Genomic DNA, 54,285 nt, shown 5'->3' with positions numbered 1-54,285 from the left:
GGTGCTGGCCGGCGGCGAGCGCAACAGCATCCGGGCGCTGATCGCCTCCAACTCCTCGATGCTGGCCGCCAAGGTGACCGAGCGCAGCGCCGAGACCGGCGAGCACTACATCACCCGCGACCGTGCCAGCTACCTGCAGATGGTGAAGAAGGCGGCTGGCGGCGGCGCTTTCACCGCCCTCACGGTGCTGCTGAAGTTCGGCATCTACGCGCTGGGGCTGTCGGCCTTCTGGAGCGGGCTGAGCGCGGGGCTGATGTACGCGGCCAGCTTCGTCGCCATCCAGCTGCTGCACCTGACACTGGCCACCAAGCAGCCCGCGATGACCGCGCCGGCAATGGCGGCGCGGCTTCGCGACATCAGGTCGGACGCGGGCGTGGACGATTTCGTCGACGAGGTCGCCAACCTGGTGCGCTCGCAGGTGGCGGCGGTGCTGGGCAACGTGCTGGTGGTGGTGCCGGCGATGGCGGCTGTCACGATGCTGTTCCAGTTCGCGCTGGAACGGCCCCTGCTGGACGCGGCCCATGCGGCGGCCACGCTGAAATCGCTTTCGCTGGCCGGGCCGACCGCGCTTTATGCGGCAATCACCGGCATCCTGCTGTTTTCGGCCAGCATCATCGCCGGATGGACAGAAAACGCCTTTGTCCTGCATCGACTGGACTCTGCAATGCGTTACAACCCCCGCATCGGCGCTTTTCTCGGCGCCGCACGGGCTCGTCGCTGGGCCGATTTCATGCGCACCAACATTTCAGGCTTCGCCTCCAACATCTCGCTGGGACTCATGCTCGGGCTGCTGCCCGCGTTCGCGGGTTTCTTCGGGCTCGGGCTGGACGTGCGGCACGTGACACTGTCGGCCGGACAGATCGCCGCCGCGGCGGCATCCACCGGCCTGGCTGTGTTGCAGCAGCCTGCGCTGTGGTGGGCGGTGGCGGCGATCCCGGTCATTGGCGCGCTCAATGTGAGCGTGAGTTTCTACTTCGCTTTCCGCCTGGCGCTGCGCGCGCACAGCGTGAGCCTCGGTGACCGCGCGCGCATCCGCAGCGCGATCTGGGCCCGCTGGCGCAGCCGTCCGGTGAGCTTTTTCCTTCCTGGATGAATTTGACGAGCTTCTTCAACGATCTGCTGGGTTTCTGGTCCGAGTGGGTGCGCCCCTCGGCCGGCCTGCCCACCGTGCTGTGGTCGCTGCTGCTGGCGGCGGCGGCGGCCTCCGGCCATCTCGTGCAACGCTACCTCGGGCTGCCCAAGGTGATCGGCTACTCGCTGGTCGGGGCGGTGGTGGGCTTCGCCGGCTTCGAGGGCGCGATCTGGCCGCTGCGCGGCATCAGCCTCTTCCTGCTCGAGCTCGGCGCGGCCGTGGTGCTGTTCGAAGCCGGCGGGCGGCTGCCGCTGCGCTGGTTCCGCCACAACCCGATGGTGCTGGTGCAGAGCCTGCTCGAAGCCACGCTCACCTATTTCGGCGTGTACTGGATGCTCACGCTGCTGGGCCTGCCCGAACCGGTGGCCAACCCGATCGCGCTGATGGCCATCGTCGCCTCGCCGGCGGTGCTCAGCCGCGTGATCATCGACACCCGCGCCGCCGGCCCCGTGACCGAGCGCGCGATGACGCTGGCCACGCTCAACACCTTCTATGCGCTGGCGCTGGGCTACGCGCAGGCCGGGCTGATCGAGCGCGCACCGCAGACCATGCTGCAGAAGCTCTACCCGGTGGCGGTGGTGCTGGGCCTGTCGTTCGTGGTGGGCGCGATCATGGCGCTGGCGCTGCGCTCGGCGCTGCGGGTGATGAGCCCGTCGAGCGAGAACACCTCCATCCTGCTGCTGGCGATCATCGCGGCCGGCGCAGCGCTCACCGCGCACGTGGGCGGCTCCGCGCCGCTGGCGGCGCTGATCGGCGGCGTGCTGCTCAAGACGCTCAACCCCAAGCCCTGGGCCTGGCAGCGGCAGCTGGGCACGGCCTCCTCGCTGCTGACCATGCTGATGTTCGTGCTGGTGTCCATCGTCGCGGCGCAGGCCGACTGGACCCTGCCGGTAGCCAGCGTGGTGCTGGCCGTCATCGGCATCCGCCTGCTGACCAAGATCGCCGGCGTGGCCGTGGCCAACCCCGGCAGCGGCGCGAGCTGGAAGCAGGCTTTCTGGGTCGGCTGCGCGATGTCGCCGCTGTCCTCCATCGCACTGCTGATCGCCTCCAACTTCGCCACCGCCTCGCCGCTGCTGGGCACGATGATCACGCAGGTGGCGCTGCCCTCGATCCTGCTGATGGAGGTGGTGGGCGCGGTGCTCGCCACGCTGGCCATCCACGCGGTGGGAGAAAGTTCGGTGCCCTGGGCGCCACGGGCCTTCAGCATCACCGAGGACACGCAGCGATGAGCACCACCGCAACCACACCCATCGACCCGGACAGCGACGACGTGCGCTCGGCGCCGCTGCCTGCCGACCCCGCGAGCCGCGCGGTCAAGCTGGAGCCCTTCAACAAATCGGAGGCGCTCTCGCTCGGCGTGGAACTCGAGCTCCAGCTGGTGAACACGCACGACTACGACCTCGCCCCCTACGCCGAGGACATGCTGCGCCTGATGGCCCAGACCCCGTTGCCCGGCAGCGTGGTGCCCGAGATGACGTCGAGCATGATCGAGATCTCGACCGGCATCTGCCACTCCGCGCAGGACGTGATCACGCAGCTCTCGCCGATCCGCGAGGCGCTGATCCGCAACGCCGACAAGCTCAACATCGCGGTGGTGGGCGGCGGCACGCATGCCTTCCAGCAGTGGCACGAGCGGCGCATCTACGACAAGCCGCGCTTTCGCGAGCTCTCGGAGCTGTACGGCTACCTGAGCAAGCAGTTCACCATCTTCGGCCAGCACGTGCACATCGGCTGCCCCGACGCCGACGCGGCGCTGCTGATGCTGCACCGCATGTCGCGCTACATCCCGCACTTCATCGCGCTGTCGGCGTCGTCGCCCTTCGTGCAGGGGCAGGACACGCAGTTCGACTCGGCGCGGCTGAACTCGGTGTTCGCATTCCCGCTCTCGGGCCGTGCGCCCTTCACGCTGAGCTGGAAGGAGTTCGAGGCGTATTTCGAGCGCATGACCCGCACCGGCGTCGTGCGCAGCATGAAGGACTTCTACTGGGACATCCGCCCCAAGCCCGAGTTCGGCACCATCGAGATCCGCGTGTTCGACACGCCCCTCACGGTGGAGCGCGCAGCCGCGCTCGCCGGCTACGTGCAGTCGCTGGCCGCGTGGTTCCTGCAGGAGCAGCCCTTCGAGCCGACGGAAGACGACTACCTCGTCTACACCTACAACCGCTTCCAGGCCTGCCGCTTCGGCCTCGACGCGGTGTACGTCGACCCGGCCACCGGCCAGCACATGCCGCTGCGCGACCACATCCTGATGACGATGACCCAGCTCGAATGGCACAGCGAGGCGCTCAACGCCACCAAGGCGCTGGGCGAGCTGCGCACCAGCGTGGAGTCGAACCGCAACGACGCGCGCTGGCTGCGCGAGAAGCAGGGCAAGGAACGGTTGCTGGCGGAGGTCGTGCGGCAGGCGGCGCTGAGGTTCCGCGGAGCGGCTTAGAGGCTCCCTCCCGCTGCTTAGTGCAAACAGGGATATTCGGCGCAATTTGACGCATCGGCCACGATCTTTGTGCGCTCGGTATCCCTTATCCTTGCCGCATGGCAACCCAAGCACTCATCAACCCAACGCTACTGCGATGGGCACGCGAGCGTCTGGGCCTCAGCCTGGATGACGCTGCGCAAAGTGCGAACGTAAAGCCGGAGCGCCTTGAAGCCTGGGAGAGCGGAGAGAGCCGCCCTACGTTTCGCCAAGCTCAGCACCTGGCACACGCTTTTCACGCTCCTTTTGGATATTTGTTCCTCCAAGAGCCTCCGGAGGAACTGCTCCCACTCCCCGACCTAAGAACCGTTGGTGGAGTACCCGTCCCGCGACCCAGCATAGATCTTCTCGACACAGTGCGCATCGCACTGCAACGGCAGGAGTGGTACTTGGAATACCAGAAGGATCACGGTCGCGACCCACTGCCTTTTGTTGGGCGATTCACTACGAACTCGCCGGTGGTAGAAGTCGCCGCAGATATCAGAAGTGTCTTGAACGTGGCCGTCGAACAAGGTCAGCGTACCTGGGAAGCTTACTTTCGAGATCTCATTGAAGCAACCGAGCGTGTGGGCATCCTCGTCATGCGAAGCGGCATTGTCGGCAACAACACTCGTCGGAAGCTCGACGTCAGCGAGTTCCGTGGATTTGCGATCAGCGATCCGCTGACTCCCGTGGTCTTCATCAATTCTGCTGATGCACCAGCCGCCAGGCTTTTCACTTTGATGCACGAATTGGCGCATATCTGGATCGGTGCCAGCGGCATTTCGAGCGTTGCCCCGGGCAATAGTCGCCGAGAGGAGACTTTCTGCAACGCGGTCGCTGGAGAGTTTCTCGTCCCTCGAGAATTGTTCTGGAAGCTTTGGCACGCAGGTCCTGCAGAGTTGAGCCTTCTGGTGGCGGAGCTGGCTCGGCGCTTTCACGTCAGTCGCCTTGTCATCATGCGTCGCGCTTTCGATCTGGGACTCATCGATCAAACAACGTACACAGACCACTACCTAGCAACTCTTGCAGAGTTCAGAACCCAAGATAACAACGGTGGAAATTTCTATCGAGCTGCCGGCGCAAAAAATAGCCGGCGTTTCGCACAGGCGGTAGTGACAGAAGCGCTCAGCGGCCGCTTGCTTCTTCGAGAAGCGGGACGCTTGCTCGGTGTGCAACCCAACAAGATTCGGGAATTCGCGGAGCAGATCGGCGTATGAGTTATCTCCTCGATGCGAACACACTCATCGAAGCGAAGAATCGCTATTACCAGATGCGCTTCTGCCCTGGCTACTGGACTTGGCTCACTCGGAACAAGGATGCAGGCAGGTTGGCGAGCGTGGAGAGCGTGAGTACTGAACTGCGGCGAGGCAACGACGAGCTCGCGCAGTGGGTAGTGACGCAGTCGGATCTGTTCTTGTCAGAGTCAGATGAAACGACGCAACATGCTTTTGCCGAGATTGCCGCACACGTCGCCGATCAAGCCGCGACCATGAAAGCCGGTGCGTTGGAGGAGTTTCTCAGCGGAGCCGACCCGTGGTTGATCGCCAAAGCACGCGTCACTGGATACATCGTGGTAACTAACGAGCGGCTGAACATGGAGAGCCGCCGAAAATTTCTGATCCCCAACGTGTGTTCGCACTACGGCGTTGAGTGCATCAATACATTCGACATGTTGAATCGGCTGGAAGCTCGCCTCGTTCTAGCGGACTGAACTACGAGTGGCTCCAGCGAGGATCGTGCCGGGAGTTCGCTCCGGCGCCGCAGCGCTTATGCTCTCACCCCCATGGGTGAATTCGACCTGATCGCACGCTACTTCAAGCGCCCCGCCAAGCGCTCGCCGCTGGGCGTGGGCGACGACTGCGCATTGCTCGCGCCGGCCGCGGGCATGCAGCTCGCCGTTTCCTCGGACATGCTGGTCGAGGGACGGCACTTTCTTTCCACCGTCGAGCCGGCCCGGCTGGGCCACAAGGCGCTGGCGGTGAACCTCAGCGACCTGGCCGCCTGCGGCGCGAAGCCACTGGCCTTCACGCTCGCGCTGGCGCTGCCCGGCGTGGACGAGCCGTGGCTCGAAGGCTTCTCGCGCGGCCTGCTCGCGCTGGCCGACGCGCACGGCTGCGAGCTGGTAGGCGGCGACACCACGCGCGGCCCGCTCAACATCTGCATCACGGTGTTCGGCGAAGTGCCGGCCGGCGCGGCGCTGCTGCGCTCGGGCGCGCGCGCGGGCGACGACATCTGGGTGAGCGGCACGCCAGGCGAGGCTCGGCTGGCGCTCGAAGTGTTCCGGGGCACGATCGCGCTGCCGGCGGACGCCTTCGATACGGCGCGCAGGCGCATGGAGCAGCCCACGCCGCGCGTGGCGCTCGGGCAGGCCCTGCGCGGCATCGCCACTTCGGCGGTGGACGTGAGCGACGGGCTGATCGGCGACCTGGGCCACATCCTCGCGTCGAGCGGCGTGGGCGCCACGCTCGACGTGGACGCGGCCACCGCGCTGATCTCGGTCGACACCGGCAACCTGGGCGAGGAACTGCGCCGCACCTGCGCGCTCTCGGGCGGCGACGACTACGAGCTGGTCTTCACCGCGCCCGCCTCGGCGCGCAACGCGGTCGGGCAGGCAGGCATGGACAGTTCAACGCGCGTCACGCGCATCGGCCGCATCGAGGCCGACGCCGGCCTGCGCATCGTCGACGCGGCCGGCGCGCCGGTGTCGCAGCGCTTCGGCTCGTTCGATCATTTCGTCTAGTTTTCCTGCAATCCCTCTCTTTCGGGAAACACCGAGGAACCGGCTTTGCCGGGCCTCAGGTGTTGCCCCCGGAAGGGGGTTGGCGAAGCGACACGAAGTGCGCGCAGCCTGGGGGAGAGCCTATCCTCCGCGCACCACGGCCTGCATCTTCTGCTGAGCCGCGTTGATGGCAGCCGACTGCCCGTTGAGCTGCTGCAGCATCTTGTTGAGCTCGGCCTGCACTGCCGGGTCGGTCACGGCGACGCTGCTGCCGCTGATCTGGATCTTCGACTTGTTCTTCTCCATGAAGTCGCCGATGGCCAGCGCGCTGTCGAACACGGTGTCGAGCGCGGGGAACACTTCCTTGAAGGTGGCCGAGGGCGTGGTCACGGTCTTGGCGTAGGCCTTGTCGTAGACCTGCTTCAGGTCGTCGGGCTGCTTGAGCTGCGCGTGCGCGGCGTCGGCCCTGGCGGACTGCTGGTCGAGCGCGGTGCGCAGGCCGCCGAGGCCGTCCTTCGCGGCCTTGAGGTCGTCGCGGCGCGCGGGCAGGTCGGCGATGGAGCGAAGCGCGCCCTTGGCCATGATCTGCGTCATGGGCTGGCTCACCGACTTGTTCATGCCTTCGTTGAAGTCGGTGATCACCGCGTAGTGCTGCGCGTAGTCGCCGAACGAGGCCTTCTCTTCGGCCGTGGGCACCGGCACGCGCAGGCCGGGCTTGTCGAGCACTCGGGTCTGCAGGAAGGAGATGAAGGCCTTGCGCTGCTCGGCCTCCTTGTTGCCGCAGGCCACCAGCGCGAGGCTGAAGGCGACGAGGAGCGACATGGCCCCGAGACGTTGAATGAAAGTTCTCATGGGCCGGGCCCCCTCTGTAGTTGTTCCGGAAAAATTATAGGGAGCGCTTCAGCGCGTCGATGAATGCGCGCGCGGCAGCCGAGAGCGAGTGGCCGCGCTTGGTGACGATGGAGATGTCGCGCGCCACGCGCGGCGAGCTCAGTACCTTGATGACCAGCGAGGAGTCGGCCTCCGCGCGCGCGAAGGCCGAGGGCATGATCGACGCGCCCATGCCGGCTGCCGTCATCCAGATGGCGGTGGAGAGGAACGACACCTCGTTCACCACGTCGAGCGCCACGCCCGCCTCGGCGGCGGTGCCGTCGATGAGCGGTCGCACGCCGTAGCCGGGGCGCACGGTGATGACGGGGTGGCCGCGCAGGTCGCTCCAGCGCACCACGCGGGGCTTGGCCAGCGGGTGGTCTTCGCGGCAGACCACGGCGAGGTGGTCGCGCATGAGGCGCTGCACCTCGACCTCCGCGCCGGGGCGCTCGGGGGTGCCGATGCCGAAGTCCACGTGCTCGCCGATGATGCGCGAGATGAACTGGTCGGGCGCGCAGTCGTTCACCAGCACGCGCACGCCGGGGTGCTGCTCGTTGAAGGCGCGCATGGCATCGGGCAGCAGCAGGGCCGCGAGCGTGGGCGTGATGGCGAGCGTGACGCGGCCGCGTTCGAGCGCGGCCAGCTCGCGGAAGTCGTTCGACAGCGAATCCACGTCGCGCAGGATGCGCTCGACCGTCGACACCATCTGCTCGGCCGCCGCCGTGGCCTTGAGCGAACGCGTGGTGCGGTCGAAGAGGCGGGTGTCCAGCCCCTCCTCGAGCTGGCGGATCAGCATGCTCACCGCCGACTGCGTGACGAACAGCCGCTGGGCCGCCGCGCTGAGCTGTTTCAGCTGGTAGACGGCGAGGAACGCACGCAGCTGGCGGATCGTAGGACTGAAGTTCGCATTCATCAGCAAAGATGATATTTCATTAGAAATTTCTTGATTTACGAATGAATCCGCCCATCGTTCAATCATCGAAAAGACACATCACATTCAAGGAGTCCTGATGGCCGCTGCACCTCTTGCCCCCGGGAAGAGCGCGCTTCGCCGGCAGCTGCTGCTCACCGCGGCGGGCGCGGCGCTGACCAGCGGCAGGAGCTTCGCGCAAACGCTTTCGTCCTCGCCACCGCCATCCCAGCCTCCCGCTGGCGACTTCCCGAACAAACCCATCCGCCTCGTCGTGACCTTCCCGCCCGGCGGCAGCGCCGACGCGGTGATGCGCCTCTTGGTGCCCCGGCTCAACGAGAAGCTGGGCCAGCCCGTGGTCATCGACAACAAGCCCGGCGCGGGCGGCAACGTCGGCCTCTCTCTGGTGGCAAAGACGCCCGCCGACGGCTACACGCTGGGGCTTGGCGCGGCGGGCGCGCTGACGGCCAACGTGAGCCTCTATCCGCAGATGCCCTTCGACCCGGTGAAGGACTTCAAGCCCGTGGGCATGGTCGCGGCCACGCCCTTCGTGATCGTGGGACATCCTTCGATCGCCGCGCGCACGCAGCGCGAGCTGATCGCGCTGGCCAAGGCCAGCCCCGGCACGCTCTCGATCGGCCACGGCGGCAACGGCACGGCCATGCACCTGTCGGCGGCGCTCTTCGCGCAGATGGCCGAGGTGAAGTTCGTCGAGGTGCCCTACCGCGGCTCGGGCCCGGCGGCGCTCGACGCCATCGCGGGGCAGATTCCGCTCGCGCTGGTCGACCTGCCCGCCTCGCTGCAGCAGATCAGGGCCGGCAAGCTGGTCGCCTTCTCCGTGACCAGCGCGCAGCGCGTGCCGATGCTGCCCGAGGTGCCCACGGTGGCCGAGGCCGGCCTGCCCGGCTACGACTCCACCGGCTGGTTCGGCGTGGTCGCGCCCGCAGGCACGCCGGCGCCCATCGTCGCGCGGCTCAACGCCGAGATCAACGCGGCGCTGGGCGACGAGCAGATCAAGGCCACGATGCGCAACCTCGGCGCCGAGCCAGCGCCGACCTCGCCCGAGGCCTTCGAGGCCTACATCCGATCCGAGACGAAGAAGTGGGCGAAGGTGATCCAGACCGCCCGCATCCGGCTCGACTGACGACACCGCCGCCAGAACATGACCGACCTCGACCACACCCGCGCACTGCAAGCCGACGTACTGATCATCGGCGCCGGCCCGGTGGGCCTCACGCTGGCCACGGACCTCGCCTCGCACGGCGTCTCGGTCGCGATCTGCGAGACGCGCCGCTTCGCAGAGCCGCCGAACGTGAAGTGCAACCACGTGGCCTCGCGCACCATGGAGCAGTTCCGCCGCCTGGGCGTGGCGCAGAAGCTGCGCGATGCGGGCCTGCCTGCCGACTACCCGAACGACGTGGTGTTCCGCACCAGCGTCACCGGCACGGAGCTCACGCGCATTCCCATTCCGTGCCGGCGCGACCGCTACACCGAGACCGAGGGCCCCGACGCATGGTGGCCCACGCCCGAGCCGCCGCACCGCATCAACCAGATCTACCTGGAGCCCATCCTGTTGAAGCACACGGCCGCGCTGCCGGGCGTGCAGCTGCTCAACCGCACGCAGTTCGCGGGCTTCACGCAGGACGACACGGGCGTGACCGCGATCGCCACCGACATGGACAGCGGCGTCACCCGCAGCATTCGCTGCCGCTACATGGTGGGCTGCGACGGCGGCTCCTCGGCCGTGCGCAAGCAGATCGGCGCGAAGCTCGAGGGCACGGCGGTGATCCAGCGCGTGCAGTCGACCTTCATCCGCGCGCCGGGATTGCGCGCGCTCATTCCGGGCAAGCCGGCGTGGTCGTACTACGCGATGAACCCGCGCCGCTGCGGCACGATGTTCGCCATCGACGGGCGGGAGACCTGGCTGGTGCACAACCACCTGAACGCCGAGGAGCCCGAGTTCGATTCGGTGGATCGCGACCGCTCGCTGCGCGAGATCCTCGGCGTCGGCCCCGACTTCGAGTACGAGATCATCAGCAAGGAAGACTGGATCGGCCGCCGCCTCGTGGCCAACCGCTTCCGCGAGGGCCGCGTATTCCTCGCGGGCGACGCGGCGCACCTGTGGGTGCCCTACGCGGGCTACGGCATGAACGCGGGCATCGCCGACGCGCTGAATCTCTCGTGGCTGCTGGGCGCCGTGGTGCAGGGCTGGGGCGACGAAGCCATGCTCGACGCCTACGAGGCCGAGCGCCTGCCGATCACCGAGCAGGTGTCGAACTTCGCGATGAACCACGCGCAGAAGATGATCCGCGCGCGCCGCGCCGTGCCGCACAACATAGAGGAACCCGGCCCCGCCGGCGACGCGCTGCGCGCCGAGATCGGCCACGAGGCCTACGAGCTGAACGTGCAGCAGTTCTGCTGCGGGGGCCTGAACTTCGGCTACTTCTACAGCGGCTCGCCGATCATCATCGCGGACGGCGAGCACATGGCGCCGCCCTACTCCATGGGCGAGTTCACGCCTTCCACCGTGCCCGGCTGCCGCGCGCCGCACTTCTGGCTGGCCGACGGCCGCTCGCTCTACGACGCCTTCGGCCCCGGCTACACCATGCTGCGCTTCGACCGCAGCGTGGACGTGCGCCCGCTGGAACGCGCCGCCGCCGCCTACAACATGCCGCTCACCGTGCTCGACATCGAGACGGAAGAGGTGCCCAAGGCCTACACCCACCGCCTCGTGCTGTGCCGCGCCGACCAGCACGTGGCCTGGCGCGGCGCGCACCTGCCGGCCGAGGTCTACGACCTGGTGGGCATGCTGCGCGGCGAGGGCAAACGCATCCGCGCGCGCCGCAAGGCGCTGGCCTGGGAAGGCGTGGTGGCCTGAGCTACTGCTTTCACCAGCTGCGCCGCGCGACGACGCGGTACGCGAGCCATGCCGCGGCGGCCGGCGCGAACGCGAATCCCGCGAACAGCCACACGGCCGCCGATTTCGCCCCTTCAGCGCCGCCCGGCACGCTGAGGCCCGCCGCGTTCGCCACCAGCCCCGCCACCGCCGCGCCCACGGCCATGCCGTAGAGCTGCACGGTGGTGATCGAGGCCGAGGCCAGCCCCTGCTCGCCCTTCGGCGCCAGCGACATCACGCGCGTGATCAGGTGCGGCCAGCCGATGCCCACGCCGAGCCCCACGGCCGCGAGCGCGAGGGCGATCAGCACGGTCTCGAATCCCGCGTCCATCTCACCCGGCGAAGGCAGCAGCCATGCGAGCGCCAGCAGCCCCAGGGTGCAGGCCACCGGTCCGGCGCGCAGCATGCGGTCGGCGCCCGCGCCGGTGCGGCCCGAAGACAGCAGAGAGCCCGCGCTCCAGCCGCCCGCCATCGCGGCCGTGAGATAGCCCGCCGCCAGCGGCGAGTGGCCGTGCAGCAACTGCAGGAAGTACGGCACGAAGATTTCGGTGGTGCTGCCGATCAGCAGCAGCGCCACGCTGGCGTAGATGGCGCCCAGCGGCGCGCTCACGGCGTAGGCGCCGCGCGGCAGCACGCGCACAGCGGAGCGGCTGTCGATTCGGGTGGCGGCGAAGCCGATGGCCAGCCCCGCCGCCACGCCGGCGGCCTGCCAGCGCAGGTCGGGCACGAGGCCGCTGGCCGCGATGGCGAGCACCGAGGCCGCGAGCAGGCCGATCTGCAATGCCGGCACGCGCGGCGGCGTGGCGGGCCGCTCGTGCCTCACGCCCATCGAGGGCCGCAGCTGCACGAGCACCAGCAGCGCCTGCCCCGCCGCCACCGGCAGCAGGAACCAGAAGGCCCAGCGCCAATGCCCGGCCTGCGCGAAGAGCCCGCCCACGGCCGGCCCGCACAGCGTGGCCACGCCCCACATGCCCGACACCAGCGCCACTGCGCGCGGCCACAGCCGCTGCTCGAACACCAGCTGGATCAGCCCGTAGCTCAGCGCCGCGAGCAGCCCGCCGCCCAGCCCCTGCACCGTGCGGCCGGCAAGCATCCACGGCATGGCCGGCGCGAGCGCGCAGCCGACCGAGCCGGCGCCGAACACCGCCAGTGCCGCCAGGCAGGCGCCGCGCGGGCCGAGCACCGCGAGCAGCCGCACCGACAGCGTGGCGCCGAGGATCGAGCCGATCACGAAGAGCGTGGTGCTCCAGGCGTACCAGTCGAGCCCGCCGATCTCGCGCACCACCGAGGGCAGCACGGTGGTCACGATATGGACGTTGACTGCATGCAGCGCGACACCGCCCGTGAGCGCCAGCGCGCGCCAGCCGTTGCGGCCGCTGAAGAGCTCGCTCCAGGCGGCGGTGGAGGACGGGGGATGCAGGGCGGCGGAAGAAGAGGAGGAAGAAGGAGAAGACGCGGAAGACATGGCGCGGGCCGGAAGGCCAGAAGAAGCGGAACGAGCCCGGATACTAGGCGCCGCCAATGAATTAAACAAGCTATTGCTTTGATAAATAAAACATCACCGGACCGCCCCACCTCCGGATGCGCGACACTCCTTTCCCGATGCAAGCCGCTTCCCCCAATACTTCGTCCACGTCTTCCTCCTCGTCCACCACGACTTCCGGCGCCATGCCCCGACCACCGATGCGCCGCGCCACGCTGCGCTTCCTGCTGTCCCACCCCGCGCACTTCATCGCGCTGGGCTTCGGTTCGGGCCTCTCGCGCCTGGCACCCGGCACGGTGGGCACGCTGTGGGCCTGGGTGGCGTTCTCGGTGATGCAGCTGTGGTTCACGACGGCCACCATCGGCTGGATCATCGCGGCCTCGCTGCCCATCGGCTGGTGGGCCTGCACTGTGACCGCGCGCGACATGAACGTGGCCGACCCCAGCCCCGTGGTGTGGGACGAGGTGATCGCCTTCTGGATCGTGCTGTGGCTGGTGACGCCCGCAGGCCTGCTCGCGCAGACCGTCGCCTTCCTGCTCTTCCGCTATTTCGATGCCGCCAAGCCCGGCCCGGTGGCCTGGGCCGATGCGCTCTTCAAGCAGCGCGACGCCGTGCGCGTGAGCTGGTGGCGCGCGGGCTTCGGCATCATCCTTGACGACCTGGTGGCGGCCTTCTGCACGCTGCTGGTCATCGCGCTGTGGCGCGCGTGGTGAGCATCATCGATTCCTCTTCTTCCCTTTCTCCTTTCCCATGCAACTGAAGAAAGCCCTCGCGGACCACGACACGCCCGAACTCGTCGTGGTGCTGGCCGAGCTGCTGCAGAAAAAGGGCTGGATGCTGGCCACCGCCGAGAGCTGCACCGGCGGGCTGATCGGCGCGGCCTGCACCGACCTGGCGGGCTCGAGCGCGTGGTTCGAGCGCGGCTTCATCACCTATTCCAACGAGGCCAAGACCGAGTTGCTTGGCGTGGACGCCGGCGTGATCGCCGCGAACGGCGCGGTCAGCGAGCCGGTGGCGCGGGCCATGGCCACGGGCGCAATCGCGCACTCCCCGCCCTCGCGCGTGGCGCTGGCCGTAACCGGCGTGGCCGGCCCCACGGGCGGCACGCCCGACAAGCCGGTGGGCACGGTGTGGTTCGGCTGGTCGGTCGATGGCGCGGTGCGCACCGAGCGCCGCCGCTTCGATGGTGACCGGGCCACGGTGCGCGCGGCGACGGTGCACCACTCGCTGCAGACGCTGGTCGAGCTGCTGCTCGCGCGCTGAGCCTGGAATTCAGGCCGTCATGAAGTCGGCCAGCGGCCGGCGCGGCGCGGGCGGCACCGGCGCCATCGGATAGCCGAGGCGGCACATCATCTGCACCGTAGGGCTGCGCCTGTCGCGCGGCGGCGCGGTGCCCAGCAGCATGTCGTGCGCGGCGGCGTGGTGCGGCGCCATTTCGGCGAATTCCTCCAGCGGCTGGCTCATCGGGTGCATGCCCAGGCCCAGGTCGGTGGCGCGCAGCTGCTGGCGCACGTAGGCGCGGCCTGCCGCGATCTGCTCGGTGCGGCTGTTGCCGCGCGTGCTGAGCCAGATGAAGCCCATCGCGGTGTTGGCCTGGTCCTCGAAGAGCTGCAGGGTCTGGCGGAACGACAGGCTCTCCTCGGAAGCCGGCGTGCGGCGGTCGAACTGGCCCAGCGCGACGGCGATGCGCAGTGCCGGGTCGTTCAGCGAGAAGCCGTCGCGGTGCGCGAGGATTTCCTGCGGGCCGACGCGCAGCAGCCGCAGGTTTTCCATCGCCGTGCCGGGCGTGGTGAGCTCCACCCGCGCGGCCTCGGCGCAGAGCTTGCGCAGCGGCAGCACCCGCGCCATGTCCACCGTGCCGGCCGAGCTGACCATGCCGCCCGTGGGCACCATCGAGGCCAGGCCCTGCAGGATGTCGGCCGACACCGGCCGCGTGAGGTCGAAGCGCTGCTTGGGCGTGCGCCGCCGCAGCACCTGCGCGAAGAGCGGATCGGGCACGCCGCCGCCCGCCAGCCGCAGCCGCGCCACCGGAATGTGCGGCCAGCGCAGCGGCTCGCCGCTCAGTTCGCCCTGCGGCCACAGCTGCACGCTGGCCTGCAGGCCGTGCTGGGCGAGCGCCATCACCAGCAGCTCGATGAAGGCGCCATGGCCGATGAGCACCTGGCGGCCGAAAGGGTCGGTCTCGGGCTGCACGCGCTCCCGGTCGCAATACACCACGATGGCGTCGGGCTCGCGCAGGTCTACCAGCCAGGGCTGGCGGTTGTAGGCGGTGGGGGCGGTGACTGCGTAGGCGACCGCGCGCTTGCGCAGGTCGGGCTCGTCGCCGGGGCCGTTCCATATCTCCAGCGCGGCGGCCGGCACTTCCGAGTTCAGCCACCAGGTCGCCAGCGCGGCCGCACCCGCCGCCACGACAACGCCGCCTCCCAGCAGCCGGACAAAGTTTCTACGCTCATCCATTGCGCGGATTATCGAAAGCGGGCCACCGGTTAACAATGGCTTAAGCTTCCATAACTGCTATGCAGAACTGAATACCCGATGAGAGCGGACAACGACCTGGGCTTCGACTGGCGGCTGGTGCGCGCATTCCTGGCCGCGCTCGACCACGGCAGTCTGCTGAAGGCTGCGCGCGCGACGGGTACCAGCCAGCCGACGCTGGGGCGCCATATCGCGGAACTGGAGTCGCAGCTGGGCGTGATGCTGTTCGAGCGCACCGGCCGCGGCCTGCAGCCGACAGCCATGGCCGAGCGACTGGCGGACTCGGCCCGCGCCATGGAAAGCGGCGCGCAGGCGCTGTCGCGCAGCGTGTCGGGCGCCAGCGCGCAGACGGCGGGCTCGGTGCGCATCTCGGCCAGCCAGGCCACCGCGCGCCAGATGCTGCCGAGCCTGCTGGTGCGCATGCGCCAGGAGCTGCCCGAGATCCAGGTCGACCTGGTGTCGACCAGCGAAAACAGCAACCTGCTGCAGCGCGAGGCCGACATCGCCATCCGCATGTCGCAGCCCACGACGGCCACGCTGGTGGCGCGCCGCATCGGCAGCTTCGCGCTGGGCGCCTTCGCCCATTCCGACTACCTGCGCCGCCGGGGCACGCCACGGCAGACCTCCGACCTGTACCGGCACGACGTGCTGGGCTACGACAGCATCGACACCATCATCCGGATGTCGGCCCAGCTGGGCACGCCGCTGCAGCGCGAGCATTTCTGCTTCCGCACCGACGACATGGGCGCCTACTGGGAGGCGCTGCGCCAGGGCATGGGCATCGGCTTCGTCAGCGAATCGCTGGCGCGCACCGACAGCGCCGTGGTGCGGGTGCTGCCGCAGCTGAAGATCAGGTCGCTGCCGGTGTGGCTCGCGGTGCACCGCGAGATCCGCACCGACCGCCGCATCCGCGCCGTCTATGATTTCCTGGCGCGCAACATCCCCGCGTCCATCTAGACGCCGCGCCACGCCCACAACCAACGCCAAGAGGCCTCATGACCGCAGCCACCAATGCCCAGACCATCGAGCGCTTCTACAGCGCCTTCGCCAAGCTGGACGCCCCCGCCATGGAAGCCTGCTACGCACCCGACGCGGTGTTCGACGACGAGGCCTTTTCGCTGCGCGGGCGCCGCGAGGTGGGCGGCATGTGGCGCATGCTGGCCGGCGGCACCAGGGCCAACGGCGCCGACGTGTGGAAGCTGACCTGGCGCGACGTGAAGGCCGACGACAGCACCGGCAGCGCCCACTGGGACGCGCACTACCGCTTCACCGCCACCGGCCGCATCGTGGACAACAGCATCGACGCGCGCTTCACCTTCACGCCCGACGGGCTGATCGCCACGCACCGCGACAGCTTCCCCTTCTGGACCTGGTCGCGCCAGGCGCTCGGCACGCCGGGCCTGCTGCTCGGCTGGTCGCCCATGCTGCGCAAGAAGGTGCGCGCCACCGCCGCAGCCAACCTCGCAACCTTTCTCGCACGACAGCCATGAGCAACACCAACGACACCGCCCTCGCCTTCTCCAACAACGAAGCCCAGCACCGCTACGAGGCCACGCTCGACGGCAAGCTGGCCGGCTATGCCGAATACAACCTGCTGACCGACGCGATCATGTTCACCCACACCGAAGTGCTGCCCGAGTTCGAGGGCAAGGGCGTGGGCTCGGGCATCGCGAAGCACGTGCTCGGAGAGGCGCGCGCCAAGGGGCTGCATGTGATTCCGGTGTGCCAGTTCATCGCGGGCTACATCCGCAAGCACCGCGACTATGTCGACCTGGTGCGCCCCGACATCCAGCGCGCCTTCAAGATTTGAACAGGGCTCGCCCCCAGGCTGCGCGCACTTCGTGTCGCTGCGCCAACCCCCTACCGGGGGCAACACCTGCGGCCCGGCAGAGCCGGTTCCGCGGTGTTCCCTGATCAGGCCGAAGAATTCTTCGGCGCGGGCAGCCACGCGAAGGCCGCGATGCCCGCGACCAGCAGCGCGGCGATGGTCGCCAGCACGGCCGTGAGCGGATCGGCGCCATGCGCCGCCGCAATCGATGCGGCCACGCCCGTGCCCCACTGCATCAATGCCACGCCGAGGAACATCGCCATCGTGAAGACGGCCATCGCGCGGCCGGTGAGCGTGGCGGGATAGGCGCCGCGCACGTCGGCGTACTGCCAGACGATGAAGCCCGAGAGCACGCCGATCAGCACCATGCCGGCGATGTCGAGCCAGGCCGAGTGCAGCACCGCGATGAGCGCGAAGAGGCCCGCGTAGCCCAGGCCGCAGACCAGGATCCAGCGGCGGCGCGAGACGGCGTCGCTGCGGCCGAGCCGGCCGAAGAGCGGCGCGCCGACGAGCGAGATCACCGACACCGCCAGCGCCACGTTGCCGCTCTGCACCAGCGAGTAGCCGTGCCGCTCCATCATCAGCGGGCCCAGCCAGAGGCCGCGCAGCGAGATGAAGGCGGCGTAGGTGACGGCGCCCAGCATCATGATGCCCAGCGTGTGCGGCATGGCGAAGAGCGCGCCGAACTGGCGGATGGCCTCGGGGACCGACTCGCGCTTGCCCGCCGAGGCCGTGGCGGGCTCATGCACCCAGAACCAGATCGCCAGCCACGCCAGCGCCGCGGCGAGAGCCAGCACCAGGAAACCCGCGCGCCATGAATACGCCTGCACCAGCCAGGCCAGAGGCGTGCCGGTGACCAGCATGCCCACGCCGCCGATGGCCAGCACCATGCCCGACACGGTCGCGAAGTGCGCCGGCGGAAAGTGCCGCGCGATGAACACCGTGCACACCAGGAAAGCCGGCGCGCAGCCCACGCCGATCAGCGCCTGCCCCGCCACCAGCACCAGGTAGCTGGACGACACCGCCGACAGCAGCGCCCCCGCGATCGCGACAGGAAAGGCAACCAGCACCGTGCGTCGCACGCCGTGCAGGTCGATGCCGATGCCCATGAAGAGCTGCATCGCGCCGAACGCAAAATGAAAAGCCCCCGAGAAGATCCCGAGGGCCTGTGCCGAAAGATGGAAATCGGCCTGCAGCGGACTCGCCATGATGGCGCCCACCGTGCGGAACGCCTGGCTCAGCGCGACCCCGGCGCACAGCGCCAGGACCATCGCCCAGGCCGCGCGCGGCGTCAGGGGCGCAGCATCGCCGGCGGTGCCGCTGTCAGGTGGCACCGTGGCACTTCTTGTACTTTTTGCCGCTGCCGCAGGGGCATGGATCGTTGCGGCCAGGGGTTGCTTCCTTGCGGATGGTCTCGGCCTTCGGCCCGAGGCTCTTCCAGAGCTGGCGCAGGTCGTACACCGCCCAGATGGCGGCGCCGAAGTCATCGAGCCGCTGCTGGCTCACGCTGGGCGGTGCCTCGTCGCTGTACATCGACAGCACGGGCTTGCCGGTGTCGTCCTCGGTGAGGGCGACGATGTTGTCCAGCGCGTCGTTCAGCATGCGCGCGGCGTCCTTGTCGCGCGGCTCGGCCCAGTCCTCGGGCCAGTTCTCCACGGCGTACATGAAGCCCAGCGCCCAGACCTGGGCGAAGGAGGGAATGGCCTCGCCGGCCACTTCTGCGCGCTCTTCCTCGGGCAGGGAGGCGATGGCGCCGCGGGTGTCGAGCACCTCGGGCTGCCAGCTGCGTTCGTCGTCGAGGGTTTCGACGGGGGCGTCGAGGCCCTCCTCGATCTCGATCCAGCGGCGCTTCCAGTTCCAGACGAACTCCATGTGCTGGGCGGACGAGAAGCTGTCGCCCAGCAAAACGGGCCAGTATTCGGACGGCATGATGGGCCGGCGGGTGCAGATCAGGGCGGCCATGAAGCCCTCGCAGAACTCCCACTGGGGGATTTCCTCGTCGTGCTCGCGCATGGCGTCGAGGGCCTGGTCGAGGGCGTCGAAGTCGTCGGGACCGAGGGGGGTGCGGGCGGCGGGGGTGCTGTCGGAGGGCGAAATGGGGTCGGGAATGGTCGTCATGGCAAGTTCGAGGCAGCCCTCTATGATGCAGCAGGCCACGGTCGAGACTATTTCTATGCCCACGATTATTCCGTTTCCGACGCGCTACAGCGCCTTCGCCCTGTGCGTGGTCGGTCTGGTGGCCTGCCTGGCCTTCGTGCTGGTTTCGCCGCACCTGTGGCTGGCCTGGATCGGGGTGGCGGTTTTCGCGGTACTCACAGGTACCGGCGTACACGACCTTCGGCAGGCCCGGCACGCCATCCTGCGCAACTACCCGGTGATCGGCCACCTGCGCTTCCTGCTGGAGTTCATCCGGCCCGAGATGCGGCAGTACTTCATCGAGAGCGACTCCGAGGCCGCGCCCTTCTCGCGCGCCCAGCGCTCGCTGGTGTACCAGCGCGCTAAGGGCGACCCCGACAACCGCCCCTTCGGCACGCAGATCAACGTGACCATCGCGGGCTACGAGTGGATCAACCACTCGATGCGGCCGACCAAACTGGCCGGCCACGATTTCCGCATCGTGATCGGCGGCACGCCGCAGCCGGCCGGCGCGAACCCGGCGCAGGTCTGCACGCAGCCGTACAGCGCCAGCGTGTTCAACATCTCTGCGATGAGCTTCGGGGCCCTGTCGGCCAACGCCATCCTCGCGCTCAACAAGGGCGCGAAGATGGGTGGCTTCGCGCACGACACCGGGGAAGGCTCGATTTCGCAGCACCACCGCGTGCACGGCGGCGACCTGATCTGGGAGATCGGCTCGGGCTACTTCGGCTGCCGCAACGACGACGGCAGCTTCAGCGAGGAACGCTTCACGGCCAACGCGCGCGACCCGCAGGTGAAGATGATCGAGATCAAGCTGAGCCAGGGCGCCAAGCCCGGCCACGGCGGCGTGCTTCCGGCACCCAAGGTCACGCCCGAGATCGCGGCCGCGCGTGGCGTGCCGGTGGGGGTGGACTGCATCTCGCCGGCCTCGCACAGCGCTTTTTCGACGCCCACCGAGATGATGCATTTCGTCGCCCGGCTGCGCGAGCTCTCGGGGGGCAAACCCACCGGCTTCAAGTTCTGCCTGGGCCATCCGTGGGAATGGTTCGGCATCGTCAAGGCCATGCAGGCCACCGGCATCACGCCCGACTTCATCGTGGTCGACGGCGCCGAGGGCGGCACCGGCGCGGCGCCGGTCGAGTTCAGCGATCACGTGGGCGCGCCGCTGCAGGAAGGGCTGCTGCTGGTGCACAACACGCTGGTGGGCGTGAACCTGCGCCACCGCATCAAGATCGGCTGCGCCGCCAAGGTGATCACCGCCTTCGACGTGGCGCGCATGATGGCGCTGGGCGCCGACTGGTGCAACGCCGCGCGCGGCTTCATGATGGCCCTGGGCTGCATCCAGGCGCAGAGCTGCCACACCGGCCACTGCCCCACGGGCGTGACCACCCAGGACCCGCTGCGCCAGAAGGCGCTGGTGGTGCCGACCAAGGCCGAGCGGGTGCAGAACTTCCACCGCAGCACGCTGCACGCGCTGCAGGAGCTGGTGCAGGCCGCGGGCCTGGACCATCCGCAGCAGATCACCGCGCACCACATCGTGCGCCGCATTTCCGATACCGAAGTGCGCCTGTTGAGCAACCTGGTGATGCAGGTGCAGCCGGGCGCTTTGCTCGGCCCGCTCGACGAGCAGCACAATGTCTTCCGTACCTACTGGCCGCTGGCCAGTGCAGAGAGTTTCCAGCCCGTCACGCAGGGCCCGCAGGGGCTGGTGGCGGGTTTCGCAATGGCCGCATGAACCCACTGAGTAGAGGCGCCAGCCGGCGCCCGCAAACGCGCAAGGGCGCAGCTTCGGCGCCCGCGCCCCTTGACGCGATTTCTCCCAGCCCGCCCGCGCCCGGCGACTACGCCGAGTTCCTGCGCGCGACCCTGCCGCAGCAGCAGAAGAACGTGGCCAGCCACCGCTTCGGCAGCGAGCGCGTGTGGCTCAAGAAGGCCGGCCCGCGCCACGGCAAGTGGGGCTACCGCGTGATGGCGGCCGTCGCGCGCATGGCGCGCCTGGACATCATCAAGCCCGTGCCGAACCCCGGCGGCGAGGCCGCCATCGCCACCGAGGCACGCCGCCTCAAGCAGCTCGCCGCCGCCGGCCTGCGCGTGCCGGTGGTGCTCGCGCAGCAGCCCGACGGCCTGCTGATTTCCGACCTCGGCGAAAGCGGCCGCGCGACCGTCGTGCTGCAGGAGCGGCTCGACCAGGCTGCCGCCGCCGGCCCCGCCGCGCTGCTGTCGGTATGGCGCGAGGGCCTCGCCGCCATCGCCGCCGTGCACGTATGCGGCCAGCACCTGAGCCAGGCCTTCGACCGCAACCTCGTGCAGTGCCCCGACGGCGTGATCGGCTACATCGACTTCGAGGACGACCCCGCCGAGGTCATGACCCTGGCCGAATGCCAGGCCCGCGACTGGCTGAGCTACCTGCACTCCACCGCCATGATGCTCGAGGCCGCCGCGCCGCAGGCCGCAGGCCAGCACTGGCACGCGGCCCTGGCCGGCGTGGGCGAAGAGGTGCGCGAGCGCATCGCCAATGCGGCAAGGCGCATGAAGTGGGCGCAGAAACTGCCGGCCAGCCGGCGCTGGGGGCGCGACACGCAGCGCGTGCGGGCGGTGGCGCGGCTGCTGGGGCGGTGGCATCTGCAGCCTGGCAATGGGGTGCAGCACTAGCGGCGGTCGAGGCGCTTCTGCCGCCACTTGCGGAACAGCCGGTCGCCGAGCCAGCCTCCAGCAGGCAATGCGACAAGCTGGATGGCAAGCGCAACCATGTACGCGCGACTCAAGTCGTCGTCATTCTTCGCGAAGTTGAGTTCGTACCACTGGCCCGCCTGGCCGATGAGCTTGTAGAAAAAGAGGCCGAGCATGCCCGCTCCGGCAAGGATGGAAAGCACTCGGATTGCAAGGCTCATGACGCGATTCGGAAGGAGCTGCACACGGGGCGGGGTGTCGCCGGGCGCCCTTCGACATGCGGAAACTGGCAGCGGCGCGGCAGCCTCCTTGCAAGGCCCAAAAGCAACCGAAGCGTCAAGACGGCTATTGCCGATCGGCTCATTTCTTCAGACATCATGGTCGCGCTGCTTGCGAAGCGGCCGGTCTCCGCTGACGTAGGTTGCAAGCGAGCTTGCCGAGCTACATGCTGGAGACCGTGGTCACTACCAGCAAGGAAAGGAGACCGGCCATGCAAGAGATTAGCAAGATCCACGTGGGTTTGGACGTTCACAAGGACAGCATTGCCGTTGCAGTGGCTGAGCCTGGGCGAGCGGCAGCCAAGGTGATCGGCACGATCAGGCACGACGTTCCCAAGCTGCTGAAGTTGCTCGTCAAACTAGGCGACACCGAAGCCGTGCATGTGGTCTATGAGGCAGGTCCCACTGGCTGGGGCTTGCAGCGTGCCTTGACGGCCAAGGGTTACAGCTGCGAGGTCATTGCGCCGTCGAAGATGCCTCGACGTCCCGGAGACCGCATCAAGACCGACCGGCGCGACTGCGCGCAATTGGCCGAGTGCTCGCGTGCGGGACAACTGCGCGCGGTGTGGGTGCCTCGACCTGAGGACGAAGCCATTCGAGACCTGGCACGCGCCCGCGAAGATGCGCTGAACGACCGGCGCCAATTGCGCCAACAGCTCAAGGCCCTGCTGTTGCGCCACGACGTGCGCTTCCCGGGCAAGACCTCCTGGACGCAGGCGCACCATGCATGGCTCGGGAAGCTGAACTTCTCCGAGGTGGCAACGCAGGCAGCATTTATGGACTACTGGATGGCTGTGCAGGCCAGCGATGAACGCCTCAAGCGCCTGAGCTCAGCACTGCTCGAGTACGTCAAGAATTGGCGCTTTGCGCCACAGGTATCGGCGCTGCAGGCGCTGCGAGGCATCGACGTGACCTGCGCCATCGCACTGGTGGCCGAGATCGGGGACTTCAGCCGCTTCGATCATCCGCGCAAGCTCATGGGTTACTTGGGTCTGGTGCCCTCGGAGCGCTCCAGCGGTGAGCGCACTGCACGAGGCAGTATCACCAAGACTGGCAACGCGCATGCGAGAAGGATGCTGAGCGAGGCGGCGTGGAGCTACCGCTTCAAGCCACGATTGGGTGAGCGTGCACGTCGGCGCCAGGAAGGCTTGAGCCAGCAGCTGTGCGCTATTGGCTGGACGGCGCAGGTACGCCTGACGCAGCGCTTCGCAAAGCTCGACGCCCGTGGAGTGCACAGGAACAAGGTGTGTGTGGCCGTGGCGCGTGAACTCACCGGCTTCGTCTGGGCAGTTGCTCAGGCGGCGGACACACCATCGCAGGCAACACAAGGAGGCACGACATGAGCGAGATCGATTCGGTGATGCGACCCACGCACCCGGCAGGGCAACCCTCGTAATGGCTGCATAGGCTCCGAAAGGATGATCCACGACTTTTAGAGCGAGGCAGGCCCGCGACGGATCGATGAAGTGCCGGTAGCCAATCCGCGGATATGAGCATGATTCATCGTCGCTTGCGCGCTCGGGTCGCATCACCCGATCGATCTCATATGAGAAAAAATTAAATCCTCGTTGACGGCAGCGACCATATGAGCCATTTGCGAACCAACCAATCGCCAAGCCAGCCCCCAGCGATGAAACAAAGGACTTGTATTGCAAGGGCAATTGCGAAGGCTTGCGTCAGATCGCTCTCACCTTGAGCCTTGTTCATTTCGTACCAGTGGCCAATGGATACGAGGAGTCCCTTGGTCACAACAAAGCCGAGTCCGAGTCCGCCCAGCACGATGCCAATGAGGCGACGCAGAGCTTTCGAGTGATATCCCGGATTCATATGCGTTGCAGTGGCGACGCTTGGCAGAGGCTCTATACGCGGTCGGACTGTCTCTTACGCCACTTGCGAAACAGCCGATCGCCGAGCCAGCCGCCGATGGCGGCGGCAATCGCCTGGACAGCAAGCGAGAGTGCATAGAGATCAGACAGGTCGTCGAAACTCCGAGCCCGATTCACTTCGTACCATTGACCCGCAGGGATGAGCACGCATACCGCAACGAGAAAGCTGAGCGCCAGCGCGCCGGCCACGATGCAGAGCACTCGAGCAAGTAGTTTCATAAGACAGGCCAGAACCATATGGCTTGTGCTTGGCGCATGTCGGTCAACACTCCTTCCCATGAGATGTGCCACTGAATCAGAAACCACGAAGACCGCTTCGTCATCCGCGAACCATTCCAGAGATCAATGTGGTCACCCTGCCGCCCCTCGCCCCAATAGTTCTGGACGAACACGATACCCGTGCGCCCCGCGATTTTCTCGAACCCATCCTTGCCCGAGTACTTCTCGGTGCGAGACATCAGACCGGCCTTGCCCGAGTCCAGCCAGTTCGCCAGCTCCTGGGCCCTGATCGGGTACTTCGGGCTGTCCTTCTGCCACGAGTAGACGCCCGGAAAGCTGCCGAGGCTCAGGCTGGAGCGGATGAATGCCGCTCCAACGTTGATGGCACATTGATCCTTGTAGATGTTCTTGTCCAGCAAGGCATCGTCGCCCTTGATCGTCGGGTGGTTTGCCCAGAGGGCCGCGAAGGATGGCTGCATGATTTCCAGTTGCTCGAGGCAAGCGGAACCCCGCGATGCCGTCACCGCAACCCCTCGCCCTGCTGAAAATGTAGAGCCGCTTCCAGCAAATTCGGTGATGAAAAGGTTGTCAATTGATTCCTGACGCCAGGAACCAACATCGCCGCTAGCCCGCGTACGCCGCCTGCACCACCACCCCGCGCAGCGCCAGCCTCTTCTTCATCGACAGCACCGCCCGGTCCTTGCTCAGCAGCAGCGCCCTGTGCGCCACGGCGAGGTCGATGAAGATCTGGTCGTCGGGGTCGCTGCACACGCAGGGCGCGCGCGGCGGCGTGCCGTCGAGCATGCGCACGCGTGTGTCGAAGTCGGCGAGCACCGCGGGCGGCTGCAGTTCGCGCTGGGCCATGCGCCGGGCGATCAGCGGGTAGCCCAGCACCCGCTCCAGTTCGACGCGCATGGCGGCGGTGGCGAGCCAGCGCAGCTCGCCGGCGGCCAGCCGGGCGGCCAGCGGGGCCCAGGCGGGGTCTTCGAAGACCAGCAGGTCGAGGGCGATGTTGGTGTCGATGACGACGGGGCCGGGTTCTGTCAACGTCATGGAATGTTCAGGAAATCCGGCCGATGTTGCACCATACGAGGCCGGCGCCAGTTCCATGCCGCCGGTACGCGAAAATACCCGTCCGCATACGCCTTCCTTCGACCACGCCTTCCTTCATGAAACGAATACCGCTGCTCTGCCTCGCCCTGCTCGCCTCGACGGGTGTCAGGGCCGAGTGGCTGACCCTCACGGGCACACCGGGGGACGCCGCCAGCAGCTATGTGCAGGTCGATCCGAGCAGCATCGAGGTGGACGGCTCGCGCCGCAACGTGGCGCTGCGCATGAACCTGAGGGAAGGCCGCCTCAACCGTGACGGCGTCAGGTTCCGCTCGTTCCAGGGCGTCGCCACGGTCGATTGCGACGCCCGCAGCGCCCGCTATGTGAGCGCGAGCTACTTCTCGCTGCCTAATTTCGTGGGCGAACCGGTCCAGGTGAAGCATTTCGAGGAAGGCGACGTTCGCCCGGTGACACTGCCTGGCGCGCCGACCGAGATGGCCGCGCGCATGGTCAACGCGGCGTGCGCAGTGCGGCCGAAGCAGGCGCCCCGGTCCGAGGACGCCGGCGGCGAATCACCGCCGCGCTGAACCCGCGACCATGTCGAAGCGGAACAGCCGGCATTCGATCGGGCCGTTCCACATCGGCACGCGGCGCGATTCCTTCAGGCGCATCTGCCTGGGCAGCTTCAGGTCGGGCGTGAGCACCCAGGCGGTCCAGCCGGCGTAGTTCTTCTTCCAGTGGGCGGCGAGCTGGGGGAAGAAATCGCTGCCGTCCCCTTCGGAAGACTGCGCCGCCTCGCGCGCACCAGGGCGACCTCCTCCCCCTGCGCCTGCCACGCCGCCCACGGCGATGCGCTCGCCGTACGGCGGGTTGAGCATGATCACGCCACCGCCCTCCACGGGCGGCATGCGCTGCAGCGCGTCGCCGCCGCGGAACTCGACGGCCCGCGCCACGCCGGCGCGCTCGGCATTACGCTGGGCGAAATCGACCATGCGGTGCGACACGTCGGAGCCGAAAACCGCCGGGGCGCCGTCACCGGCCACGGCCGCCTCGGCGTCCTTGGCCTCCTGCCTGATCGCCGACCACACGTGCGCCTGGAACGGCAGCAGCTTCTCGAAGCCGAAGCGCCGCAGCGATCCGGCTGCGATGCCGCTCGCGATCTGCGCCGCCTCGATGGCGATGGTGCCGCTGCCGCAGCAGGGGTCGTACAGCGGCTGGCCCGACACCTCGCCGGTCTCGGGGTTCCACCAGCCGCTGGCGGCCAGCATGGCGGCGGCCAGGGTTTCCTTCAGCGGGGCATCGCCCTTGTCCTGGCGCCAGCCGCGCTTGAAGAGCGGCTCGCCGCTGGTGTCGATGTAGAGCGTGCAGGTGTCTGTGGTCAGGTGGGCGAACACGCGGCAGTCGGGCCACTGGGTCTCGATGCTCGGGCGCACGCCGTTGGCCTTGGCGCGGAAGCGGTCGGCAATGGCGTCCTTGATGCGCAGGGTGGCGAAGTTCAGGCTCTGCAGCGGGCTGTGCTGGGCGGTGGTCTCGATCTTGAAGGTCTGCTTCGGTGTGAACCAGATCTCCCAGGCCACGCCGCTGGCGATGGCGTAGAGGTCGTTCTCGTTGCGGTAGGGGGCGTGGGCCAGCTCGACCAGCACGCGCTGTGCCAAGCGGCTGTGCAGGTTGAGCTTCAGGCCGTCGCGCCAGCCGGCGCGCACGCGCACGCCACCGCGCAGGGAGAGCAGGTCTTGCCCGGCGCGGCCGGTCAGGGCGTGCACCTCCTGGGCCAGGAATTCCTCGACGCCGGCGGCGCAAGGCAGGAAAAAGGAGAGATCGTTCACGGAAAACTGGCTACCGGTAAGCCCGAAGCCCGACTAGGGGACTCCATTGTCGCCGCGACGCGAACCTTCCTCTATATAGTCAATTTTGCCGATGACCCCCACGCCCGCATCTCCACCCGCACCGGCCGCCGCCGGCAACGGCGACCGCTTCGCGATCCAGTGCGAGGTGCTGCGGCTTTCGATCCGCCCCATCGGGCCGGTGCTGCTGGCCCAGTACCTGCTGAACTGCGGCGTGGCGGCGCTCTTCGCCTGGCAGGTGTCGCTGGCGCGAGCGCTGGCGTGGATCGCGCTCATCACCGGGGTGACGGTGATGCGCGGCTTCTTCCCGCAGCGCCTGCCCGAGCCCTTCACGCCCGCCAGCCTGCGCGAGGCCCAGCGCACGCACACGCTGCGCACCGCCGTCTGGGAGCTGGCGCACGGCCTGGCCGGCGTGCTGCTGTTCGACCCGGCCAGGGCCGACCTGCAGCTGCTGCTGGGCCTGATCATCATGGGCATGACGCTGTCGTCGGCCTTCTCGGTGTCGTTCTACACGCCGGCCACGCAGCTGGCGATCACGCTGCTGCTGGCGCCGATCATCGTCACCGGCCTCTGGCTGGGCGCGCCGGTGATGGCGGCGGTGGCGGTCATCGGCATCGGCCTGACCGCGATGATGTGGAAGCTGGTGGCCGAGCGGTCGCGCCAGCTCGAGGAGAACATCGGCCTGCGCCTGAACGAACACCGCCTGCGCGAACAGGCCCTGGTCGGCCTGCGCGCCTCCGAGCAGGCGCAGGCAGAGCGGCTGCGCTTCTTCTCGGCCGCCAACCACGACCTGCGCCAGCCGGTGATGGCCATCGGCCTGCAGGCCGAGGTGCTGCGCCAGCAGCTGAACGACGGCGCGAGCATGGAGGCGGTGCAGCACACGGTGGGCTCGCTGGCCCGCGCCCAGCAGGCGCTGGAGGGGCTGACCAACCAGCTGCTGGAAATCGGCCGCATCGAGGCCGCCGTCGATCCGCTGCGCCCCACCAGCGTGGCGCTGGCGCCCCTGCTGCACGAACTGGCGCGGCAGGCGGGTCACGGCCGCGTGCTGGTGCGCTGCCCGCCGGATGCCATTGCCTGGAGCGATACGGTCTCGCTGCGCCGCGTGCTCGCCAACCTGGTCGACAACGCGGTCAAGTTCACGCCGCGCGGGCGCGTGCTGCTGGCGGTGCGGGCCCGCCGGCGCGACACCGGACAGGCCTGGCGGGTGGAAGTGCGCGACAGCGGCATCGGCATCGCGCCCGAAGCGCAGCAGCGCGTGTTCGACGACTTCGAGCAGATCGGCAACGTGGAGCGCAACCTGCAGCGCGGCCACGGGCTGGGCCTGGCGATCGTGCGGCGGCTGGCGGCGCAGCTGGGCATCGAGGTGACGCTGCGCTCGGCGCCGGGGCGGGGCTCCGTGTTCGCCTTCGAGCTGCCTGCCGCGCCCGAGGGAGCGACGGTGTCTCCGCCGCCCGCCACGCCGGCCGCAGGGCAGGACGACGGCACCGACGCTGCGCGCACGCTGCGCCCCGGCCTCGCCGTGCTGGTGGTGGAAGACAACGCGGTGGTGGCCGACAGCCTCACGGCCCTGCTGCGGCAATGGGAGGTGGAACCGCGCGTCTACGGCAGCGCGGCCGAGGCGCTGGCGCTGGCCGACCTGCATGCGCTCGACGCGGCGCTGTGCGACATCCGCCTGCCGGGCGCGCTCGACGGCATCGCGCTGGCCGAGCGGCTGCAGCGGCAGAAGCCTTCGCTGGCGATCGCGCTGATCTCGGCCGACATCAACGAGGCCACGCAGCGGCTGGCCGCCGAGCGCGGCTGGCATGCGCTGCGCAAGCCGGTGCAGCCGGAGGAGCTGCGCCGGCTGCTGCTGGGCGCACAGCAACAGGCGCGCGGCTGACACAGGCGCCGGGGATCGAGCTGGCACGGCCCGTGCTGACATCGCTTCCGGGATATGCTCCGCGCACAGGCCGCCGCCCTGCCTCCGATGTCCACCGACACGCCTTCCACCCTTCCTGCCGCCGGCTCGCGCGGCCTGCGCTACGACCCGTTCGCCATCGCGCTGCACTGGCTGCTCGCGGTGCTGATCGTCGGCTCCTTCGGTGTAGGGCTCTACATGACGGGGCTGCCCTTCTCGCCGCTGCGGCTGAAGGTCTACAACTGGCACAAATGGGCGGGCGTGACCATCCTCGCGCTGTCGGCGCTGCGGCTGCTGTGGCGGCTGGGGCATCGGCCGCCGGCGCTGCCGCCGGGCACTTCGGGCCTGCAGAAGGCGGGCGCCCGCGTCAGCCATACGCTGATGTACCTGCTGTTCTTCGCGGTGCCGCTGTCCGGCTGGGCCTACAGCTCGGCCATGGGCATGCCGGTCTCGTGGTTCGGCATGCTGGCGCTGCCCGACTTCGTGTCCGCCGACCATGATTTCGCCGAGGCGGTGCTGCAGCCGCTGCACCGCAACTGCGCGTTCGCGCTGGCGGGCATCACGCTGCTGCACGTGGCGGCTGCACTCAAGCACCACTGGATCGACCGCGACGGTCTGCTCAAACGCATGTGGCCGGGGCCACGCCAGGAATCTGCCGGATCATGAGTTCACTTACTTCTCGCCTTCCTTCCCGACTTCTCCCGCCGCTGCTCGCGCTTGCAACCGTATTGCCGGCCGCTGCAGGCCCGGCGACGCCGCCCGGCGCGAAGCTCGTCGCCGACAAGAGCCAGATCGTTTTCGTCACCAGGCAGATGGGCGTGCCGGTGGAAGGCAGCTTCAGGAAGTTCGACGCGCAGGTGGCCTTCGATCCGAAGAAGCCCGAGGGCGGCAGCGTCGCGCTGCAGATCGACACGGCCAGCGCCGGCTTCGGCGTGCCGATGAGCGACGCCGAGCTGCCCAGGCAGCCGTGGTTCGACGCCGCGCACTTTCCGCAGGCGAGCTTCCAGTCGAGCGCAATCAAGGCGCTGGGCGAAGGCAGGTTCGAGATGGCGGGCAAGCTCACCATCAAGGGCATCGCCAGGCAGGTGACGGTGCCGGTCAGCATCGCACCGGCGCAGGGGAGCAACTACTCGGTGGCCACCGGAAGCCTTACGATCCAGCGGCTCGACTACAAGGTGGGCGAAGGCGAATGGACCGACACCTCGGTGGTCGGCAACGAGGTGCAGGTGCGCTTCAGGTTCACGCTCGCGGGGCTCGGTCCCCTGTGAGGCCGCGGCCCCTTCCTTCTTCACACGGACATCCCGAATTTCTTCTTTCCTCTCTTTCGTGACACAGGCAGACAAAGCCATGAAAAAGCTTCTTCTCGCCGCGGCCCTGTCGGCCGCCGCGTTCACCGGCAGCGTGACGGCGCAACAACAAGCGCAGCTGCCCTCGGAATTCGCGCCGGCGGCCGCCGCCAAGCCCGCGGGCGGGCCGGCCAGGAACGCCAACTACGTGATCGACCCGACCCACACCTTCGTGATGTACGAGATGGGCCACTACGGCACCACCACCAACCGCGGCCGCTTCAGCACCAAGGACGGCTCGGTGCAGATCGACGGCACCGGCGCCAGCGGCAAGGTCGACATCACGATGGACATCAGCTCCATCAACACCGGCGTCGACCTGCTCAACCGCCACGTGCAGAGCAAGGACTTCTTCAACGTGGCCGAGTTTCCGACCGGCCGCTTCGTGGCCGACCGCATCGACTTCTCCGGCGACAAGGTGGTCGACGTGCCCGGCAAGCTCACGCTGATGGGCCAGACCCGCCCGGTGACGCTGAAGGCCGTGCGCTTCAACTGCTACCTGAGCCCGCTGATCAACCGCCAGGTGTGCGGCGGCGACTTCGAGACCACCGTGGAGCGCAGCGACTGGGGCATCACCTGGGGCCTGAACTTCGGCTTCGAGAACAAGGTGAAGCTGCTGGTGCAGGTCGAGGCGGTCAACGTGCAGTGACACCGGAGGCGACACCATGATGGACACCACCCTCGCCCTGCTCGGCATCGCCGGCGCCATGACCGTGGGCGCGATGAGCCCCGGCCCCAGCTTCGTGATGGTGGCGCGCACCGCAGTGACTTCGCGCGCCGACGGCCTCGCCGCCGCGCTGGGCATGGGCGCGGGCGGGCTGGTCTTCGCGATCGCCGCGCTGGCGGGGCTGCAGGCGGCATTCCTCGCGGTGCCGGCGCTGTACCTGGCGATCAAGGGGCTGGGCGGTGCGTACCTCGTGTACCTGGGTTTGCGCATCTGGCGTGGCGCGCGGCAGCCGCTGGCGGTGGCGCAGGAAGCCGGCGATCCGGCACAGCGCCCGCAGGGTCGGGGAAAGCGCACCTTCCTGCTGGGCCTGGCCACGCAGGTGAGCAACCCGAAGACGGCCGTGGTCTACGCGAGCATCTTCGCGGCCTTCCTGCCGCGCGAGGTGCCGCTGGTGCTGGCGCTCACGGTGCCGGCGGTCATCTTCTGCATCGAGACGGGCTGGTATTCGATCGTGGCGCTGGCGCTCTCTTCGGCGGCGCCGCGCTCTGCCTACCTGCGCTACAAGGTTTGGATCGACCGCGCAGCCGGCGGCGTGATGGGGCTGCTGGGGCTGCGGCTCGTGTGGTCGGCAGTTCGCGGCACCTGAGGCTGCAGAGCTACAGCAGGCTCTCGGGCGTCAGCGGCGCCAGGATCTCGAGCATGGTCCGGTCCCAGAAGCCGGAGTCGGGCTCCTCGGTCAGCACGGTGACCTTGCCGCCGCCCTCGTCGCTGACCCATTCGATGCGCGACTCGTTGCTGCCGTCGGCGAAGCGCAGCCTGTAGGCGCCCTGCTGCTTGAGCACGTCGATGAGCTTCAGCGCCTGTTGCGCCATCTCGGGGCTGCGAATGAACAGGCCGATCTCGGTGTTGTGCGTTTCCGAGCGCGGATCGAAGTTCATCGAGCCGACGAAAAGAATGCGCTGGTCGATCACCGCCGACTTGGCATGCAGCCGGCCCACCGAGGTGCCGAAGAGGCCCAGGCGCACGCTGCTGCGGGTGCGCTTGGTGCTCAGCTCGTAGAGGTCGGCGCCGAGCTTGAGCATGTCGGGCCGGTAGCGGCGGTAGGCGGTGTGCACCAGCGGCTCATCGGTGGCGGCCAGCGAGTTGGTGACCACGCTGATCTTCACGTTGCGCCCGCGGATCTCGCGCATCACGTCGAGCCCCGAGGCGCCCGGGATCAGGTAGGGCGAGACGATGGTCACTTCCGAGCGGGCGCGGCGCATCTGCTCGACCACGTTGTAGCGCACGCTGTCGACGTCCAGCAGCGGCACGCCGCCGTAGGAGGCCGTCTTGCCGATCACGCGCTCGGGCGAATCGGCATAAGCCTCGGCGGTGGTCCAGATCAGGCCGAGCTTGCCGGCGTCCAGGTCTTCGGCCATCGGGCTGTAGCCGAGCAGGTCGTTGGGCGCGGGCTTCGGCGGCAGGGGCGTGGTGTCGGGGCCGGTGGCCAGTTCGAAGCGCTTCTGCAGTTCCTCGCGCGGCAGGTCGCTGGCCACCACGGACTGGATCGGCCGCACGTAGACGCTGTTCCAGTACTGGTCGAACAGGCTGCCCAGGCGCGGGACCAGCGCGCCGGTGACGAAGGTGTCGAGGTCGATGAAGTTCTCGCCCGAGGTGCGCCTGAAGTACTGGTTGCCGATGTTGCGCCCGCCCGCCACCGCCATCGCGCCATCGGCGATGAACAGCTTGTTGTGCATGCGGCGGTTGACGCGGCTGAAATCGAAGAGCGAGGCGGTGAAGCGCTTCAGCAGGCTGCCGCGGCCGGCCGGGAAGGGGTTGAACAGGCGCAGCTCCACGTTGGGCGTGGCAGCCAGGCCAAGCAGCAGCTCGTCCTCGCCGGAGGTGTAGAGGTCGTCCATCAAGAGCCGCACGCGCACGCCGCGCTGGGCGGCGTCGCGCAGGGTGCGCAGCAGGTAGCGGCCGGTCTCGTCGTTCTCTATCTGGTAGTACTGCACGTCGAGCGTGCGCTGCGCGCGGCGCGCGAGCTGGATGCGCGTGTCGAAGGCGAAATCGCCGCCGGGCATCAGGCGGAAGCCGCTGAGGTCGGGGTCGGGCTGGGAGGCCAGCGCGATCTTGCCCAGGGCGGTGTCGGCCGAGACGGCGATGGTCTTGGTGGGCGGGCGCGGGGCCTCGTCGGGCAGGGTGGCGCAGCCGGCGAACAGCAGCACCGCCGCCATGGCGAAGACCCAATGCCCGGCGCGCGACATCAGGCCATGGCTCATCGGCTTCTTTCTAGAGTGCCTTGCGCAGGTTGGCAGGGGCGATGCGCAATGCTTCGCGGTACTTGGCGACGGTGCGGCGCGCGCACTCGATGCCCTGCTCCTTCAGCATCTCGGAGATCTGGCTGTCCGACAGCGGCTTCTTCACGCTCTCCGAGCCGACGAACTGCTTGATGAGCGCGCGCACCGCGGTGCTCGACGCGTTGCCGCCGGTCTCGGTGCCCAGCGCCGAGCCGAAGAAGTACTTGAGCTCGACCGTGCCGAAGGGCGTGGCCATGTACTTGGCGGTGGTCACGCGCGAGATGGTGGACTCGTGCAGGCCCAGCTCGTCGGCGATCTCGCGCAGCACCAGCGGGCGCATGGCGAGCTCGCCGTGCACGAAGTAGCTCTTCTGCCGTTCGACGATGGCGTTGCTCACGCGCAGGATGGTGTCGAAGCGCTGCTGGATGTTCTTGATGAACCAGCGCGCCTCCTGCAGCCGCTGCGACAGCGCCTGGCTGCCCTCGCCCTTGTGCGACTTGAGCGCGCCGGCGTAGATGTCGTGCACGCGCAGCCGCGGCATCACGTCGGGGTTGAGCATGACGCGGAACTTCACGTTGGTGCCGCGCCCGGTCTTGGTGACGATCACGTCGGGAATGACGACGTTGCGTTCCACGTCGACGAAGCTGCGGCCCGGCTTGGGCTCCAGCCGCGCGATGACCTGCAGCGCCGAGCGCACCAGCTCCTCGCTGCTGCGGGTGAGCGTGGCCAGGCGCTTGAAGTCGCGGCGCGCGAGCAGCTCCATGGGCTGCTTGCAGATGGCCAGCGCGGTCTTGCGGACCAGCTCCTCTTCCTCGGTCTCGTCGTCGCTCGCCATGGCGCGCAGCTGGATGCTCAGGCACTCCCCGAGGTCGCGCGCGCCGACGCCGGCGGGCTCCAGGCTCTGCAGCAGGCCGAGCGCCACCTGGAAGTGGTGCACGAGGTCGTCGAACTCGTCGTTGTCGTCACCGGCCAGGCCCGAGGCCAGCGCGGGCAGCGAGTCTTCGAGGTAGCCGTCGTCGTTGAGCGATTCGATGAGAAAGCGCAGCGCGGCGCTGTCGCTCTCGTTGAGCCGCAGGCTCAGCGCCTGGCGGTGCAAAAAGGACTGCAGCGACTCCTGGCTGCGCGCGAGCTCGGTGGCATCGGCGCGCTCGTCGTCGCCGGCGTTGTTCTGGCGCGCGGGCGCGTCGCCGCCCCATTCGCTGTCGTCGGGCGCCATGTCGACGGTGCCGTCGCCTTCCCAGTCGGGCTCGCGCTCGGCGACTTCGGCGGCGGGGCCGTCGGAGTCGGCGGCCGCGGTGCTTTCCGTGGACGAACTGGTGGTGCTGCTGCTCGCGGCCGAGGGGGTGAAGTCGCTCTCGCCTTCGCCTTCACCGCCGTCGTCGCGGGGGACCGGCGCGTCGGCTGTGTCGAGCCCGAATTCCTCGCGCACCGCTTCTTCGGCTGTGCGCTCGAGGAACGGGTTCTCGTCGAGCATCTGCTCCACCTCCTGGCTCAGCTCGAGCGTGGAGAGCTGCAGCAGCCTGATTGACTGCTGCAGCTGCGGCGTGAGCGCCAGATGCTGCGAAACGCGAAGGGACAGCCCTTGCTTCATGATGGAAACCGCCCCCGCGCCTTACATGCGGAAGTGCTCGCCCAGGTACACCCTGCGTACCTCGGCGTTGTCGACGATCTCCGAAGGCGTGCCTTGTGCCAGCACGTGCCCGTCGCTGATGATGAATGCGTGGTCGCAGATGCCCAGCGTCTCGCGCACGTTGTGGTCGGTGATGAGCACGCCGATGCCGCGCTCCTTCAGGAAGCTGATGATGCGCTGGATCTCGATCACCGCGATCGGGTCGATGCCGGCGAAGGGCTCGTCCAGCAGGATGAAGCGCGGCTGCGTGGCCAGCGCGCGCGCGATCTCGACGCGGCGGCGCTCGCCGCCCGACAGCGCCAGCGCGGGCGAATCGCGCAGGTGGTCTACGCGCAGGTCGGCCAGCAGGTCGCTCAGGCGCTCCTCGATGTGCTCCTTCGACAGCGGCACCATCTTGCCCTTCGCGTCGGGCTCGCTCTGCAGCTCGAGCACGGCGCGCACGTTTTCCTCGACCGTGAGCTTGCGGAAGATGGAAGCTTCCTGCGGCAGGTAGCTCAGGCCCATGCGGGCGCGGCGGTGGATCGGCATGTGGGCGATCGGCTCGCCGTCGATGGTGATGTCGCCGGCATCGGCGCGCACCAGCCCCACGATCATGTAGAACGAGGTGGTCTTGCCGGCACCGTTCGGGCCGAGCAGCCCGACGACTTCGCCCTTCTGCACGTCGAGCGAAACGTCCTTCACCACCGTGCGGCTGCCGTAGCTCTTCTTCAGGCCGCGCGCGACCAGGCGGCTGCCCGGTGCGCCGTTGGCGTCCTGCGTTCCTGCGGATTCGATCACTTGCGCGTGTCTCCCTGGTCACTTCCGAGCGTGGTGCTCGGGCGCAGGCCCTTGCCGGGTGCCGGGGTGACTGCCGGAGGCGGTGCCTTGGCACCACCGGCCGGGGCCGAGGCGCCCGCGGCCGGCGCGGTGGCGGCCTTCGGGGTGAGGATGGTTCTGACGCGTCCGCCCGGTGCCGAGGCGTTCACGGCGGTGTTCGGGGGCACGGTCGAGCCATTGACGGTGTAGGTGTCGTTGCTCTGGTCGTAGACGATCAGGGCGCCCTGGCTCTCGTCGTTCGGCGTGGCGCCCAGCAGGCGGCGCATGACGGCGTTGCGGATGAACTTGACGTTGTCGGCGCGGCTGTCGTACTCGATGACTTCCGACTCGCCCTCGATCCACTCGTCGGGCGCGTTGCGCTTCTGCTTGTAGTAGGCCCGCTTGCCCGGCGCCGCCGTGACCACGCCGTACTGGTAGCCCTCGGCGTCCTGGCGCACATCGAGGCGGGCGCCACGGATGATGATCGTGCCCTTTGTCACCAAAACGTTGCCGGTGAACACGCTGGTCTGCTTCAGGTCGTCGTAGCGCATCGAGTCGGACTCGATGTTCATAGGCTTGGAGCGGTCGGCGGTCTCCGCCACGGCTCCCGATGCGAGGCCTGCCAGCAACAGCGCGCCGGCGGCCAGGCGGCCGATGCGACGCAGGAAGGGGGTTGTGGGGTAAGAGTGCAATGTCATAGAGGCACGAAACTTGCTCGGCATTGTATGCGGCTGAGTGCTCCAGCCCCGCACGCACAGATGAAAAAGCCCGCCTAGGCGGGCTTGACTTTCTTTCTGGTTTTCTCCCAGAAACACGCGCAACCGCGCGGTACGGCTCGGCTTTTGGCGCTCAGCCCTTCTTTGCTTCACCGATGAGATAGTTCACGACCTGAAGCACCTTGGTCATGTTGCCGGCGGTTTCACCGTCGACATACCAGCGGCCGGCCACGGCCATAGCGGGCACGCCGGCCACCTTGTAGGCATCGGTCAGCTGCGAAGCGCGCTTGGCCTTGCTGGCCACGCCGAACGAGGTGAAGGTTTCCTTGAACTTGGTGGCGTCCAGGCCGTTGGCGGTGGCCCAGGCAATGATGTTGGCGTCGCCGTTCACGTTCTGGCGCTGGGCGTGGATCGCGTTGAACACCTTGGGCTGGAACTCGTCGACCTTGCCCATGGCTTCGAGCGCGTAGTAGAGGCGCTGCTTGGCCTCGACGTCGTTGCCCACGAAGGGCACGGGAATGCGGCGGAAGGAGACCTCCTTCGGAATGGTCTTGAGCCAGGCTTCCAGCGTCGGCTCGAAGTCGTTGCAGTGCGGGCAGTTGTACGAGAAGAACTCGACCACCTCGACCTTGCCCGCGGGGGCGTCGACCGGCACGCGCTTGTCGAGCACCAGGTACTCGGAACCGGCCTTGGGGGCGCGCGCCTGGGCGTGGGCCGTGCTGACACCCAGGGACATCAGCCCGAGCGAAGTGGCGGCCAGCGAAAAGTCACGACGTTTCATTTGAAAGGGTTCTCCAGTTGGTACGGCAGACTGAGCCGGCGCGCGGCGGGGAGTTCCACTCCCCTGCTCGACGGCGCGCCCGAAGCTACGAAAGGCGATATGAAAGGCGACGAATGGTGGCGGCAAACGCCGTCCGGCGGGGCTTGAGGGCTATTCCGGCTGTTGTGTGCGGCGCTCAGCGCTGCACGCGGACCAGCGCGGAATCCATGCCGCCGCCGTCCAGACGTTCCTTCAGGCGGTCGGCGTCGTCCTTCTTGCTGAACGGACCGGCGCGCACGCGGTAGACGGTGCGGCCCGCCTGCTCGCGCTCGGTGACCTTGGCCTCGACGCCCATCAGCGACAGCTTGGCGCGCTGCGCCTCGGCGTCCTCGGTGGTGCGGAAGGCGCCGGCCTGCACGAAATACATGAAGGGATCGGGCCCGGAGCCGCTGCTCGCATTGCCGCTGCTGCTCGGCGCGGCCGACGCGGTGGTCGTGCCGCCGGAGCCGGAGACCTGGCCCGAACGCGCGCGGGCCAGATCGCCCAGCGGATCGTTCGATTGTTGCGGCAGGGCGTTGGCCTCGGCCGGCACCGGCGCGGTGCGCTGCGGCTTGGGCGCCACCACCACGGGCACCGGCGGCGCGGTGTTGGGCGAAGCGGTGGCCGGAGCGGCGGCGGTGTTGCCGGTGGCGGGCTCGCCGGTGATGGGGTTGACCGGGCCGGTCGCAGCCGCCGGCGTCGCCGGCTTGGGAGCGCCCGCCTTGCCGGCGAGCGGCGCGTTCGGGTCCCAGTCGCGGTTCTTGCGGGCCTCGGCCTCGTCCTGCTCGGCGCCGCCGCGCTGCGTCTTGGTCACGAACGGGATCGGCACCTTGGTCACATAGACCGCGATGCCCAGCGCGACGCCCAGGCCGAGCACCAGCCCGATGATCAGGCCGATGACGATGTTGCCGCGTTGACTTCTTGTCTTCTTCATGGTGAGGGAGTTCACATCTTGCTCGGCGCACTGACGCCGAGAATCGCGAGGCCATTGTGCAGCACCTGCGCGCAGGCGGCGACAAGAGCCAGACGAGCCTTCTTCAAGGTCTCATCGTCGACCAGCACGCGCTCCGCGTCGTAGTAACTATGGAGATTCGCCGCGAGTTCACGCAGATAGAAAGTCACGTCGTGCGGCGCAAAATCCTTGGCTGCGGCCGTGAGCATCTCGGGGTACTTGGCCAGTTGCAGCATCAGCGTCTGAGCCTGCGGTGCTTCCAGCGACGACAGATCCACGGAACTCAGCGAGGCAACGTCACCGCCCCAATCCCGAATCATCTTGCAGATACGCGCGTGCGCCATCTGCACGTAGTAGACCGGGTTGTCATTGTTCTGAGCTAGCGCCAGATCGATGTCAAACAGGAATTCGGTGTCGGGCTTGCGGCTCAGCAGGAAGAAGCGCACAGCGTCGGTGCTGGTCCACTCGATCAGGTCGCGCAGCGTGACGTAGCTGCCGGCGCGCTTGCTGATCTTGACCTCCTCGCCGCCCTTCATCACGCGCACCATGGTGTGCAGCACGTAGTCGGGGTAGCCCTCGGGAATGCCTTCGCCCGCGGCCTGCAGGCCGGCGCGCACGCGCGCGATGGTGCCGTGGTGGTCGGTGCCCTGGATGTTGATGACCTTGTGGAAGCCGCGCTCCCACTTGGCGATGTGGTAAGCGACGTCGGGCACGAAATAGGTGTACGTGCCGTCCTGCTTCTTCATCACGCGGTCCTTGTCGTCGCCGTAGTCGGTCGACTTCAGCCACAGCGCGCCGTCCTGCTCGTAGGTCTTGCCCGCGGCCACGAGCTTGCGCACCGCCGCCTCGACGCGGCCGCTGGTGTAGAGGCTGGACTCCAGGTAGTACTGGTCGAAGCGAACGCGGAAGGCCTGCAGGTCCAGGTCCTGCTCGCGGCGCAGGTAGGCCACGGCGAACTCGCGGATGGCGTCGATGTCCTCGATGTCGCCGCTGGCGGTGACTTCGCGGTCTTCCGACTTGACGGTCTTCTTCGCCTTGAAGTCGGCCGCGATGTCGGCGATGTAGTCGCCGTTGTATGCAGGCGCCTTCTCGCCGCTGGGCCATTCGGCGTCGCCGGGCTTGAAGCCGCGCGCGCGCAGCTGGGTGCTGTTGGCCAGCGTCTGGATCTGCACGCCGGCGTCGTTGTAGTAGTACTCGCGCCACACGCTCTCGCCCTGCGAGGCGCGCAGGTTGCAGATGGCGTCGCCGAGCGCCGCCTGGCGGCCGTGGCCGACGTGCAGCGGGCCGGTCGGGTTGGCCGAGACGAACTCGACCAGCACCTTCTCGCCGGTGGCCGGCTGCTGGCCGAAAGTATTCCCGGCCGACAGCACCTCGCGCACGATCTGCTGCTTGGCAGCCGTCTTCAGGCGGATGTTGAGGAAGCCGGGCCCGGCGATCTCGATGGCGTCGACCCACTGGGCGAACGCAGGGGTGGCGAGCAGCGCCGCGCTCAATTCCTCGCCCAGTTCGCGAGGCTTGCGCCCCAGCGGCTTGGCGAGCTGCATCGCTGCCGTGCAGGCGAAATCGCCGTGCGCGGCCATCTTGGGCGACTCGAACGCGGCCTTGGAGCCGGCGCCGGGCGAGAGGGATTCGAGCGTGTTCGCGAGCGCCGCGAGCAGCTCCTGTTTGACCAATAGCATCCGGAAATTTTACCGGGGGCAAACCCGGGCGCAGTTGACGATCGTCATCCGATCGTTGAGCTGGCCCGTTACGATGGTCGGCCCCGAGGCGGGGAACCTGTCACAAATCAACCTAGCGAGGACATATCACCATGAAGAAGCTCCTTTCCCTGGTCGCACTGGGCGCCTGCCTTTCCTTCGGCGCAGCACAGGCTCAAGACAAGGCTCCCGCTCCGGCCGCGGCACCCGCGGCTGCCGCCCCCGCAGCAGCCCCCGCCGGCGGCGCAAGCTGCGAAGCCAAGGCCGTGGACAAGAACGGCAAGGCCCTCGCCGGTGCCGCCAAGGCCAGCTCCATCAAGAAGTGCGAGAAGGAAGCCAAGGCGGCCGCAGGTCCCGCATGCGCGGCCAAGGCCGTGGACAAGAACGGCAAGGCCCTCGCCGGTGCCGCCAAGAACAGCTTCATCAAGAAGTGCACCGCTGACGCAGCCAAGGCCTGAAACGGCACCGCGCTGAGCTCACAACTGTGAAAAAGGCCCGCGTCCGCGGGCCTTTTTCTTTTACTTCAGCGCACCCAGCAGATTGTTGAAATCGTCGGTCCAGGGCCTCTGCCCCGGCTCCGTGGCGATCGGGGCCGCGCCCGCGCGTATGGGCTCGCGCGCCAGCGCCTGGGGGTCGCGCGAGACCAGCACCCAGTCGGTGCGATGCAGCCAGTCGGACTGCTCCGCCAGGTCGTGCACCAGCACCGCGTGCAGGCCGCGCGCGGCGGCCACCCTGGCGATCACGGGCGCCAGCGCCAGGAAGCGGTTGGTGACGTGAAAGGCGATCACGCCATCGGGCCGCATGTGGCGCAGGTAGACGTCCATCGCCTCCACGGTGAGCAGGTGCACCGGCACCGAATCCCCCGAGAAGGCATCGACCGCGAGCACGTCGAAGCCCTGCGCCGGTTCGCGCTCCAGCGCCAGCCGGGCGTCGCCCGAAACGCGCTCGATGCGCGCGGCGCTGTCGCGCAGGAAGCTGAATTCCTTGTCCGCCAGCGCGAACACCAGCGGATTGATCTCGTAGAAGCGGTAGACGTCGCCGCTGCGCCCGTAGACCGCGAGCGTGCCGGCGCCCAGCCCGATCAGGCCCACGCGGCGCGGCCCGGCCGGCGCCGCGGCGATGGCGCGGCCGATGCCCGAGGTCTGGCCGTAGTAGGTGGTGAGCTCGCGCCGGCGTGCGGGGTCGGTGAACTGCGAGCCGTGCTTGACCGATCCGTGCGCCAGCTGGCGCGTGCTGTCCGAGGGCGGATCGCGCTTCATGTCGTACACCTGCAGCGCCCCGTAGAAATTGCGCTGCAGGCTGCGCGCGCCCAGGTTGTCGCTGGCGATCTGCCGCAGCAGGAAGAAAGTGCAGCCGGCGGCCAGCACCACGCAGCCCACCCGCAGCCATGCCCGCCGGCGCAGCACGGCCGCCGCCGCCAGCGCGGTCAGCATCAGGCCGAGCCCCAGCTCGTAGTACGCCGCCAGAACATGCGGCGCGACCAGCCCCACCATCACCCCGCCCAGCGCGCCGCCGAGCGAGAGCATCAGGTAGAAACGCGTGAGATAACGCGGCCCCGGCCGCAGCCGGGCGGTCTCGCCGTGCAGGAACATGCACAGCACGAACAGCCCCGACACGTACAGCGGCAGCGCGATCCGCACGTTGGCGCCGATGGAGTGCTGCAGCCCGAAGGCGCACAGCAGCAGCATGGCGGCCCCCAGCGGCAGGAACACGCCGCGCCGGTACCAGCGGTCGCTCTCGAAGCACAGCACGAAGGTCAGCAGGTACAGCGACAGCGGCAGCACCCACAGGAAGGGCACGGCCGCGACGTTCTGCGTGATGTGGTTGGTCACCGCCAGCAGCAGCCACGACGCCAGCGCCGGCAGCGCGAGCCACAGGAAGCAGTCGAGCGCGCGCGGCGGCCTTTCTTCCGCCGGCGCGTCGGCGGACTCCGGCGCGGCCTGCTGCCGGACGTCTTGCGGCCAGCGCCGCGCCATGTACAGCGTGGTGCCCGCGCACAGCAGCGCGAACGCGCCGTACCCCCACGACCATCCGTGCGCCTGCTGCAGCAGCGTGCTGCGCGGCTCGATCAGCACCGGGTAGCTCAGCAGCGACAGCAGCGAGGCCAGGTTCGACAGCGAGAAATACCGGTACACCTGCGCGCCCCACGGCGTGCGCGCCACCCACGACTGCACCAGCGGCCCGGTGGTCGAGAGCAGGAAGTAAGGCAGGCCGATGGTGCAGGCCAGCAGCCCGAGGATGCGCCAGGCCGGGTCCTCTGTGCCCACCGGCTTCCAGTGGGCGCTCACCACGATCGGCAGGAAGGCCAGGCTCGCGAGCAGCAGCCCGACATGCAGCACGGCCTGCGCGCGCATGCGCAGGTGGCGCGCGACCCAGTCGGAATACGCGTAGCCCGCGAGCAGCACGACCTGGAAGAACACCATGCAGATCGACCACACCGCGGCCGAGCCGCCGAACCACGGAAGGATCTGCTTCGCGATCAGCGGCTGGACCAGGAACAGCAGGAACGCGCTGCTGAAGATGGTTCCGGCAAACAGGAGCTGGATGCCGGCGCGCCCCATGCCGCGCCTACTTGCCGAAGCCGCGTGCGAGGAACACCGCCACCAGCGGGATCAGCGCGATCAGGTGCGCCTGGATCATCACCAGCTTGCGGGTCTTGAGGATCTCGGCCTCGGCCGGCAGCTTGCCGGTGGCGCGCAGCGTCTTGCGCCAGCGGAAGTAGGTCAGCGTCGGGAAGATCGACACCACCCCCACGATGATGAACAGCCCCAGCTTCACGTGCAGCAGCGGGTTGGTCCAGTACCAGGCCGTGCCCTTCACGCCCCACCAGGTGCGCGCGATGCCGGTGGCGAGCACCGCGATGGCGGCGATGCCGTAGACCATGTCGACCTTGGCCAGCCGCTCGACCACCGCCGCGTTGAGCCACTGCACGCGGCACAGCGCGGCCTCGCTGGAAATGAAGACGACCATCGTGAGGATGGCGAGCAGGTGAAGGTACGCAAGGATGGCTTCTAGCGTCATCGGTGGAGCTTTCTACTCGTGGGTTGCAAATGCAAACAGATTGTGACGCCGACGGTGCGCCTCAGGCCCTCCCGCCCCAGAAATCCGGGTTGCCGTATTGCTCCTTGAGGAAATCAAGCCACAGTCGCACCCGCAGCGGCATGTGCTTGGCGCCCGCGAACACCGCGTAGATGCCGTTGGGCGGCGCGGCGAACTCCTCGAGCAGCGGCACCAGCAGGCCGGCGTCGATCTCGGCCTCGACCTCCCAGGTGCTGCGCCACGCGATGCCGTGGCCGGCGAGGCACCAGTCGTGCAACACCTGGCCGTCGGAGCAGTCGAGCGGGCCGCTCGGGCGCAGGTGGATCAGCTCCTGGTTGCCTTCTTCGTTGACCACGCGGAAGGCCCAGCCGCGCGTCTGCGAGGCGTCGCTCGACAGCGTGAGGCAGGCAAAGCGCGAGAGCTCGCTTGGGTGCCTGGGCTTGCCGTGGCGGCGCACGAATTCCGGCGTGGCGACGCAGCGGCGGCGGTTGTCGGCCAGCCGCACGCTCACCAGCGACGAATCGGGCAGGTCGCCCACGCGCACCGCGCAGTCGAAGCTCTCGCCGGTAACGTCGACCACGCGGTCGCTGAGGTTCAGCGAAATGGTCACTTCCGGGTGCAGCGCATGGAAGCGCGGCACCAGCGGCGCGACGTGGCGGCGGCCGAAGCCGGCCGGCGCCGTCACGCGCAGATGGCCGCTGGCCTTGAGGCCGCCGGCGCTCACGCTGGCCTCGGCGTTCGCGAACTCGGCCAGCAGGCGCTGGCAGTCTTCGAGGAAGGCGCTGCCTTCGTGGGTGAGGGTGATGCGCCGCGTGGTGCGCACCAGCAGCTTGACGCCCAGGCGCTCCTCCAGCGCGTCGAGCCGGCGCCCCATGATCGCGGGCGCCACGCCCTCGGCCTTGGCCGCGGCAGTCAGGCTGCCGCGGGTCGCGACCGAGACGAAGGATTCGAGTTGCTTCAGGCGGTCCATGGGGCGGGAACTATAGCCCCGCTCCCTGCCGCACCGGCCCTTCCGGTTCTAGGCTTGATGCCGGGAGTCGGTGGCGTGCGAGAAGAGCGGCGCGCCGCCCACGGGCAGTTCCGCCTCCAGCACGCTTCCGGTGGCCGAATCGGTGAGCACCAGCTGCCGGGTGCCGGGCCGGAAGGCGATGTTGGTCACGGTCTGCCCTGCCGGGCTGCGGACCATGTGCGTGACCTCGCCGCGCGCGTTGAGCAGGAAGGCGCCACCCAGGCTGGCGTGCGCCACCACCAGCCCGCCGTCGGCCGTGACCGCCAGCCCGTCGGGGCCGCTGGTGCCGAAGAAGGTCTGCAGCGCGCCCACCTTCGAGAGGCTGCCGTCGGGCAGCAGCGGCGCGCGCCAGACCTGGTTGCCGCGCGTGACGGCCACGAACAGCACCTTGCCGTCGGCGCTCGCCGCCACGCCGTTGGGGCTCGGCGCGTTGGACAGGAGCAGATCGAGCCGGCCATCGGCATGCAGCCGGTACACCCGCCCGGTGGGGTCGTGCAGGCCGGTCTGGCCCTGGTCGGTGAAGTAGAGGCGTCCTTCGAGGTCGAAGCTCAGGTCGTTCACGCCCTTGAAGGATTCGCTGTTGCGATGCCCGAGCACCGTCTCGATCGGGCCGCCGCCCGCGTCGCGGCGCAGGATGCCGCGCCGGTAGTCGGCGATCCAGAGGCTGCCGTCGGCATGGATCGCCATGCCGTTGGGCCAGCCGTCGTAGGCCTCGACGAGCTCCCATTCGAGCGACGAAGGCACGATCCTGAAGATGCGACCGTAGGGAATGTCGGTGACGTACAGGTTTCCCGCCCGGTCGAACACCGGGCCTTCGAGAAAGCTGTCCATCGCGTGGCCGGGCTTGTTGGCGTCGACCCAGTCGGTGCGCCGCGGCTTGCGGAAGGCGTCGGGCAGGCGGGTGAGCACGCGCGCCTCGATCACCTCGGGCGGCTGGAAGTCCAGGTTCCACATGGTGTCGCTCAGTCGGGCTGCACGCCGGCGGCCTTGATGACCGCGCCCCAGCTCTGCGTCTGGCCTTGCACGAACTTGCCGAAGTCCGCCGTCGAAGCGCCGCCGGGGCTGGCGCCCTGCTCGGCGAAGCGCTTCGCAAGATCGGGCGAGGCCAGTGCCTTCTTCACCTCGGCCTGCAGCTTCTCGACGATGGGCTGCGGCGTGCCCTTGGGCGCGGCGATGCCGAACCAGTTGGTGGCGGTGAACTCCTTCAGGCCGGCTTCGGCGCTGGTCGGCACATCGGGCAGCGCGCCCAGGCGCTGCGGCGAGGTCACGAGCAGCGCGCGCACCTTGCCGCCCTTGACCTGCGGAATGGCCGTGGGCGCAGCGGTGACCAGCACGTCGACCTGCCCCGACACCACGCCCAGCATTGCCTCGCCCGCGCCCTTGTATGGCACGTGCGTCAGCGCGAGCTTGCCGTTCTGCTTGAGCAGCTCGCCGCCCAGGTGGGTTGAACTGCCCACGCCGCCCGAGCCGAAGGTCAGCTTGCCCGGGTTCGCGCGTGCGTCGTCGATCAGCGCCTGCACCGTCTTGTAGGGCGAGTTCGCACCCACCACCAGCACCAGCGGCGCATCGACGATGGCCGTCACCGGCACGAGGTCCGCAGGCTCCCACGGCAGCTTCTTGAACAGGTGCGGCAGCATCGCGTAGGTGGTGTCGTTGATGAGGAAGCTGCCGCCGTCCGGCGTCGCCTTGGCCACGAAGTTGGAGCCGATGGTGCCGCTCGCGCCAGCGCGGTTGTCCACGTAGAAGGACACACCCGTCTGCTCTGTGAGCTTCTGCGCGATCTGGCGCGCCGCGTAGTCGGTGGTGCCGCCGGGCGCGTACGGAACCACGAGGCGCACCGGCCTCGAAGGCCAGCTGCCGGCGGGCGACTGCGCCTGGGCGATGAATGGAACCGCGAGCGCGATGGCGGCGAGCCAGGAGTGCAGCTTCATCATTTGTCTTCCTTCGTTTGTTCTTCTGGGCAGGGCCCGCTTATTCGGGCCGCACGCCCGCGTCGCGCACCGCCGCGCCCCAGCGCGCGTGCTCGGCCTTGATGTACTGCGCCGCCTGCTCCGGCGTACCGCCCACGGGCGTGCTGCCTTCGGCCAGCAGCTGCGAGATGGTCGCGGGCTTGGCCAGCGCCTTGTCGACGGCGGCACTGAGCTTCTTCACGATCTCGGGGCTGGTGCCTGCCGGCGCGACCAGCGCCTTCCAGTCCACCGCCTCGAAGCCCTTGTAGCTCTCTGCCACGGTGGGCACGTCGGGCATCACCGGCAGGCGCTTGGCCGACGTGACGGCCAGCGCGCGCAGGCGACCGCCCTTCACCATCGACAGCGCGCCCTGCGGCGTGGCGAACATGTAGTCGGTCTGGCCGCCGAGCAGGTCGGTGATGGCCGGCGCGGCGCCCTTGTACGGCACGTTGAGCACCTTGAAGCCCGCGCGCTTGGCGAGCACCTCGCCGGCCATGTGGCCCAGCGTGCCGGTGCCCGCGAGCGCCTGGCGGATCTCGCCCGGCTTGGCCTTGGCGGCGGCGACCAGGTCGGCCAGCGACTTGAACGGTGCGTCGGCGCGCACAACCAGCACCACGGGTTGCGAGGCCACCACCGACACCGGCGCCAGGTCCTTCAATGCGTCGTAGGGCATCTTCGGGAAGAGCGTCGGGTTTATCGCAAGGTTCGCCGTCTGGCCCAGGCCGATGGTGTAGCCGTCGGGCTTTGCCTTGGCCACCACGTCCATGCCGATGTTGCCGTTGCCGCCCGCGCGGTTGTCGACGATGAAGGTCCACTTGGTGTCGTCGGCGAGCTTCTGCGCGATGAGCCGCGCCACGATGTCGGTGGCTCCGCCGGGCGTGTAGGGCACGATGAGCCGCACCGGCTTGTCGGGCCAGGCGGTGTCGGCGACGACGGGTGCGGCGTTCAGCCATGCGGCGGCCGCGGCGCACGCCAGCAAGGCGCGCCGTGCATTGAAAAACATGAGGTCAGTCTCCGAGGGTGATGTGTTGTGTTTCGAGCGCGGCGATTTCCTCGTCGCTGTAGCCCACTTCCTTGAGCAGCTCGCGGCCGTGCTCGCCCGTGCGCGGCGGCTGCAGGCGGATGCCCGGGCGTTCGCCGTCGAGCGTGAACGGCATGAGCGGCACCTTCGCCATGCTGCCGTCGTTCATGCGCACCGGCGCGAGGCCGCCGGTGGCGTTGAGGTGCGGGTCGTCGAACAGCTCCTGCGGCCGGGTGATGGGCGCGAAGGGCAGCTCGTTCTTCTCGAACACCGCGGCGAGCTCGGCCGCGCTGTGGTCGGCGAGGTGCGAACGAAGGATGGGCATCATCCATTCGCGCGCCAGCACGCGGTCGTTGTTGGTCTTCAGGCGCGGATCGGCCAGCATCTCGTCGAGGCCGAAGGCCTTGCAGAAGATGGCCCACTGCTTGTCGCTCACGGCCGCCAGGAAGATCTGCTCGCCGTCCTTCACGGTGAACACGTCGTACACCGCCCAGGCCGAGATGCGGCTGGGCATCGGGTCGGCCGCCTTGCCGGTGGCGGCGAACTGCATCATGTGCTGCGCGACCAGGAACACGTTGTTCTCGAACAGCGCCGACTGCACCTCGCAGCCCTTGCCGGTGATGTCGCGCTGGCGCAGCGCGGCCATCGCGCCGATGGCGCCGAACATGCCGCCCATGATGTCGTTCACGCTGGTGCCCGCACGCAGCGGGTCGCCCGAGCGGCCGGTCATGTAGGCGAGGCCGCCCATCATCTGCACCACCTCGTCGAGCGCGGTGCGGTGGTCGTAGGGGCCGGGCAGGAAGCCTTTGTGGCTCACGTAGATGAGGCGCGGGTCGAGCTTGGCCAACGTGTCGTAGTCGAGCCCCAGCTTCTTCATGGTGCCGGGCTTGAAGTTCTCGCTCACGATGTCGGCGGTGGCGATCAGCCGCAGCGCGGCCTCCACGCCCTCGGGCTTCTTGAGGTCGAGCGCGATGCTCTTCTTGTTGCGGTTGAAGGTCGGGAAGAAGCCCGAGCCCGAGCCCAGCAGGCGCCGCGTGCTGTCGCCCTCGATGGGCTCGACCTTGATGACCTCGGCGCCGAGGTCGGCCAGCAGCAGGCCGCAGGTCGGGCCCATGACCATGTGGGTGAACTCGACCACGCGCACGCCCGCGTAGGGCAACGGATTCGACGGGGAATTGGCTTCAGGCATGAGCGACGGGTTCCTGGACAAAGCCTTTCGGCAGACCGGCCTCGGGCGTCATGCCGTACACCGGTTCGCCGGGCAGGCCGGCCATGAGCGGCGCGCGCGCCGCGATGAGTTTCTGGATGTCGATGCCGGTGCGCACACCCATGGCCTCGAACATGAAGACCAGGTCTTCGGTGACTGCGTTGCCCGAGGCGCCCGGCGCATAGGGGCAGCCGCCCAGGCCACCCAGCGACGCGTCGAAGGTGCGCACGCCCTCGTCCCACGCGGCGAGGCAGTTGGCCAGGCCGAGGCCGCGCGTGTTGTGCATGTGGGCCGCGCCGGCGTGCCTGCCGATCTCCGCGCGCAGGCGCTTGAAGAGGCGGCGCACCTGCGCGGGGTTGGCATAGCCCACGGTGTCGGACAGGCCCGATTCGTCGGCGCCGGCTTCGATGCACTGCGCGGCGAGGCGGATCACGTCGTCCTCGGGCACCAGGCCCTGCAACGTGCAGCCGAAGGCGGTGGAGATGCCGGCCTCCAGCTTCGCCTGTGGCGCGATCTCGCGGCGCAGGTCGGAGATGGCGCGCACCTCCTCGACCATCTCGGTGGGCGTCTTGCGCACGTTGGCCAGCGAATGCGCCACGCTGGCCGACACCGGCATGGTGAGCTTGTGCGCGCCGGCTTCGAGCGCGGCCTGCGCGCCCTTGCGGTTGGGCACCAGCGCCATCACCACGAGGCCCGGCAGCGTGACGGCGTGGCGCACCACCTCGGCGGCATCGGCCATCTGCGGCAGCAGCTTCGCGGGCACGAAGGAGGCGACCTCGATCTCGCGCACGCCGGCGGCGTAGAGCGCGTCGATCCAGCGCAGCTTGTCGGCGGTGGGCATGGTGGCCTTGACCGACTGCAGGCCGTCGCGCGGGCCGACCTCGCTGATGAGGACGTCGGGGGTTGTCATCGGATTCTGTCTCCTTGCGCTTGACTGTTCTGTCTTACAGAACTACATTCCGTTAAACAGAATTAGACCGTCGATCCGCCCCGACTGTCAAGCCGCGCCATTCGCTGCCCCTCCCCAGCCATGCCCCGAAAAGCCCAGACCGAATCCGTCTCCGATCTCAACGCCGCCCCCGGCGGCGCCGCCGCGGTCGACCGCGCGCTGAGCCTGCTCTCGGCTTTCCAGCCGGGCGACGAGGCGCTGTCGCTCGCGCAATTCGCCGAGCGCACGCAGCTCTACAAGAGCACAGTGCTGCGGCTGCTGGCCTCGCTGGAACACGCGCGGCTGATCCGCCGGCAGGACGACGGCCGCTACGCGCTGGGCATGGAGATCGCGCGGCTGCACGGCCTCTACGCGGCCTCGCAGTCGCTCGACCGCATCGTGCTGCCGGTGCTGCGCGCGCTGGTCGCAACCACCGGCGAGAGCGCGGCGTACCACGTGCGGCAGCCCCAGGGCGACAGCTGGGTGCGGCTGTGCCAGTTCCGCATCGATTCGCCGCACGTGGTGCGCGACCACGTGCGCGCCGGCGACCTGCTGCCCAATGACCGCGGCGCGGGCGCGCGCGTGCTGATCGCCTTCGGCCCCGAAGCCGAACTGCCGCGCGGCACGAAGGAACGCAAGCTCTACGACACCATCCGTGCGCAGGGCTGGTGCGCGCTGGTGGGCGACCGCACTGCCGAGCTGGCCGGCATCTCGGCGCCGGTGCTCCACGCCGACGGCAGCCTCGCGGCCGCGGTCACGCTGACGATGCCCGCGCACCGCTATGACGAGCGCTACATCGAGCCGGTGCGCGCGGCGGCCAGGGAACTGAGCGGACAGGTCTGACCGAGCGAAGAAGCAGGGCCCAGCCCCGGTCAGCGCAGCGCGGCCAGCACCGCGCGGTTCTGCTCCGGCAGGCCGATGCTGATGCGCAGCCATTCGGGCAGGCCGTAGGGGCCGAGCAGCGAAACCTCGATGCCGGCGGCCAGCAGGCGCGCGTGCACGGCCTGCGCGTCGCCGACCCGCACCATCAAGAAGTTGCCGGACGAGGGAACGTATTCGAGGCCCAGCTCCTTGAAACCGGCCGCGAGCTGGTCGCGCCCTGCCGTGTTGAGCTCGTAGGTGCGCGCAAGGAAATCTGTATCACCCAGCGCGGCCACCGCAGCCGCCTGCGCCGGGGTCGTCACGTTGAAGCGCGGGCGCTGCGCGTTCATGCGCGACGTGAGCGCCGGCTGCGACACGCCGTAGCCGATGCGCAGCCCCGCCAGCCCGAAGGCCTTGGAGAAGGTGCGCGCCACGATCAGGTTGGGCAGGCGCCGCACCCATTCGATGCTGTCGTAGCGCTGCGCGGGCGAAAGGTATTCGGTGTAGGCCTCGTCCAGCAGCACCGCCACGTGCGCGGGCACCGACTGCAGGAAGGCCGCCAGCGGCGTGGCGTCGATGAAGGTGCCGGTCGGGTTGTTCGGGTTGGCGACGAACACCAGTTTCGTGTCTTCGCCGATGGCGGCGCGCATGGCGTCGAGGTCGTGGCCGAAGTCGCGCGAGGGCACGACAGTTGCGTGCGCATGAGCATGCGCCGCAGCCTGCGCGTAGACGATGAAGCCGTACTGCGAATAGACCACGCCCTCGCCCGGCTTCAGGCTCACCTGCGCCGCGAGTTCGAGGATCTCGCTCGATCCGCTGCCCAGCGTGAGCCAGTCGGCCGGCACGTCGAGCCGGGCGGCCAGCGCGTTCTTCAGCGCCGTGCCGTTGCTGTCGGGATAGTTGCCGGCGCCCGCGAGCGCTTCGGCGGCCGCGCGGCGGGCCGATTCGGGCATGCCCAGGGGGTTTTCGTTGGAGGCCAGGAGGATCATGGAAGCTGACGTGCTGAAGATGACGAATTTATTTAAGAAGTTAAATATATCCGGCGCCTGCGGCCTTCTTATCAGTGCGTACCCTTTGCGCTCCTGAGGGCCGCGCATTCATTACCTCTATTTTTGTCACGGATAAATCCCGATTCAGGCTCTTACTCGCCAGCAAAGTATCGAATAAAGTTCGTCCCAGGATTGCATTTTTCTCAAGGAGAAACCCACATGACCGCCCGCACCACCGCCCACGGACTCCAGGTCGCGACCGAGCTCCATCGCTTCATCGAGGACAAGGTCCTCCCCGCCAGCGGCGTGGCCAGCGACGTCTTCTGGAAGGGCTTCGACGCCATCGTCAGCGACCTCGCGCCGAAGAACATCGCCCTGCTCGCCGAGCGCGACCGCCTGCAGAGCGAGCTCGACGCCTGGCACAGGAAGAACCCCGGCCCCATCGCCGACATGCCGGCGTACCGCGCCTTCCTCGAGAAGATCGGCTACCTGCTGCCCCAGCCCAAGGGCGTGAAGGCCACGACCGCCAACGTCGACTCCGAACTCGCGCTGCAGGCCGGTCCGCAGCTGGTGGTGCCCATCCTCAACGCGCGCTATGCGCTCAACGCCGCCAACGCGCGCTGGGGTTCGCTGTACGACGCGCTCTACGGCACCGACGCCATTCCCGAGACCGGCGGAGCCGAGAAGGGCAAGGGCTACAACCCGGTGCGCGGCGCCAAGGTCATCGAGTTCGCGCGCAACGTGCTCGACCAGGCCGCGCCGCTGATCAACGGCTCGCACAAGAACGCCACCGGCTACAGCGTGAAGGACGGCAAGCTCGTCGTCGCGCTGCAAAGCAGCAGCACCGGCCTGGCCGATGCATCGCAATTCGTCGGCTTCCAGGGCGACGCCGCCTCGCCGTCGTCGGTGCTGCTCAAGCACAACGGCATCCACCTGGACATCCGCATCGACCGCTCCACGCCCATCGGCAAGAGCGATGCCGCCGGCGTGAGCGACCTGGTGCTCGAAGCCGCGCTCTCCACCATCCTCGACCTGGAAGACTCGGTGGCCGTGGTCGACGCCGCCGACAAGGTGGTGGCGTACTCGAACTGGCTGGGCATCGTCGAAGGCACGCTCACGGAAGAGGTCACCAAGGGCGACAAGACCTTCACGCGCGGCCTGAACGCCGACCGCGAATACACCGGCGCCGACGGCAAGCCCGTGAAGCTGCACGGCCGCTCGCTCATGTTCCTGCGCAACGTGGGCCACCTGATGACCAACCCGGCCGTGCTGTACGCAGATGGCAAGGAAATCCCCGAGGGCATCCTCGATGCCGTGGTGACCACCACCATCGCCACCATCGACCTCAAGCGCAAGGGCAACTCGCGCACCGGCAGCATCTACATCGTCAAGCCGAAGATGCACGGCCCGGCCGAAGTGGCCTTCGCCAGCGAACTTTTCGGCCGCGTCGAGCAGCTGCTGGGCCTGCCCGCCAACACCGTGAAGCTGGGCATCATGGACGAGGAGCGCCGCACCAGCGTCAACCTCAAGGCCTGCATCGCCGAGGCCGCCGCGCGCGTGGCCTTCATCAACACCGGCTTCCTCGACCGCACCGGCGACGAGATGCACACCGCCATGCAGGGCGGCCCGATGATCCGCAAGGGCGACATGAAGTCCAGTGCGTGGATCGGCGCCTACGAGAAGAACAACGTGCTCGTCGGCCTCTCGAGCGGCCTGCGCGGCAAGGCGCAGATCGGCAAGGGCATGTGGGCCATGCCCGACCTGATGGCCGCCATGCTCGAGCAGAAGATCGGCCACCCCAAGGCCGGCGCCAACACCGCCTGGGTGCCCTCGCCCACCGCCGCCACGCTGCACGCGCTGCACTACCACCAGGTCAGCGTGACCGCGGTGCAGCAGGAACTGGAGAAGATCGACGCCGACGCCGAGCGCGACAACATCCTCAACGCCCTGCTGCAGGTGCCGATCGCGGCGGAGGCCAAGTGGACCGCCGAAGAGCGCCAGCAGGAAATCGACAACAACGTGCAGGGCATCCTCGGCTACGTGGTGCGCTGGATCGACCAGGGCGTGGGCTGCTCGAAGGTGCCCGACATCCACAACGTCGGCCTGATGGAAGACCGCGCCACCCTGCGCATCTCCAGCCAGCACATCGCCAACTGGCTGCTGCACGGCGTGGTCACCAAGGCCCAGGTCGACGAGACCTTCCAGCGCATGGCCAAGGTGGTCGACGAGCAGAACGCAGGCGACCCGCTCTACAAGCCGATGGCCGGCAACTTCACCACCTCGGCGGCCTACAAGGCGGCGCAGGACCTGGTGTTCAAGGGCATCGAGCAGCCGAGCGGGTATACGGAGCCGCTGCTGCATGCGTGGCGGTTGAAGGTGAAGGGCGAGGCCTGATCGGCCCGCCGGGGGCAAGGCTCCATCACCAGAACGGCGCCTCCGGGTGCCGTTTTTTTATGCGCGCGACCTGGTCTTCCTGGCAGCCGCCTTGAGCGGCACGTCGTCCATCGACAGCTGGCGGAGTTCGCGGCGCAGTTCGCGTTCCAGCTCCTTCTCGGTCGGCAGGTGCAGCTGATAGCGGCTGGTGAAGATGTTGCGCTCCTGCTGCTCGCCCAGGGTGTACTTCACCACAGCATCGTTCTTGTCCGGACAAAGGATGACGCCCAGCGTCGGGTTGTCGCCTTCGGTGCGACGCTCGCGGTCGTAGTAGTTCACATAGAACTGGATCTGGCCGAGGTCGCCATGCGTGAGCTTGCCGACCTTGAGATCGATGAGCACGTAGCACTTGAGCACCGTGTGATAGAAGACCAGATCGATGTAGAAGTGGTCGCCATCGATGGTGATGCGCTCCTGGCGCGACACGAATGCAAAGCCCTTGCCCAGCTCGAGCAGGAAGTTCTGCAGGTTCTCGATGAGCGCCTGCTCCAGCCTCGACTCGACCAGCTTCGGCGATTCCGGCAAGTCCAGGAATTCGATCACCACCGGGTCCTTCAGGACATCGAGAGGCTGCATCACCTCCTGGCCGTGCGTCGCCAGACGCAACAGGCCCTTCTTGTCCTTGCTCTTGGCCAGGCGGTCGTACAGCAGGCTGGCCATCTGGCGCTGCAGTTCGCGCACCGACCACGCGCTGCGGATGGCTTCGATCTCGTAGAAGGCTCGCGCCTCCGGCCGCGCCGCGCGCAGGAGCTGGCGGTAATGGCTCCACGAGAGAGACGGATGCAACGTCCCAGGATGCCAGCCCGAAGGGTCACCGGATTCCCGAGACGCCGTCTCGGAATTGGCCTGAAGAGGCAGCGCCGCCGCTGCGGTCGATTTCCGAGACAGCGTCTCGGAAATCAACTGCGGATAGTCCAGGTAGAACTGCCTGAACGCTTCGAGGTTGTCGGCGGAATAGCCTCGGCCGAACTCGGCCGTCAGGCGCGTCGACAGATCGGCGAGCAGCTTGGCGCCATAGCCCGCCCGACGCTGACCTCGCTGCTCCTCCTCGACGATCTCGCGCCCGATCAGCCAGTTGGCCGCCACCTGTGTGGTGTTGACCGTGCGAACCACGCGGGCGCGCGCAGCATCGAGGATCTCGCGCACGCGGCTGAAAAGCGGCCGGATGGCTTTCTTGGCTTCCGGCTTGGCTGCACGGGAGCTGGAGCGGGAGGGGGTGT

The 54,285-nt window shown here is 68.4% G+C and carries 52 protein-coding genes and 2 pseudogenes (2 of these 54 only partly in view); 26 read left to right on the top strand and 28 right to left on the bottom strand.

The features are described from left to right. The 7 genes and pseudogenes from ABL844_RS03250 to thiL all read left to right on the top strand — a co-directional run. A protein-coding gene (locus ABL844_RS03250; protein WP_418130465.1) for a site-specific recombinase crosses the window boundary here: on the top strand, positions 1-1,093 show its 3' portion. It extends 893 nt beyond the left edge of the window; the window shows 1,093 of its 1,986 coding nt (coding positions 894-1,986); its start codon lies beyond the left edge, outside the window; the stop codon is at positions 1,091-1,093. Further along, a complete protein-coding gene (locus ABL844_RS03245) occupies positions 1,090-2,361 on the top strand; it encodes a cation:proton antiporter (protein ID WP_126022169.1) in 1,272 nt (423 codons plus the stop codon). Before ABL844_RS03250 ends, ABL844_RS03245 begins: the two co-directional genes overlap by 4 nt. Continuing rightward, the gene (locus ABL844_RS03240; RefSeq protein ID WP_418130464.1) at positions 2,358-3,566 is read left to right on the top strand and encodes a YbdK family carboxylate-amine ligase; all 1,209 of its coding nucleotides are present in this window, start codon (positions 2,358-2,360) and stop codon (positions 3,564-3,566) included. The genes ABL844_RS03245 and ABL844_RS03240 overlap by 4 nt, the downstream gene beginning before the upstream one ends. 98 nt (positions 3,567-3,664) lie before the next feature. Then, positions 3,665-3,802, top strand: a pseudogene (locus ABL844_RS03235) (helix-turn-helix domain-containing protein); the annotation flags it as partial. Positions 3,803-3,994: 192 nt separating this feature from the next. After that, positions 3,995-4,804 (top strand): ImmA/IrrE family metallo-endopeptidase, encoded by an 810-nt coding sequence (locus ABL844_RS03230; RefSeq protein WP_418131873.1) that lies wholly within the window; start codon positions 3,995-3,997, stop codon positions 4,802-4,804. Further along, positions 4,801-5,298, top strand: coding sequence for a DUF4411 family protein (locus tag ABL844_RS03225; protein ID WP_418130463.1), 498 nt, complete (start codon positions 4,801-4,803; stop codon positions 5,296-5,298). The genes ABL844_RS03230 and ABL844_RS03225 overlap by 4 nt, the downstream gene beginning before the upstream one ends. A 72-nt stretch (positions 5,299-5,370) precedes the next feature. Further along, on the top strand, positions 5,371-6,327 hold the full coding sequence (gene thiL / locus ABL844_RS03220; protein WP_184639977.1) for a thiamine-phosphate kinase: 957 nt from the start codon (positions 5,371-5,373) through the stop codon (positions 6,325-6,327). Between the two features lie 120 nt (positions 6,328-6,447). Here the strand turns inward: thiL and ABL844_RS03215 are convergent, their stop codons facing one another. After that, entirely contained in the window at positions 6,448-7,158 is a 711-nt protein-coding gene (locus tag ABL844_RS03215; protein ID WP_418130462.1) for a DUF3053 domain-containing protein, read from the bottom strand. A gap of 34 nt (positions 7,159-7,192) precedes the next feature. Further along, the gene (locus tag ABL844_RS03210; RefSeq protein ID WP_126022175.1) at positions 7,193-8,089 is read right to left on the bottom strand and encodes a LysR family transcriptional regulator; all 897 of its coding nucleotides are present in this window, start codon (positions 8,087-8,089) and stop codon (positions 7,193-7,195) included. A gap of 97 nt (positions 8,090-8,186) precedes the next feature. Here ABL844_RS03210 and ABL844_RS03205 point away from each other — a divergent pair, with 97 nt between their 5' ends. Then, positions 8,187-9,230 carry a tripartite tricarboxylate transporter substrate binding protein gene (locus ABL844_RS03205; protein ID WP_418130461.1) on the top strand — a complete coding sequence of 348 codons (1,044 nt, stop codon included), beginning with the start codon at positions 8,187-8,189 and terminating at the stop codon, positions 9,228-9,230. Positions 9,231-9,248: 18 nt separating this feature from the next. Then, entirely contained in the window at positions 9,249-10,964 is a 1,716-nt protein-coding gene (locus ABL844_RS03200; RefSeq protein WP_418130460.1) for an FAD-dependent oxidoreductase, read from the top strand. Positions 10,965-10,974: 10 nt separating this feature from the next. Here the strand turns inward: ABL844_RS03200 and ABL844_RS03195 are convergent, their stop codons facing one another. Beyond that, the gene (locus ABL844_RS03195) at positions 10,975-12,447 is read right to left on the bottom strand and encodes an MFS transporter (protein ID WP_418130459.1); all 1,473 of its coding nucleotides are present in this window, start codon (positions 12,445-12,447) and stop codon (positions 10,975-10,977) included. Between the two features lie 203 nt (positions 12,448-12,650). On the opposite strand from ABL844_RS03195, the gene ABL844_RS03190 reads away from it, so the two are divergent. Beyond that, entirely contained in the window at positions 12,651-13,178 is a 528-nt protein-coding gene (locus tag ABL844_RS03190; RefSeq protein ID WP_184639985.1) for a phosphatidylglycerophosphatase A, read from the top strand. Positions 13,179-13,215: 37 nt separating this feature from the next. Next, on the top strand, positions 13,216-13,728 hold the full coding sequence (locus ABL844_RS03185) for a CinA family protein (protein ID WP_126022180.1): 513 nt from the start codon (positions 13,216-13,218) through the stop codon (positions 13,726-13,728). 9 nt (positions 13,729-13,737) lie between these two features. On the opposite strand, the gene ABL844_RS03180 is transcribed toward ABL844_RS03185, so the two are convergent. After that, positions 13,738-14,922, bottom strand: coding sequence for an Acg family FMN-binding oxidoreductase (locus ABL844_RS03180; protein WP_418118931.1), 1,185 nt, complete (start codon positions 14,920-14,922; stop codon positions 13,738-13,740). 78 nt (positions 14,923-15,000) lie between these two features. On the opposite strand from ABL844_RS03180, the gene ABL844_RS03175 reads away from it, so the two are divergent. From ABL844_RS03175 to ABL844_RS03165, 3 genes are read left to right on the top strand one after another with little or no spacing between them, the layout of a single operon-like run. Beyond that, positions 15,001-15,897 carry a LysR family transcriptional regulator gene (locus ABL844_RS03175; RefSeq protein ID WP_126022182.1) on the top strand — a complete coding sequence of 299 codons (897 nt, stop codon included), beginning with the start codon at positions 15,001-15,003 and terminating at the stop codon, positions 15,895-15,897. A gap of 38 nt (positions 15,898-15,935) precedes the next feature. Then, positions 15,936-16,430: a nuclear transport factor 2 family protein gene (locus tag ABL844_RS03170; protein ID WP_418130458.1), complete on the top strand. Its 495-nt coding sequence runs from the start codon at positions 15,936-15,938 to the stop codon at positions 16,428-16,430. Beyond that, positions 16,427-16,750: a GNAT family N-acetyltransferase gene (locus ABL844_RS03165; protein ID WP_126022184.1), complete on the top strand. Its 324-nt coding sequence runs from the start codon at positions 16,427-16,429 to the stop codon at positions 16,748-16,750. The genes ABL844_RS03170 and ABL844_RS03165 overlap by 4 nt, the downstream gene beginning before the upstream one ends. 104 nt (positions 16,751-16,854) lie before the next feature. On the opposite strand, the gene ABL844_RS03160 is transcribed toward ABL844_RS03165, so the two are convergent. Together ABL844_RS03160 and ABL844_RS03155 are read right to left on the bottom strand one after the other, a co-directional pair. Next, positions 16,855-18,039, bottom strand: coding sequence for an MFS transporter (locus ABL844_RS03160; RefSeq protein ID WP_418131872.1), 1,185 nt, complete (start codon positions 18,037-18,039; stop codon positions 16,855-16,857). A 52-nt stretch (positions 18,040-18,091) separates the two neighbouring features. Further along, complete coding sequence (locus tag ABL844_RS03155; RefSeq protein ID WP_184639993.1) at positions 18,092-18,886, bottom strand: UPF0149 family protein; 795 nt, start codon at positions 18,884-18,886, stop codon at positions 18,092-18,094. A 55-nt stretch (positions 18,887-18,941) separates the two neighbouring features. On the opposite strand from ABL844_RS03155, the gene ABL844_RS03150 reads away from it, so the two are divergent. Together ABL844_RS03150 and ABL844_RS03145 are read left to right on the top strand one after the other, a co-directional pair. Further along, on the top strand, positions 18,942-20,639 hold the full coding sequence (locus ABL844_RS03150) for an FMN-binding glutamate synthase family protein (RefSeq protein ID WP_418130457.1): 1,698 nt from the start codon (positions 18,942-18,944) through the stop codon (positions 20,637-20,639). Next, the gene (locus ABL844_RS03145) at positions 20,636-21,556 is read left to right on the top strand and encodes a hypothetical protein (protein ID WP_418130456.1); all 921 of its coding nucleotides are present in this window, start codon (positions 20,636-20,638) and stop codon (positions 21,554-21,556) included. The genes ABL844_RS03150 and ABL844_RS03145 overlap by 4 nt, the downstream gene beginning before the upstream one ends. Here ABL844_RS03145 and ABL844_RS03140 read toward each other — a convergent pair. Beyond that, positions 21,553-21,795 (bottom strand): hypothetical protein, encoded by a 243-nt coding sequence (locus tag ABL844_RS03140; RefSeq protein ID WP_184639998.1) that lies wholly within the window; start codon positions 21,793-21,795, stop codon positions 21,553-21,555. The genes ABL844_RS03145 and ABL844_RS03140 overlap by 4 nt on opposite strands. Before the next feature lie 269 nt (positions 21,796-22,064). Here ABL844_RS03140 and ABL844_RS03135 point away from each other — a divergent pair, with 269 nt between their 5' ends. After that, positions 22,065-23,195, top strand: coding sequence for an IS110 family transposase (locus ABL844_RS03135; protein ID WP_418129293.1), 1,131 nt, complete (start codon positions 22,065-22,067; stop codon positions 23,193-23,195). 516 nt (positions 23,196-23,711) lie between these two features. Here the strand turns inward: ABL844_RS03135 and ABL844_RS03130 are convergent. The 3 genes from ABL844_RS03130 to ABL844_RS03120 all read right to left on the bottom strand — a co-directional run bounded on the left by ABL844_RS03130 (position 23,712) and on the right by ABL844_RS03120 (position 25,010). After that, on the bottom strand, positions 23,712-23,927 hold the full coding sequence (locus ABL844_RS03130; protein ID WP_311737034.1) for a hypothetical protein: 216 nt from the start codon (positions 23,925-23,927) through the stop codon (positions 23,712-23,714). Positions 23,928-23,953: 26 nt separating this feature from the next. Further along, complete coding sequence (locus tag ABL844_RS03125; protein ID WP_418130455.1) at positions 23,954-24,436, bottom strand: T6SS effector amidase Tae4 family protein; 483 nt, start codon at positions 24,434-24,436, stop codon at positions 23,954-23,956. Between the two features lie 145 nt (positions 24,437-24,581). Beyond that, positions 24,582-25,010, bottom strand: a complete 429-nt coding sequence (locus ABL844_RS03120) for a PIN domain-containing protein (protein WP_184640005.1) — start codon at positions 25,008-25,010, stop codon at positions 24,582-24,584. A 116-nt stretch (positions 25,011-25,126) separates the two neighbouring features. On the opposite strand from ABL844_RS03120, the gene ABL844_RS03115 reads away from it, so the two are divergent. Next, positions 25,127-25,594: a surface-adhesin E family protein gene (locus tag ABL844_RS03115; RefSeq protein ID WP_184640007.1), complete on the top strand. Its 468-nt coding sequence runs from the start codon at positions 25,127-25,129 to the stop codon at positions 25,592-25,594. Here ABL844_RS03115 and ABL844_RS03110 read toward each other — a convergent pair. Continuing rightward, positions 25,580-26,833, bottom strand: a complete 1,254-nt coding sequence (locus ABL844_RS03110) for a THUMP domain-containing class I SAM-dependent RNA methyltransferase (protein ID WP_369659837.1) — start codon at positions 26,831-26,833, stop codon at positions 25,580-25,582. The genes ABL844_RS03115 and ABL844_RS03110 overlap by 15 nt on opposite strands. Positions 26,834-26,924: 91 nt before the next feature. Here ABL844_RS03110 and ABL844_RS03105 point away from each other — a divergent pair, with 91 nt between their 5' ends. The 5 genes from ABL844_RS03105 (at position 26,925) to ABL844_RS03085 (ending at position 31,407) form a co-directional block, all read left to right on the top strand. Next, entirely contained in the window at positions 26,925-28,730 is a 1,806-nt protein-coding gene (locus ABL844_RS03105; protein ID WP_418130454.1) for an ATP-binding protein, read from the top strand. An 87-nt stretch (positions 28,731-28,817) separates the two neighbouring features. Continuing rightward, a complete protein-coding gene (locus tag ABL844_RS03100; protein ID WP_369662491.1) occupies positions 28,818-29,414 on the top strand; it encodes a cytochrome b in 597 nt (198 codons plus the stop codon). Beyond that, a complete protein-coding gene (locus ABL844_RS03095; protein WP_418130453.1) occupies positions 29,411-30,016 on the top strand; it encodes a YceI family protein in 606 nt (201 codons plus the stop codon). The genes ABL844_RS03100 and ABL844_RS03095 overlap by 4 nt, the downstream gene beginning before the upstream one ends. 79 nt (positions 30,017-30,095) lie before the next feature. Next, positions 30,096-30,743 carry a YceI family protein gene (locus tag ABL844_RS03090; RefSeq protein ID WP_126022195.1) on the top strand — a complete coding sequence of 216 codons (648 nt, stop codon included), beginning with the start codon at positions 30,096-30,098 and terminating at the stop codon, positions 30,741-30,743. A 16-nt stretch (positions 30,744-30,759) separates the two neighbouring features. Then, positions 30,760-31,407: a LysE family translocator gene (locus ABL844_RS03085; protein ID WP_126022196.1), complete on the top strand. Its 648-nt coding sequence runs from the start codon at positions 30,760-30,762 to the stop codon at positions 31,405-31,407. Between the two features lie 10 nt (positions 31,408-31,417). Here the strand turns inward: ABL844_RS03085 and ABL844_RS03080 are convergent, their stop codons facing one another. The 7 genes from ABL844_RS03080 to argS all read right to left on the bottom strand — a co-directional run bounded on the left by ABL844_RS03080 (position 31,418) and on the right by argS (position 39,611). Next, positions 31,418-33,022: a phospholipase D family protein gene (locus tag ABL844_RS03080; RefSeq protein WP_418130452.1), complete on the bottom strand. Its 1,605-nt coding sequence runs from the start codon at positions 33,020-33,022 to the stop codon at positions 31,418-31,420. A 10-nt stretch (positions 33,023-33,032) separates the two neighbouring features. After that, positions 33,033-34,631 carry an RNA polymerase factor sigma-54 gene (gene rpoN / locus ABL844_RS03075; RefSeq protein WP_418130451.1) on the bottom strand — a complete coding sequence of 533 codons (1,599 nt, stop codon included), beginning with the start codon at positions 34,629-34,631 and terminating at the stop codon, positions 33,033-33,035. A gap of 21 nt (positions 34,632-34,652) precedes the next feature. Further along, positions 34,653-35,447 (bottom strand): LPS export ABC transporter ATP-binding protein, encoded by a 795-nt coding sequence (lptB, locus tag ABL844_RS03070; RefSeq protein WP_184640021.1) that lies wholly within the window; start codon positions 35,445-35,447, stop codon positions 34,653-34,655. Beyond that, the gene (gene lptA / locus ABL844_RS03065; protein ID WP_126022200.1) at positions 35,444-36,163 is read right to left on the bottom strand and encodes a lipopolysaccharide transport periplasmic protein LptA; all 720 of its coding nucleotides are present in this window, start codon (positions 36,161-36,163) and stop codon (positions 35,444-35,446) included. Before lptA ends, lptB begins: the two co-directional genes overlap by 4 nt. Before the next feature lie 151 nt (positions 36,164-36,314). Further along, positions 36,315-36,962 carry a thiol:disulfide interchange protein DsbA/DsbL gene (locus ABL844_RS03060; protein ID WP_126022201.1) on the bottom strand — a complete coding sequence of 216 codons (648 nt, stop codon included), beginning with the start codon at positions 36,960-36,962 and terminating at the stop codon, positions 36,315-36,317. Between the two features lie 175 nt (positions 36,963-37,137). Then, the gene (locus ABL844_RS03055) at positions 37,138-37,914 is read right to left on the bottom strand and encodes an SPOR domain-containing protein (protein WP_418130450.1); all 777 of its coding nucleotides are present in this window, start codon (positions 37,912-37,914) and stop codon (positions 37,138-37,140) included. A gap of 11 nt (positions 37,915-37,925) precedes the next feature. Continuing rightward, entirely contained in the window at positions 37,926-39,611 is a 1,686-nt protein-coding gene (gene argS / locus ABL844_RS03050; protein ID WP_418118914.1) for an arginine--tRNA ligase, read from the bottom strand. Positions 39,612-39,742: 131 nt separating this feature from the next. On the opposite strand from argS, the gene ABL844_RS03045 reads away from it, so the two are divergent. After that, positions 39,743-40,087, top strand: coding sequence for a hypothetical protein (locus tag ABL844_RS03045; RefSeq protein WP_418130449.1), 345 nt, complete (start codon positions 39,743-39,745; stop codon positions 40,085-40,087). Between the two features lie 60 nt (positions 40,088-40,147). Here the strand turns inward: ABL844_RS03045 and ABL844_RS03040 are convergent, their stop codons facing one another. The 8 genes from ABL844_RS03040 to ABL844_RS03005 form a co-directional block, all read right to left on the bottom strand. Then, positions 40,148-42,190 carry a spermidine synthase gene (locus tag ABL844_RS03040; RefSeq protein WP_418130448.1) on the bottom strand — a complete coding sequence of 681 codons (2,043 nt, stop codon included), beginning with the start codon at positions 42,188-42,190 and terminating at the stop codon, positions 40,148-40,150. 7 nt (positions 42,191-42,197) lie between these two features. Next, a complete protein-coding gene (locus tag ABL844_RS03035) occupies positions 42,198-42,650 on the bottom strand; it encodes a DUF2214 family protein (RefSeq protein WP_093203932.1) in 453 nt (150 codons plus the stop codon). A 61-nt stretch (positions 42,651-42,711) separates the two neighbouring features. Continuing rightward, complete coding sequence (locus tag ABL844_RS03030) at positions 42,712-43,638, bottom strand: LysR family transcriptional regulator (RefSeq protein WP_126022206.1); 927 nt, start codon at positions 43,636-43,638, stop codon at positions 42,712-42,714. A 48-nt stretch (positions 43,639-43,686) separates the two neighbouring features. After that, on the bottom strand, positions 43,687-44,631 hold the full coding sequence (locus tag ABL844_RS03025) for an SMP-30/gluconolactonase/LRE family protein (RefSeq protein ID WP_418130447.1): 945 nt from the start codon (positions 44,629-44,631) through the stop codon (positions 43,687-43,689). Between the two features lie 8 nt (positions 44,632-44,639). Then, entirely contained in the window at positions 44,640-45,608 is a 969-nt protein-coding gene (locus tag ABL844_RS03020; protein WP_418130446.1) for a Bug family tripartite tricarboxylate transporter substrate binding protein, read from the bottom strand. A 40-nt stretch (positions 45,609-45,648) separates the two neighbouring features. After that, on the bottom strand, positions 45,649-46,629 hold the full coding sequence (locus ABL844_RS03015) for a Bug family tripartite tricarboxylate transporter substrate binding protein (RefSeq protein WP_418130445.1): 981 nt from the start codon (positions 46,627-46,629) through the stop codon (positions 45,649-45,651). Positions 46,630-46,633: 4 nt separating this feature from the next. After that, a complete protein-coding gene (locus ABL844_RS03010; protein ID WP_418130444.1) occupies positions 46,634-47,836 on the bottom strand; it encodes a CaiB/BaiF CoA transferase family protein in 1,203 nt (400 codons plus the stop codon). Further along, positions 47,829-48,764 (bottom strand): hydroxymethylglutaryl-CoA lyase, encoded by a 936-nt coding sequence (locus ABL844_RS03005; protein WP_418124061.1) that lies wholly within the window; start codon positions 48,762-48,764, stop codon positions 47,829-47,831. The genes ABL844_RS03010 and ABL844_RS03005 overlap by 8 nt, the downstream gene beginning before the upstream one ends. Before the next feature lie 120 nt (positions 48,765-48,884). Here ABL844_RS03005 and ABL844_RS03000 point away from each other — a divergent pair, with 120 nt between their 5' ends. Next, entirely contained in the window at positions 48,885-49,625 is a 741-nt protein-coding gene (locus ABL844_RS03000) for an IclR family transcriptional regulator (RefSeq protein ID WP_418130443.1), read from the top strand. 29 nt (positions 49,626-49,654) lie between these two features. Here the strand turns inward: ABL844_RS03000 and hisC are convergent. After that, positions 49,655-50,638: pseudogene (hisC, locus tag ABL844_RS02995) on the bottom strand (histidinol-phosphate transaminase); the annotation flags it as partial. A 213-nt stretch (positions 50,639-50,851) separates the two neighbouring features. Between hisC and ABL844_RS02990 the strand changes: the two are divergent. Then, positions 50,852-53,026 (top strand): malate synthase G, encoded by a 2,175-nt coding sequence (locus tag ABL844_RS02990; RefSeq protein WP_126022211.1) that lies wholly within the window; start codon positions 50,852-50,854, stop codon positions 53,024-53,026. Positions 53,027-53,083: 57 nt separating this feature from the next. Here ABL844_RS02990 and ABL844_RS02985 read toward each other — a convergent pair whose 3' ends face one another. After that, positions 53,084-54,285 carry the 3' portion of a PDDEXK nuclease domain-containing protein gene (locus ABL844_RS02985; protein WP_221297595.1) on the bottom strand. The gene runs 13 nt beyond the window's last position, so 1,202 of the gene's 1,215 nt are visible here — the last part of the coding sequence; its start codon lies off the right edge, out of view; it ends in the stop codon at positions 53,084-53,086.

Source organism: Variovorax sp. 278MFTsu5.1 (assembly GCF_048305045.1).
GTDB classification, from domain to species: Bacteria; Pseudomonadota; Gammaproteobacteria; order Burkholderiales; family Burkholderiaceae_C; genus Variovorax; species Variovorax guangxiensis.
The sequence above is the reverse complement of the archived record's forward strand: the minus strand, read 5'-3'. Positions and strand labels throughout refer to the sequence as shown.

Excerpts from the sequence above, each read along its gene's own strand:
- ABL844_RS03245 (WP_126022169.1), top strand. The coding sequence starts at position 1,090 with ATGAATTTGACGAGCTTCTTCAACGATCTGCTGGGTTTCTGGTCCGAG.
- ABL844_RS03240 (WP_418130464.1), top strand. The coding sequence starts at position 2,358 with ATGAGCACCACCGCAACCACACCCATCGACCCGGACAGCGACGACGTG.
- ABL844_RS03225 (WP_418130463.1), top strand. The coding sequence starts at position 4,801 with ATGAGTTATCTCCTCGATGCGAACACACTCATCGAAGCGAAGAATCGC.
- thiL (WP_184639977.1), top strand. The coding sequence starts at position 5,371 with ATGGGTGAATTCGACCTGATCGCACGCTACTTCAAGCGCCCCGCCAAG.
- ABL844_RS03215 (WP_418130462.1), bottom strand. The coding sequence starts at position 7,158 with ATGAGAACTTTCATTCAACGTCTCGGGGCCATGTCGCTCCTCGTCGCC.
- ABL844_RS03210 (WP_126022175.1), bottom strand. The coding sequence starts at position 8,089 with ATGAATGCGAACTTCAGTCCTACGATCCGCCAGCTGCGTGCGTTCCTC.
- ABL844_RS03205 (WP_418130461.1), top strand. The coding sequence starts at position 8,187 with ATGGCCGCTGCACCTCTTGCCCCCGGGAAGAGCGCGCTTCGCCGGCAG.
- ABL844_RS03200 (WP_418130460.1), top strand. The coding sequence starts at position 9,249 with ATGACCGACCTCGACCACACCCGCGCACTGCAAGCCGACGTACTGATC.
- ABL844_RS03195 (WP_418130459.1), bottom strand. The coding sequence starts at position 12,447 with ATGTCTTCCGCGTCTTCTCCTTCTTCCTCCTCTTCTTCCGCCGCCCTG.
- ABL844_RS03190 (WP_184639985.1), top strand. The coding sequence starts at position 12,651 with ATGCCCCGACCACCGATGCGCCGCGCCACGCTGCGCTTCCTGCTGTCC.
- ABL844_RS03185 (WP_126022180.1), top strand. The coding sequence starts at position 13,216 with ATGCAACTGAAGAAAGCCCTCGCGGACCACGACACGCCCGAACTCGTC.
- ABL844_RS03180 (WP_418118931.1), bottom strand. The coding sequence starts at position 14,922 with ATGGATGAGCGTAGAAACTTTGTCCGGCTGCTGGGAGGCGGCGTTGTC.
- ABL844_RS03175 (WP_126022182.1), top strand. The coding sequence starts at position 15,001 with ATGAGAGCGGACAACGACCTGGGCTTCGACTGGCGGCTGGTGCGCGCA.
- ABL844_RS03170 (WP_418130458.1), top strand. The coding sequence starts at position 15,936 with ATGACCGCAGCCACCAATGCCCAGACCATCGAGCGCTTCTACAGCGCC.
- ABL844_RS03165 (WP_126022184.1), top strand. The coding sequence starts at position 16,427 with ATGAGCAACACCAACGACACCGCCCTCGCCTTCTCCAACAACGAAGCC.
- ABL844_RS03160 (WP_418131872.1), bottom strand. The coding sequence starts at position 18,039 with ATGGTCCTGGCGCTGTGCGCCGGGGTCGCGCTGAGCCAGGCGTTCCGC.
- ABL844_RS03155 (WP_184639993.1), bottom strand. The coding sequence starts at position 18,886 with ATGACGACCATTCCCGACCCCATTTCGCCCTCCGACAGCACCCCCGCC.
- ABL844_RS03150 (WP_418130457.1), top strand. The coding sequence starts at position 18,942 with ATGCCCACGATTATTCCGTTTCCGACGCGCTACAGCGCCTTCGCCCTG.
- ABL844_RS03145 (WP_418130456.1), top strand. The coding sequence starts at position 20,636 with ATGAACCCACTGAGTAGAGGCGCCAGCCGGCGCCCGCAAACGCGCAAG.
- ABL844_RS03140 (WP_184639998.1), bottom strand. The coding sequence starts at position 21,795 with ATGAGCCTTGCAATCCGAGTGCTTTCCATCCTTGCCGGAGCGGGCATG.
- ABL844_RS03135 (WP_418129293.1), top strand. The coding sequence starts at position 22,065 with ATGCAAGAGATTAGCAAGATCCACGTGGGTTTGGACGTTCACAAGGAC.
- ABL844_RS03125 (WP_418130455.1), bottom strand. The coding sequence starts at position 24,436 with ATGCAGCCATCCTTCGCGGCCCTCTGGGCAAACCACCCGACGATCAAG.
- ABL844_RS03120 (WP_184640005.1), bottom strand. The coding sequence starts at position 25,010 with ATGACGTTGACAGAACCCGGCCCCGTCGTCATCGACACCAACATCGCC.
- ABL844_RS03115 (WP_184640007.1), top strand. The coding sequence starts at position 25,127 with ATGAAACGAATACCGCTGCTCTGCCTCGCCCTGCTCGCCTCGACGGGT.
- ABL844_RS03105 (WP_418130454.1), top strand. The coding sequence starts at position 26,925 with ATGACCCCCACGCCCGCATCTCCACCCGCACCGGCCGCCGCCGGCAAC.
- ABL844_RS03100 (WP_369662491.1), top strand. The coding sequence starts at position 28,818 with ATGTCCACCGACACGCCTTCCACCCTTCCTGCCGCCGGCTCGCGCGGC.
- ABL844_RS03095 (WP_418130453.1), top strand. The coding sequence starts at position 29,411 with ATGAGTTCACTTACTTCTCGCCTTCCTTCCCGACTTCTCCCGCCGCTG.
- ABL844_RS03090 (WP_126022195.1), top strand. The coding sequence starts at position 30,096 with ATGAAAAAGCTTCTTCTCGCCGCGGCCCTGTCGGCCGCCGCGTTCACC.
- ABL844_RS03085 (WP_126022196.1), top strand. The coding sequence starts at position 30,760 with ATGATGGACACCACCCTCGCCCTGCTCGGCATCGCCGGCGCCATGACC.
- ABL844_RS03080 (WP_418130452.1), bottom strand. The coding sequence starts at position 33,022 with ATGAGCCATGGCCTGATGTCGCGCGCCGGGCATTGGGTCTTCGCCATG.
- rpoN (WP_418130451.1), bottom strand. The coding sequence starts at position 34,631 with ATGAAGCAAGGGCTGTCCCTTCGCGTTTCGCAGCATCTGGCGCTCACG.
- lptA (WP_126022200.1), bottom strand. The coding sequence starts at position 36,163 with ATGACATTGCACTCTTACCCCACAACCCCCTTCCTGCGTCGCATCGGC.
- ABL844_RS03060 (WP_126022201.1), bottom strand. The coding sequence starts at position 36,962 with ATGAAACGTCGTGACTTTTCGCTGGCCGCCACTTCGCTCGGGCTGATG.
- ABL844_RS03055 (WP_418130450.1), bottom strand. The coding sequence starts at position 37,914 with ATGAAGAAGACAAGAAGTCAACGCGGCAACATCGTCATCGGCCTGATC.
- argS (WP_418118914.1), bottom strand. The coding sequence starts at position 39,611 with ATGCTATTGGTCAAACAGGAGCTGCTCGCGGCGCTCGCGAACACGCTC.
- ABL844_RS03045 (WP_418130449.1), top strand. The coding sequence starts at position 39,743 with ATGAAGAAGCTCCTTTCCCTGGTCGCACTGGGCGCCTGCCTTTCCTTC.
- ABL844_RS03040 (WP_418130448.1), bottom strand. The coding sequence starts at position 42,190 with ATGGGGCGCGCCGGCATCCAGCTCCTGTTTGCCGGAACCATCTTCAGC.
- ABL844_RS03035 (WP_093203932.1), bottom strand. The coding sequence starts at position 42,650 with ATGACGCTAGAAGCCATCCTTGCGTACCTTCACCTGCTCGCCATCCTC.
- ABL844_RS03030 (WP_126022206.1), bottom strand. The coding sequence starts at position 43,638 with ATGGACCGCCTGAAGCAACTCGAATCCTTCGTCTCGGTCGCGACCCGC.
- ABL844_RS03025 (WP_418130447.1), bottom strand. The coding sequence starts at position 44,631 with ATGTGGAACCTGGACTTCCAGCCGCCCGAGGTGATCGAGGCGCGCGTG.
- ABL844_RS03020 (WP_418130446.1), bottom strand. The coding sequence starts at position 45,608 with ATGAAGCTGCACTCCTGGCTCGCCGCCATCGCGCTCGCGGTTCCATTC.
- ABL844_RS03015 (WP_418130445.1), bottom strand. The coding sequence starts at position 46,629 with ATGTTTTTCAATGCACGGCGCGCCTTGCTGGCGTGCGCCGCGGCCGCC.
- ABL844_RS03010 (WP_418130444.1), bottom strand. The coding sequence starts at position 47,836 with ATGCCTGAAGCCAATTCCCCGTCGAATCCGTTGCCCTACGCGGGCGTG.
- ABL844_RS03005 (WP_418124061.1), bottom strand. The coding sequence starts at position 48,764 with ATGACAACCCCCGACGTCCTCATCAGCGAGGTCGGCCCGCGCGACGGC.
- ABL844_RS03000 (WP_418130443.1), top strand. The coding sequence starts at position 48,885 with ATGCCCCGAAAAGCCCAGACCGAATCCGTCTCCGATCTCAACGCCGCC.
- ABL844_RS02990 (WP_126022211.1), top strand. The coding sequence starts at position 50,852 with ATGACCGCCCGCACCACCGCCCACGGACTCCAGGTCGCGACCGAGCTC.